General features: G+C 73.7%; 49 protein-coding genes and 7 pseudogenes (2 of these 56 running past the window's edge). 40 read left to right on the plus strand and 16 right to left on the minus strand.

Annotation, left to right across the window (positions count from 1 at the left end):
- The 3 genes and pseudogenes from MRQ36_RS19945 to MRQ36_RS19955 form a co-directional block, all read left to right on the plus strand.
- Positions 1 to 748 (plus strand): annotated as a pseudogene (locus tag MRQ36_RS19945) (DAK2 domain-containing protein) (it extends 877 nt beyond the left edge of the window).
- Positions 745 to 2,946, plus strand: a complete 2,202-nt coding sequence (gene recG, locus MRQ36_RS19950) for an ATP-dependent DNA helicase RecG (RefSeq protein ID WP_242797586.1) — start codon at positions 745 to 747, stop codon at positions 2,944 to 2,946. The pseudogene MRQ36_RS19945 and the gene recG overlap by 4 nt, the downstream one beginning before the upstream one ends.
- A gap of 230 nt (positions 2,947 to 3,176) precedes the next feature.
- Entirely contained in the window at positions 3,177 to 4,109 is a 933-nt protein-coding gene (locus MRQ36_RS19955) for a serine hydrolase (RefSeq protein ID WP_242797588.1), read from the plus strand.
- Positions 4,110 to 4,329: 220 nt separating this feature from the next.
- Here the strand turns inward: MRQ36_RS19955 and MRQ36_RS19960 are convergent, their stop codons facing one another.
- Positions 4,330 to 5,289 (minus strand): cell wall anchor protein, encoded by a 960-nt coding sequence (locus tag MRQ36_RS19960; protein ID WP_242797591.1) that lies wholly within the window; start codon positions 5,287 to 5,289, stop codon positions 4,330 to 4,332.
- A gap of 248 nt (positions 5,290 to 5,537) precedes the next feature.
- Here MRQ36_RS19960 and rsmD point away from each other — a divergent pair, with 248 nt between their 5' ends.
- From rsmD to MRQ36_RS20015, 10 genes and pseudogenes are all read left to right on the plus strand, one after another.
- Entirely contained in the window at positions 5,538 to 6,101 is a 564-nt protein-coding gene (rsmD, locus tag MRQ36_RS19965; RefSeq protein WP_242797593.1) for a 16S rRNA (guanine(966)-N(2))-methyltransferase RsmD, read from the plus strand.
- Positions 6,098 to 6,586: a pantetheine-phosphate adenylyltransferase gene (gene coaD, locus MRQ36_RS19970; protein ID WP_242797595.1), complete on the plus strand. Its 489-nt coding sequence runs from the start codon at positions 6,098 to 6,100 to the stop codon at positions 6,584 to 6,586. Before rsmD ends, coaD begins: the two co-directional genes overlap by 4 nt.
- A 149-nt stretch (positions 6,587 to 6,735) precedes the next feature.
- Entirely contained in the window at positions 6,736 to 7,233 is a 498-nt protein-coding gene (locus tag MRQ36_RS19975) for a hypothetical protein (protein WP_242797597.1), read from the plus strand.
- Between the two features lie 109 nt (positions 7,234 to 7,342).
- The gene (locus MRQ36_RS19980) at positions 7,343 to 7,906 is read left to right on the plus strand and encodes a DUF177 domain-containing protein (protein ID WP_242797599.1); all 564 of its coding nucleotides are present in this window, start codon (positions 7,343 to 7,345) and stop codon (positions 7,904 to 7,906) included.
- Positions 7,907 to 7,911: 5 nt separating this feature from the next.
- Complete coding sequence (rpmF, locus tag MRQ36_RS19985) at positions 7,912 to 8,085, plus strand: 50S ribosomal protein L32 (protein WP_088646032.1); 174 nt, start codon at positions 7,912 to 7,914, stop codon at positions 8,083 to 8,085.
- A gap of 132 nt (positions 8,086 to 8,217) precedes the next feature.
- Positions 8,218 to 9,168 carry a phosphate acyltransferase PlsX gene (locus MRQ36_RS19990; RefSeq protein ID WP_242801233.1) on the plus strand — a complete coding sequence of 317 codons (951 nt, stop codon included), beginning with the start codon at positions 8,218 to 8,220 and terminating at the stop codon, positions 9,166 to 9,168.
- Positions 9,165 to 9,878, plus strand: a pseudogene (gene rnc / locus MRQ36_RS19995) (ribonuclease III); the annotation flags it as partial. The gene MRQ36_RS19990 and the pseudogene rnc, both read left to right, overlap by 4 nt.
- 146 nt (positions 9,879 to 10,024) lie before the next feature.
- Positions 10,025 to 10,882, plus strand: coding sequence for a bifunctional DNA-formamidopyrimidine glycosylase/DNA-(apurinic or apyrimidinic site) lyase (gene mutM / locus MRQ36_RS20000; RefSeq protein ID WP_242797603.1), 858 nt, complete (start codon positions 10,025 to 10,027; stop codon positions 10,880 to 10,882).
- A gap of 237 nt (positions 10,883 to 11,119) precedes the next feature.
- Positions 11,120 to 13,322: pseudogene (locus MRQ36_RS34485) on the plus strand (MMPL family transporter).
- 172 nt (positions 13,323 to 13,494) lie between these two features.
- Positions 13,495 to 14,997 (plus strand): MFS transporter, encoded by a 1,503-nt coding sequence (locus MRQ36_RS20015; protein WP_242797607.1) that lies wholly within the window; start codon positions 13,495 to 13,497, stop codon positions 14,995 to 14,997.
- A gap of 122 nt (positions 14,998 to 15,119) precedes the next feature.
- On the opposite strand, the gene MRQ36_RS20020 is transcribed toward MRQ36_RS20015, so the two are convergent.
- Together MRQ36_RS20020 and MRQ36_RS20025 are read right to left on the minus strand one after the other, a co-directional pair.
- A complete protein-coding gene (locus tag MRQ36_RS20020; protein ID WP_242797609.1) occupies positions 15,120 to 15,968 on the minus strand; it encodes an endo alpha-1,4 polygalactosaminidase in 849 nt (282 codons plus the stop codon).
- A gap of 105 nt (positions 15,969 to 16,073) precedes the next feature.
- Positions 16,074 to 17,234, minus strand: a complete 1,161-nt coding sequence (locus tag MRQ36_RS20025; RefSeq protein WP_242797611.1) for a CAP domain-containing protein — start codon at positions 17,232 to 17,234, stop codon at positions 16,074 to 16,076.
- A 357-nt stretch (positions 17,235 to 17,591) separates the two neighbouring features.
- Between MRQ36_RS20025 and MRQ36_RS20030 the strand changes: the two genes are divergently transcribed.
- From MRQ36_RS20030 to MRQ36_RS20040, 3 genes and pseudogenes are all read left to right on the plus strand, one after another.
- Complete coding sequence (locus MRQ36_RS20030; RefSeq protein WP_007456482.1) at positions 17,592 to 17,786, plus strand: hypothetical protein; 195 nt, start codon at positions 17,592 to 17,594, stop codon at positions 17,784 to 17,786.
- Between the two features lie 301 nt (positions 17,787 to 18,087).
- Positions 18,088 to 21,697: pseudogene (gene smc, locus MRQ36_RS20035) on the plus strand (chromosome segregation protein SMC).
- Positions 21,694 to 22,314, plus strand: coding sequence for an HAD family hydrolase (locus MRQ36_RS20040; protein ID WP_242797613.1), 621 nt, complete (start codon positions 21,694 to 21,696; stop codon positions 22,312 to 22,314). The pseudogene smc and the gene MRQ36_RS20040 overlap by 4 nt, the downstream one beginning before the upstream one ends.
- Positions 22,315 to 22,496: 182 nt before the next feature.
- On the opposite strand, the gene MRQ36_RS20045 is transcribed toward MRQ36_RS20040, so the two are convergent.
- From MRQ36_RS20045 to MRQ36_RS20070, 6 genes are all read right to left on the minus strand, one after another.
- Positions 22,497 to 23,027: a DinB family protein gene (locus MRQ36_RS20045; protein ID WP_242797615.1), complete on the minus strand. Its 531-nt coding sequence runs from the start codon at positions 23,025 to 23,027 to the stop codon at positions 22,497 to 22,499.
- A 117-nt stretch (positions 23,028 to 23,144) separates the two neighbouring features.
- The gene (locus tag MRQ36_RS20050) at positions 23,145 to 23,675 is read right to left on the minus strand and encodes a DinB family protein (protein ID WP_242797617.1); all 531 of its coding nucleotides are present in this window, start codon (positions 23,673 to 23,675) and stop codon (positions 23,145 to 23,147) included.
- Positions 23,676 to 23,727: 52 nt separating this feature from the next.
- The gene (locus MRQ36_RS20055) at positions 23,728 to 24,222 is read right to left on the minus strand and encodes a universal stress protein (protein WP_242797619.1); all 495 of its coding nucleotides are present in this window, start codon (positions 24,220 to 24,222) and stop codon (positions 23,728 to 23,730) included.
- A gap of 5 nt (positions 24,223 to 24,227) precedes the next feature.
- The gene (locus MRQ36_RS20060) at positions 24,228 to 25,847 is read right to left on the minus strand and encodes an MDR family MFS transporter (protein WP_242797621.1); all 1,620 of its coding nucleotides are present in this window, start codon (positions 25,845 to 25,847) and stop codon (positions 24,228 to 24,230) included.
- 124 nt (positions 25,848 to 25,971) lie between these two features.
- The gene (locus MRQ36_RS20065; RefSeq protein WP_242797644.1) at positions 25,972 to 26,412 is read right to left on the minus strand and encodes a MarR family transcriptional regulator; all 441 of its coding nucleotides are present in this window, start codon (positions 26,410 to 26,412) and stop codon (positions 25,972 to 25,974) included.
- 14 nt (positions 26,413 to 26,426) lie between these two features.
- On the minus strand, positions 26,427 to 28,139 hold the full coding sequence (locus tag MRQ36_RS20070; RefSeq protein WP_242797645.1) for an alkaline phosphatase D family protein: 1,713 nt from the start codon (positions 28,137 to 28,139) through the stop codon (positions 26,427 to 26,429).
- Between the two features lie 147 nt (positions 28,140 to 28,286).
- Here MRQ36_RS20070 and ftsY point away from each other — a divergent pair, with 147 nt between their 5' ends.
- From ftsY to MRQ36_RS20120, 10 genes and pseudogenes are all read left to right on the plus strand, one after another.
- Complete coding sequence (ftsY, locus tag MRQ36_RS20075; RefSeq protein ID WP_242797646.1) at positions 28,287 to 29,477, plus strand: signal recognition particle-docking protein FtsY; 1,191 nt, start codon at positions 28,287 to 28,289, stop codon at positions 29,475 to 29,477.
- A gap of 6 nt (positions 29,478 to 29,483) precedes the next feature.
- On the plus strand, positions 29,484 to 30,347 hold the full coding sequence (locus MRQ36_RS20080) for an aminoglycoside phosphotransferase family protein (RefSeq protein ID WP_242797648.1): 864 nt from the start codon (positions 29,484 to 29,486) through the stop codon (positions 30,345 to 30,347).
- A gap of 221 nt (positions 30,348 to 30,568) precedes the next feature.
- Complete coding sequence (locus tag MRQ36_RS20085; RefSeq protein ID WP_242797650.1) at positions 30,569 to 31,981, plus strand: ammonium transporter; 1,413 nt, start codon at positions 30,569 to 30,571, stop codon at positions 31,979 to 31,981.
- Positions 31,982 to 32,006: 25 nt separating this feature from the next.
- On the plus strand, positions 32,007 to 32,345 hold the full coding sequence (locus MRQ36_RS20090) for a P-II family nitrogen regulator (protein WP_242801235.1): 339 nt from the start codon (positions 32,007 to 32,009) through the stop codon (positions 32,343 to 32,345).
- Between the two features lie 14 nt (positions 32,346 to 32,359).
- Positions 32,360 to 34,669, plus strand: a pseudogene (locus MRQ36_RS20095) ([protein-PII] uridylyltransferase).
- 216 nt (positions 34,670 to 34,885) lie between these two features.
- Positions 34,886 to 36,010: a sensor histidine kinase gene (locus MRQ36_RS20100; protein ID WP_242797652.1), complete on the plus strand. Its 1,125-nt coding sequence runs from the start codon at positions 34,886 to 34,888 to the stop codon at positions 36,008 to 36,010.
- Positions 36,007 to 36,663, plus strand: a complete 657-nt coding sequence (locus tag MRQ36_RS20105) for a response regulator transcription factor (protein WP_242797654.1) — start codon at positions 36,007 to 36,009, stop codon at positions 36,661 to 36,663. Before MRQ36_RS20100 ends, MRQ36_RS20105 begins: the two co-directional genes overlap by 4 nt.
- A 127-nt stretch (positions 36,664 to 36,790) precedes the next feature.
- Positions 36,791 to 38,347, plus strand: coding sequence for a signal recognition particle protein (gene ffh / locus MRQ36_RS20110; RefSeq protein ID WP_242797656.1), 1,557 nt, complete (start codon positions 36,791 to 36,793; stop codon positions 38,345 to 38,347).
- Positions 38,348 to 38,414: 67 nt separating this feature from the next.
- Positions 38,415 to 38,993, plus strand: a complete 579-nt coding sequence (locus MRQ36_RS20115; RefSeq protein WP_242797658.1) for a Uma2 family endonuclease — start codon at positions 38,415 to 38,417, stop codon at positions 38,991 to 38,993.
- 18 nt (positions 38,994 to 39,011) lie between these two features.
- Complete coding sequence (locus MRQ36_RS20120; protein WP_242797660.1) at positions 39,012 to 40,091, plus strand: amidohydrolase family protein; 1,080 nt, start codon at positions 39,012 to 39,014, stop codon at positions 40,089 to 40,091.
- Between the two features lie 200 nt (positions 40,092 to 40,291).
- On the opposite strand, the gene MRQ36_RS20125 is transcribed toward MRQ36_RS20120, so the two are convergent.
- A complete protein-coding gene (locus MRQ36_RS20125) occupies positions 40,292 to 40,894 on the minus strand; it encodes a TetR family transcriptional regulator (RefSeq protein ID WP_242797662.1) in 603 nt (200 codons plus the stop codon).
- Positions 40,895 to 41,108: 214 nt separating this feature from the next.
- Here MRQ36_RS20125 and proS point away from each other — a divergent pair, with 214 nt between their 5' ends.
- The 12 genes and pseudogenes from proS (at position 41,109) to MRQ36_RS20185 (ending at position 49,412) form a co-directional block, all read left to right on the plus strand.
- Positions 41,109 to 42,515, plus strand: coding sequence for a proline--tRNA ligase (gene proS / locus MRQ36_RS20130; RefSeq protein WP_242797664.1), 1,407 nt, complete (start codon positions 41,109 to 41,111; stop codon positions 42,513 to 42,515).
- Positions 42,516 to 42,585: 70 nt separating this feature from the next.
- The gene (locus MRQ36_RS20135; RefSeq protein WP_242797666.1) at positions 42,586 to 43,233 is read left to right on the plus strand and encodes a DUF402 domain-containing protein; all 648 of its coding nucleotides are present in this window, start codon (positions 42,586 to 42,588) and stop codon (positions 43,231 to 43,233) included.
- Between the two features lie 239 nt (positions 43,234 to 43,472).
- Positions 43,473 to 43,952 carry a 30S ribosomal protein S16 gene (gene rpsP, locus MRQ36_RS20140; protein ID WP_242797668.1) on the plus strand — a complete coding sequence of 160 codons (480 nt, stop codon included), beginning with the start codon at positions 43,473 to 43,475 and terminating at the stop codon, positions 43,950 to 43,952.
- Entirely contained in the window at positions 43,927 to 44,187 is a 261-nt protein-coding gene (locus MRQ36_RS20145; RefSeq protein ID WP_088970263.1) for an RNA-binding protein, read from the plus strand. Before rpsP ends, MRQ36_RS20145 begins: the two co-directional genes overlap by 26 nt.
- Positions 44,188 to 44,189: 2 nt before the next feature.
- Complete coding sequence (gene rimM / locus MRQ36_RS20150) at positions 44,190 to 44,744, plus strand: ribosome maturation factor RimM (protein WP_242801238.1); 555 nt, start codon at positions 44,190 to 44,192, stop codon at positions 44,742 to 44,744.
- Between the two features lie 21 nt (positions 44,745 to 44,765).
- Entirely contained in the window at positions 44,766 to 45,554 is a 789-nt protein-coding gene (trmD, locus tag MRQ36_RS20155) for a tRNA (guanosine(37)-N1)-methyltransferase TrmD (protein ID WP_242797670.1), read from the plus strand.
- 143 nt (positions 45,555 to 45,697) lie between these two features.
- Positions 45,698 to 46,057, plus strand: coding sequence for a 50S ribosomal protein L19 (gene rplS / locus MRQ36_RS20160; RefSeq protein WP_242797673.1), 360 nt, complete (start codon positions 45,698 to 45,700; stop codon positions 46,055 to 46,057).
- A gap of 181 nt (positions 46,058 to 46,238) precedes the next feature.
- A pseudogene (gene lepB, locus MRQ36_RS20165) lies at positions 46,239 to 47,107 on the plus strand (signal peptidase I).
- Positions 47,108 to 47,116: 9 nt separating this feature from the next.
- Positions 47,117 to 47,749 carry a signal peptidase I gene (gene lepB / locus MRQ36_RS20170; RefSeq protein ID WP_242797676.1) on the plus strand — a complete coding sequence of 211 codons (633 nt, stop codon included), beginning with the start codon at positions 47,117 to 47,119 and terminating at the stop codon, positions 47,747 to 47,749.
- A gap of 48 nt (positions 47,750 to 47,797) precedes the next feature.
- Positions 47,798 to 48,286, plus strand: coding sequence for an NUDIX hydrolase (locus MRQ36_RS20175; protein WP_242797678.1), 489 nt, complete (start codon positions 47,798 to 47,800; stop codon positions 48,284 to 48,286).
- Positions 48,280 to 49,092 carry a ribonuclease HII gene (locus tag MRQ36_RS20180; protein WP_242797680.1) on the plus strand — a complete coding sequence of 271 codons (813 nt, stop codon included), beginning with the start codon at positions 48,280 to 48,282 and terminating at the stop codon, positions 49,090 to 49,092. Before MRQ36_RS20175 ends, MRQ36_RS20180 begins: the two co-directional genes overlap by 7 nt.
- Positions 49,089 to 49,412, plus strand: a complete 324-nt coding sequence (locus MRQ36_RS20185) for a DUF2469 domain-containing protein (protein ID WP_007075222.1) — start codon at positions 49,089 to 49,091, stop codon at positions 49,410 to 49,412. The genes MRQ36_RS20180 and MRQ36_RS20185 overlap by 4 nt, the downstream gene beginning before the upstream one ends.
- A 37-nt stretch (positions 49,413 to 49,449) precedes the next feature.
- Here the strand turns inward: MRQ36_RS20185 and MRQ36_RS20190 are convergent, their stop codons facing one another.
- Both MRQ36_RS20190 and MRQ36_RS20195 read right to left on the minus strand, forming a co-directional pair.
- Positions 49,450 to 50,556, minus strand: a complete 1,107-nt coding sequence (locus MRQ36_RS20190; protein WP_242797682.1) for a sulfite oxidase — start codon at positions 50,554 to 50,556, stop codon at positions 49,450 to 49,452.
- Positions 50,553 to 51,206: a methyltransferase gene (locus tag MRQ36_RS20195; protein ID WP_242797684.1), complete on the minus strand. Its 654-nt coding sequence runs from the start codon at positions 51,204 to 51,206 to the stop codon at positions 50,553 to 50,555. The genes MRQ36_RS20190 and MRQ36_RS20195 overlap by 4 nt, the downstream gene beginning before the upstream one ends.
- A gap of 352 nt (positions 51,207 to 51,558) precedes the next feature.
- Between MRQ36_RS20195 and MRQ36_RS20200 the strand changes: the two genes are divergently transcribed.
- Entirely contained in the window at positions 51,559 to 52,191 is a 633-nt protein-coding gene (locus tag MRQ36_RS20200) for a murein hydrolase activator EnvC (RefSeq protein WP_374250464.1), read from the plus strand.
- On the opposite strand, the gene MRQ36_RS20205 is transcribed toward MRQ36_RS20200, so the two are convergent.
- Entirely contained in the window at positions 52,125 to 53,306 is a 1,182-nt protein-coding gene (locus tag MRQ36_RS20205; protein WP_242797686.1) for an aminotransferase class V-fold PLP-dependent enzyme, read from the minus strand. The two genes, MRQ36_RS20200 and MRQ36_RS20205, sit on opposite strands and share 67 nt — an antisense overlap.
- Before the next feature lie 133 nt (positions 53,307 to 53,439).
- Positions 53,440 to 54,452 (minus strand): annotated as a pseudogene (locus tag MRQ36_RS20210) (tyrosine recombinase XerC).
- Between the two features lie 447 nt (positions 54,453 to 54,899).
- Between MRQ36_RS20210 and MRQ36_RS20215 the strand changes: the two are divergent.
- On the plus strand, positions 54,900 to 55,241 hold the full coding sequence (locus tag MRQ36_RS20215) for a hypothetical protein (RefSeq protein WP_242797688.1): 342 nt from the start codon (positions 54,900 to 54,902) through the stop codon (positions 55,239 to 55,241).
- A gap of 33 nt (positions 55,242 to 55,274) precedes the next feature.
- On the opposite strand, the gene MRQ36_RS20220 is transcribed toward MRQ36_RS20215, so the two are convergent.
- A complete protein-coding gene (locus tag MRQ36_RS20220; RefSeq protein WP_242797690.1) occupies positions 55,275 to 56,483 on the minus strand; it encodes a DNA-processing protein DprA in 1,209 nt (402 codons plus the stop codon).
- Positions 56,480 to 57,671: the 3' portion of a YifB family Mg chelatase-like AAA ATPase gene (locus MRQ36_RS20225; protein WP_242797692.1), read on the minus strand. 329 nt of this gene lie beyond the right edge of the window; only the last 1,192 of its 1,521 coding nucleotides appear in the window; its start codon lies off the right edge, out of view; the stop codon is at positions 56,480 to 56,482. The genes MRQ36_RS20220 and MRQ36_RS20225 overlap by 4 nt, the downstream gene beginning before the upstream one ends.

Raw genomic sequence — 57,671 nt, forward strand, 5'->3', positions numbered from 1 at the left:
TCGAGGCGGGGTGACGGCGGGTCGCCCGCACCGGATCTCGGTGACCCGCTTCGCCGACCAGGTGGCCCCCGCGCCGGCCCTGCCGGCGGTGCTGCCGGACGGGCGGGCGGCGGTGGTGGTGGCGACCGGCGCGGGCATCGCCGAGCTCTTCGCCGGTGAGGGCGCGACCGTGGTCCCCGGCAACCCGTCCACCGGCGAGCTGCTGGACGCCGTCCGGGCCAGCGGCGCGGCCCGGGTGGTGGTGCTCCCCAACGACCCGAACACCCAGTCGGTGGCGAGCGCCGCGGCCCGGGAGGCGCACCGGCTCGGCGTCAAGGTGAGCGTGGTCCCCACCCGCTCCCCGGTGCAGGCCCTCGCGGCCCTCGCGGTCCGCGACCCGGGCCGGCGCTTCGAGGACGACGTCATCGCGATGGCGGAGGCGGCCGGCGCCTGCCGCTACGCCGAGGTGTGCCACGCCAGCCGGGAGGCGCTCACCGTCGCCGGCCCGTGCCGCCCGGGTGACGTGCTGGCCCTGGTCGAGGGTGAGGTGCACCTGATCGGCGCCGAGCTGCTCGACACCTGCACCGCGGTGGTCGACCGGATGCTCGGCGGCGGCGGTGAGCTGGTCACCCTGCTCTGCGGGGCGGACGCCCCGGCCGGGCTGGCCGACCGGGTGCGCGAGCACGTCGAGCGCGCCTGGCCGTTCGTCGAGGTGCAGGCGTACGAGGGCGGTCAGCCGCACTATCCGCTCCTGATAGGGGTCGAATGACGTCCGATCCGTCCACCGTGGACACGCCGCTGAAGAAGCTGGTCGGGGAGAAGACCGCCAAGGCCCTGGCGAGCCACCTCGACCTGCACACCGCCGGGGACCTGATCTACCACTTCCCCCGTCGGTACGACGAGCGCGGCGAGCACACCGACATCCGCTCGCTCGACGTCGGTGAGCAGGTCACCGTGCTGGCCCAGGTGCAGCGCACCGCCGTCCGGCCGATGCGGCAGCGGCGCGGCAACCTGCTGGAGGTGACCGTCGGCGACGGCTCCGGTGGGGTGCTCACCTGCACCTTCTTCGGCAACCAGGCGTGGCGGGAGCGGGAGCTGCGCCCCGGGCGGTGGGGGCTGTTCGCCGGCAAGGTCACCGAGTTCCGGGGCAAGCGCCAGCTCAACGGCCCCGAATACGTGCTGCTCGGTGAGGGCGGCGACGGCGAGGCGGCGGCCAACGAGGAGGTCGAGGAGTTTGCCGGGGCGCTGATCCCGGTCTACCCGGCCGCCGCGGCGGTGCCGACCTGGGTGATCGCCCGCTGCGTCCGGGTGGTGCTGGACACCTTCACCCCGCCGGAGGATCCGCTGCCGGCCACCGTGCGGGCCGACCGCAACCTGGTCGGCATCGGGGCGGCGCTGCGCGAGATCCACCGACCCTCCAGCAAGGAGGAGCTCTATCGGGCCCGCCGCCGGCTCAAGTGGGACGAGGCGTTCGCGGTGCAGCTCACCCTGGTGCAGCGAAAGCACCGGGCGGCGGACTGGCCGGCGAAGTCCCGGCCCGGCCGCCCCGGCGGACTGCTCGACGCGTTCGACGCCCGGCTGCCGTACGAGCTGACCAGCGGCCAGCAGGACGTCGGCGTGGAGATCGCCGCCGACCTGGCCGCCGCGCACCCGATGCACCGCCTGCTGCAGGGCGAGGTCGGCTCGGGCAAGACGGTGGTGGCCCTGCGGGCCATGCTCCAGGTGGTCGACTCCGGCGGGCAGGCGGCCCTGCTCGCCCCGACCGAGGTCCTCGCCGCGCAGCACCACCGGGGGATGCTCGACCTGCTCGGGCCGCTGGCGCAGGCCGGCGAGCTGGGGGCAGCCGACGGCGCGACCCGGGTGGAACTGGTCACCGGCTCGCTCGGCGCGGCGGCCCGCCGCCGGGCCCTGGCGGAGGTGGCCGGCGGCCGGGCCGGGATCGTGCTCGGCACCCACGCCCTGCTCTACGAGGGGGTCGACTTCGCCGACCTGGGCCTGGTGGTGGTGGACGAGCAGCACCGCTTCGGCGTGGAGCAGCGCGACGCGTTGCGGGCCAAGGCCGACCAGCCGCCGCACGTGCTGGTGATGACGGCCACCCCGATCCCGCGCACGGTCGCCATGACCGTCTACGGCGACCTGGAGGTCTCCACCCTCTCCCAGCTGCCGCAGGGCCGCTCGCCGATCGCCTCGCACGTGGTGCCGGCCGCCGAGAAGCCGGCCTTCCTCGACCGGGCCTGGCGCCGGGTGCGCGAGGAGGTCGGCAAAGGCCACCAGGCGTACGTGGTGTGCCCGCGCATCGGTGAGGGCCCCGGCTCCGAGGAGGAGCCGCCGCGTGAGGACGACAACGGGAAGCGGCCGCCGCTGGCGGTGACCGAGGTGGCGCCGCTGCTCGCCGAGGGCCCGCTGCACGGGCTGCGGATCGGCGTGCTGCACGGGCGGCTGCCCGCCGACGAGAAGGACGCGGTGATGCGCTCCTTCGCCGCCGGCGAGCTGGACGTGCTGGTCGCCACCACCGTGGTCGAGGTCGGCGTCAACGTGCCCAACGCCACCGTGATGATCGTGCTGGACGCCGACCGGTTCGGTGTCTCCCAGCTGCACCAGCTGCGCGGCCGGGTGGGCCGGGGCTCGGCGGCGGGGCTCTGTCTGCTGGTCACCGAGGCGATGGAGGGCTCGTCGGCCCGGGAACGCCTCGACGCGGTCGCCGGCACCACCGACGGGTTCAAGCTCGCCGAGCTGGATCTGGAGCAGCGCCGCGAGGGTGACGTGCTGGGGGCCACCCAGTCCGGCCGCCGCTCGCACCTGCGGCTGCTGTCCCTGAGACGCGACGCGGACCTGATCCGGGACGCCCGGGCGGAGGCGATCGCCCTGGTCGAGGAGGACCCGGAGCTGACCCGCCATCCGGCGCTGGCCGCGTCGGTGGCCGCGCTGGTCGACTCCGAACGCGCCGAATACCTCGAGAAGGGCTGACCCTCGCCGGCGCTCCACGGCGGCGCCCTGGTGGCGTCCAGCGCAGGGACACCGGCCCGTCCCCGAGCGAGTCCACTGTGGTCGGTTCCCGGCGCGCCTCGCGGGCGATCCTCTCGGCGGCGGTAGCCCGGACGACCGGGTCCGGCAGTGTCGGCGGGAGTGGCTGCGTCGCCCGTGGCGGCGTGACCGCTGCCCCCACCCCGGTGGGTCGACGCGCCTAGGATGCGGCGATGTCGACTCCTTCGCTCGCGCGTGGTGTGCTGCTGTTGGCCCGAGGTGACCGACTGGTCGTGGAACAGGTCGGGGGCGCCGGTGACGACGCCCTCTCCACGCCCTGCTCCCGCCGGACGCGGTTCCAGATCGCGTCGATCAGCAAGCAGATGACCGCGGCGGCGGTGCTGCTCCTGGCCGAGCGGCAGACGCTCGACGTGACCGACCCGGTCGAGCGCTGGGTGCCCGACTGCCCGCCGGAGTGGCGCGGGATCACCCTGCACCACCTGCTGAACCACACCTCGGGGCTGGGCCACTGGGAGGACTACCCGCTGATCGACCTGGCCCGGCGTACCGGACCGGTGGAGCTGCGGGCCCTCTTCCGGAACGTTCCGCCACTGTTCCGTCCGGGGGCCCGGTGGCACTACAGCAGCCCGGGTTACGTGCTGCTGGCCCACGCCGTCGAGCGGGCCGCCGGCCGCCCGTATGCCGATTTCCTCGCCGCCGAGGTCTTCGCGCCGCTGGGGATGACCGACAGCTTCGCCGGTGCGCCGGGCGACCGCCCCGACGTGGCGGTCGGGCACTCGGCCGGACGGCCGGTCCCGTCCTGGGACCTGGACATGGTGAACGTCGGTGCCGGGGACGTCTGGTGCTCCGCTGACGACCTGCTCACCTGGCTCGACGTGCCGAGGCGGGGGCGTCTCCTCACCACCGCCTCGGTCGCGCGGATGACCACGGCGTACGCGCCGACCGGCTCGGCCGGGACGGCCTACGGCTACGGCTGTTTCCTCGGGCCGCTGGCGGGGGAGCGGGCGGTCCACCACTCCGGGGAGAACGCCGGGTTCCGGTCGTTCGCCGCCTGGCTGCCCGACTCCGACCGTCGGCTGGTGCTCCTCACCAACGAGGACACCGCCGCCCTCTCGCTGGTCGACCAGGTCCTCACCGCCGCCTGACCGCGCCCCGCTCGCCCGTGCACCCACCCCTCCCACCGGCGCTGTCCGCGCGCTGCCCCGCCGAGGTCGCGCTCGATCCGGGGAACAGTGCCCACCCGCGCCCGAGGCCACTGTTTCCCGCTTCGAGCGTGATCTTGCAGGTCGGGCTCGCGGAGGGTGGTGCTGCGCGGAGGGCGCGCCGACCGGGTGGTCGACGCGCCCTCCGGCGATCCGGGCAGGATCAGGCGGTGAAGCGGACCCGACGGCGGCGGGCCACCACGAAGAGCACCGCGCCCGCGGCGAGCAGCAGGACGGCTCCACCGGCGATGGCGCCGGCGGCCGGGCCGGTGACCGGCAGGCCGCCACCCTGGCCCGAGCAGTCCTTCGGCTGGGTGTACGGGATGGTCTCGGCGTCCTCGACCACGTCGTACTTGGCCGTGACCTTGAGGCCCCGGTAGGCGTCGAAGCTGACCGAGGTGGTCTTGCCCGGCTCGGAGACGAGCTTCTTGGTGACGCCCTTCTCGGTGGTCAGCGTGGCGGTGAAGGGGATGCCCTTCGCCGGGTTCTCGACGATGAAGGTCATCGTGTCGCAGGTCTGCTCGAGCTGGAACACCGGTTCGGCCGGCTCCGCCGCGGCGGGCGGCGTCGCGGACGGGCTGGCCGGGCGGGACGCGGACGGCGACGGGGTGACCTCGGGCGACCGGCTCGGCTCCGGGGTGGCGCTCGGCGCGGGGGAGCTGGGCGCCGGGGAGCTGGGCGTGGGCGACGGCGTCTGAGCCGGGCCGCAGTCCTGCGAGGGCTGGGCGACGACGCTCTGCCAGGTCTGGATGACCTTGTCGTCGCGTACCCAGCGGGCCTCGACGGTGAGCTTCAGCTCGGGGATCGCGCCCTCGAAGGTGTGGGTCTGGCTGCCGGTCAGCGGCTCGCCGCCCTCTTCGTTCAGGGTCGCCCCGACGGCCAGGCTGCCGGTGATGTCACCGGGCACGGAGGACTCGATCCGGGTGATCTTGCCGGTCAGGTCGGGCACGTTGCTGCCCACCGACCAGTTGACGGTGACCTTGCCGTCCCCGGCCGCGCAGTAGCTGCCGGAGGGCTGGGGGTGGTGGGCCAGGGCCGGGCCGGCGACGGTGGCCACGCCCGCGAGGCCGATCAGCGCGCCGGCGGTGAGGACGGCGGCACGCCGGAGGTGGAGACGGTGCACGTCTGCTCCTGATGAGGGGAGGATCGGAGGGTGCGGCGGACGGATCGGGACCTCGTCCGCGCGGCAACCCGGCAGACACTAGCGAGATCCGTTCGCCGGACGTCACGTCGATCGACGCCTCGTAAAGGGTCTGTTATATATCTGAGATCATTGATGTACGCGGGGTGATCGAACGGTGGCGTCAGCGGCGGGTCGCCCGGCCTGCGCCGGCCGTCGCGTAGCGTCAGAGGCATGCGCAGGAGCAGACGGTGACCCGGATCGTGGCCGGCACGCTCGGCGGCCGGCGGCTCGCCGCGCCGCCCGGCGCCGGCACCCGACCCACCTCCGACCGGGTACGCGAGGCGCTGTTCAGCGCGGTGCAGGCGCACGTGGACCTGGTCGGGGCGCGCGTCGCCGACCTCTACGCGGGCTCCGGCGCGGTCGGGCTGGAGGCGCTGTCCCGGGGCGCCGAGCACGTGCTGCTGGTGGAGTCCGACGCCCGGGCGGCCCGGGTGATCCGGGAGAACGTCGCCGCCCTGCGCGCCGCCCCGGCCGCCCGACTCGTCACCGGCCGGGTGGCCACCGTGCTCGCCGCCGGCCCGGACGGCGACCCGTACGACGTGGTCTTCGCCGACCCCCCGTACGCGGTGCCCGACGAGGAGGTCACCGCGATGCTCGCCGCGCTGGTCGACGGCGGTTGGCTGGCCCCGGACGCGCTGGTGATCGTGGAGCGGTCCAGTCGCAGCGGCCAGGTCACCTGGGTGGAGGGGATCACCGCCGAGCGCAGCCGCCGCTACGGCGAGACCACCCTTTGGTACGGTCGCCGATCATGAGACGTGCGGTCTGTCCCGGCTCGTTCGATCCGGTCACCAACGGACACCTCGACATCATCGGCCGGGCCAGCCGGCTCTTCGACGAGGTGATCGTCGGAGTGCTGGTCAACCAGTCGAAGAGCGGCCTGTTCACCGTGGACGAGCGGATCGAGATGCTCCGCGAGGTCACCTCGTCGTACGACAACGTGCGGGTGGAGTCGTTCCGCGGGCTGCTGGTGGACTTCTGCCGGGCCCAGCAGGCGAGTGTGCTGATCAAGGGCCTGCGGGCGGTCAGCGACTTCGACTACGAGCTGCAGATGGCGCAGATGAACATCGGCCTGGCCGGCGTGGAGACCCTCTTCATGCCGACCAACCCGCTCTATTCGTTCCTCTCCTCCAGTCTGGTCAAGGACGTCGCCAAGTGGGGCGGGGACATCTCCTCCCACGTCCCGGACGTGGTGCGCGAGCAGCTCCGGGCCCGGCTGACGCCGCAGCAGCCCGGCTGACCCGGCCACCGTGACGCCTCCGGCGCGACGCGCCGGGCCGGGGCGGATGGCCCACCTGTCGCCCGCGCACGACATCATTGGTGGAGCGGGAACCCGGCCGTAACCCGCATCATGTAGGTCGGCCGACGAACGACAGGAGTGAGGTACCGGTGGACCCGCTCGATCGCATCGACGAACTGATCGCCATGGTGGAGCAGGCCCGCTCCGTCCCGATGTCGCGCAACAACTGCATGCTGGACCGGGGCGAGCTGATCGCCATCCTCGACGAGATGCGCGCCGACCTCCCCGCCGACCTGCGTCGGGCCGCCGCCCTGCTGGAGGAGCGGGACAAGATCATGGAGGCCGGCAAGCGGGAGGCCGACCGGATCATCAGCGAGGGTGAGGCGGAACACGCCCGCCTGGTGTCGGTGAACGAGATCACGGTCTCCGCCGAGCACGAGGGCGCCCGGATCATCGCCGAGGCCCGGGCCGAGGCGCAGCGGCTGCGGGACGAGGTCGACGACTACGTCGACACCGCGCTGGCCAACTTCGAGCAGTTCCTCACCCGGGCGCTCGCCTCGATAGAGCGGGGCCGGGACAAGATGCACGCGCTGCGGGAGATCGGGACCTTCGCGGGCGACGAGGCGGATCGCCCGCTACCCTTCTGAGCGGCACCCCGGCAGCCGACAGGCGGGGCACCCGACGCCCCCGGTTCGACGGTCGGGTGGTCGCCCAGGTAACCTTTTTTGTCGGCCTCTCACCGGCCGGAGTCTGACTATGCCCAAACACTCGTCTTCATCACTCAACCCCAGGTCGCCGCTGGTCCTCGACACGAGGGACCTGCCGCGCCGACCTGGTGCGTTGCGTACGGTCAAGCGGGTGGTGCCGGCACCGGCGGACCTCGGCGTGGAGTTGATCGGCGTGCCGGAAGGCGCGGACCTCGACCTCGACCTGAGGTTGGAGTCGGTGTCCGAGGGCGTGCTCGTCTCCGGGACCATCACCGGTCCCGTCAAGGGCGAGTGCGGCCGCTGCCTACGCGAGATCGACGACTCGGTGGTCGTGAACGTCCAGGAGCTGTACGCGTACGAGAACAGCACCACGGACGCCACGACCGACGAGGACGAGGTGGGCCGGATGCAGGACGATCTGATCGACCTGGAGCCGGCGCTGCGGGACGCGGTGGTGCTCAAGCTGCCGACCAACCCGCTCTGCCGGGAGGACTGCCCAGGCCTGTGCCCCGAGTGCGGGGTGCACTGGGACGACCTGCCGGCCGACCACAGCCACCAGGAGATCGACCCGCGTTGGGCGAGCCTGTCGCAACTGAACCGTACAGAGGAGTAGGAACCGTGGCCGTCCCCAAGCGCAAGATGTCGCGCAGCAACACCCGGTCCCGCCGGGCGAACTGGAAGGCGGCCGTGGTCGCGACCGTGGCCTGCCCGCAGTGCAAGTCGCCGAAGCTGCCGCACGCGGCGTGCTCCGTCTGCGGCACGTACAACGGCCGCCAGGTTCTCGAGGTCTGACCTGGACGCCGAGTGACGCCCCCGACCGTGGGTCGGGTGGCGCGCGCACCCTGGCAGTCCCCCGGTGTCCCGGCTCCCTCCGACGCCGACCGCGACGCGGTCGACGGGTCGACGGAGCCGGGCACCGCGCGGATCGCCGTTGACCTCCTCGGCGGGGACGATGCTCCCGACGTCGTGGTTGACGGCGCTCTGCGGGCGGTGCGTACCGACCCCGACCTGCAGCTGCTGCTCGTCGGCCCCGCCGAGGTGGCCGGCGGGCTGATCGACGCCCTCGACCCGGCCGAACGCGCCCGGATCACGGTCCGCCCGGTGCGGACCGTCGTCGGCATGGGCGACCATCCCGTCGCCGCCCGCGGCCACAGCACCGTCCGCGCGGCGGTCACCGCGGTCCGCGACGGTCTTGCGGACGCACTCGTCTCCGCCGGCTCGACCGGCGCCACCGTCACCGCCGCCGCGCTCGGCCTGGGCCGGTGGGCGGGCGTGCGCCGGCCCGCCCTGGTGGCCACCCTGCCGGCCGTCGCCGGCCCGGTGGTCCTGCTCGACGTGGGCGGTTCGCTGGAGCCCCGCGCGGCCACCCTCGCCCGGCACGCCGTCCTCGGCGCCGCCTACGCGGCGGTGGCGCACTGCGTGGCCGCGCCCCGGGTCGGCCTCCTCTCCGTCGGCACCGAGGCCGGCCAGGGCGACCGCCTGCGCCGCGCCGCCGATCCCATGCTCGCTGCCGCGCCGCTGCCCTGCGGCGCCCGCTACGTGGGCCTGGTCGAGGGGTACGACGTCGCCCTCGGCACCCGCGCCGACGTGGTGGTCACCGACGGCTTCACCGGTAACGTGCTGCTCAAGGCGATCGAGGGCGCGTACGCGATGGCCGGCGGACCACCGGCCAGCGGCGGCGCCCCCCGGGCGGCCGCCCTGCTCGGCGTCTGCGGCACGGTGGTCGTGTGCCACGGCGCGGCCCGACCCGACGACGTCGCCTCCGGCATCGCCCTCGCCGCCCACCTGTGGCGACGGCGGGCCACCGACCTGATCTCCGGCCTGCTCGACGGCATTCCGCAGGATCCCGCACACGGCAACGAGGTAGGACCATGACGAACGACAAGCGGCGACGGGCTCCCGTCAGTCACCTGGAGGCGGCCTTCGGGGTGTCGCTCGACCCGGAGCTGCTGGAGCGCGCGCTGACCCACCGCTCGTACGCGTACGAGAACGGTGGCCTGCCCACCAACGAGCGGCTGGAGTTCCTGGGCGACTCGGTGCTCGGGGTGGTGATCACCACGGCGCTGTTCCAGAACCACCCGGACCTGGCCGAGGGACAGCTCGCCAAGTTGCGGGCCAGCGTGGTGAACATGCGCGCCCTCGCCGACGTGGCGCGCGGCCTGGGCCCGGACGGGCTCGGCGCGTACCTGCTGCTGGGCAAGGGCGAGGAGAGCACCGGCGGGCGGGACAAGGCGAGCATCCTGGCCGACACCCTGGAGGCGCTGCTCGGCGCGATCTACCTCCAGTACGGCCTGGACACCGCCGCCATCGTGATCCACCGGCTCTTCGACCCGTTGATGGCGGAGTCGGCCGGCCGGGGCGCCGCCCTGGACTGGAAGACCAGCCTCCAGGAGCTGACCGCCGCGCTGGGGCTGGGCGTTCCGGAGTACCGGATCGAGGGCACCGGGCCGGACCACCTGAAGACGTTCACCGCCTGGGTGGTGGTGGCCGGCAACCGCTACGGCGGCGCGGACGGCCGCAGCAAGAAGGAGGCCGAGCAGCGGGCCGCCGAGTCGGCCTGGCGGATGCTCACCGAGCAGGCCGAGGCCACCGCGCAGGCCGAGGCGGAGGCCACCGCGCAGGCCGAGGCGGAGGCCGCCGCGCAGGCGGAGGCGGACGCGACCGCGCACAGCGGGCGGAGACCGCCGCGCAGGCCGGGGTGGAGGCGGACGCCGCCGAGGCGGCGCCGGCCGTGCCTGAGCTGCCCGAGGTCGAGACGGTCCGGCAGGGCCTGGCCCAGTGGGTGACCGGCCGGCGGATCGCCTCGGTCGAGGTGCGGCACCCCCGGGCCGTACGCCGGCACACCCCGGGCGGCGCGCACTTCGCCGACGTGCTCGCCGACCGGACGGTGACCGACGTCCGGCGGCGCGGCAAGTACCTGTGGCTGCCGCTGGACAGCGGGGACGCCCTGATCGGCCACCTCGGCATGTCCGGCCAGCTGCTGCTCCAGCCGGTCGGCGCGGCCGACGAGCTGCACCTGCGGGTCCGGTTCCGGTTCGCCGACGACGGTCCGGAGCTGCGCTTCGTGGACCAGCGGACGTTCGGCGGGCTGTCGGTCTCCGCGGGCGGCGCGGAGCTGCCCGCCGAGATCGCCCACATCGCCCGGGACCCGATGGACCCGGAGTTCTCCGACGACGCCTTCGTGGCGGCGCTGCGCCGGCGGCGTACCGAGGTGAAGCGGGCGCTGCTGGACCAGACCCTGGTTTCCGGGGTGGGCAACATCTATGCCGACGAGGCGCTGTGGCGGGCGAAGCTGCACGGTGCCCGGCCCACCGACGCGCTGACCGTCCCGGCCGCCCGGCGGCTGCTCGGGCACGTCCGGGACGTGCTGGGTGAGGCGATCAAGCAGGGCGGCACCAGCTTCGACGAGCTGTACGTCAACGTCAACGGCGAGAGCGGCTACTTCGACCGGTCGCTGAACGCGTACGGCCGGGAGGGGGAGCCCTGCCCGCGGTGCGGTGCGCCGATCCGGCGGGAGGCGTTCATGAACCGGTCGTCGTACAGCTGCCCGCGCTGCCAGCCGCGGCCCCGGGGGACCCTCCGGGGTTGACCCCGACGGCGGCTCGGGGTTGCGCCGGTGTGCCTCGGCCGACGCTCCCGGCGCGTCCCCGGGTCCGTACCGGTAAAAGTCCTTTCTGTCCGGTTGGCCGACCCCGGTCGGACCGGCCGGCCGGTGCTTCCCGGATCGGGGACGAGCCGGGGCCGATCCCCGATGTCCGGGCCCGCCGCCCTGCCTAGCGTCAGCACCGTCGGTGCAGGACCGGCGCGAGGAGGGGGATCGGCGGGCATGGGCAGAAGACCGGTGACGGTGCGGTTGGCGCGGTGGAGTGCGGAGCACCCGTGGCGGGCCATCGGGCTCTGGGTGGTGTTCGTGGCGGTGTGCTTCGTCGGCGGCAACGCCGCGGGCCTGACCGAGGCGACGGACAGGGACATGGCGATCGGCGAGACGGGCCGCGCCCAGCTGATCGTCTCCGACGGGAACTTCGGCGAGCCGGCCGTGGAGAACGTGCTGATCACGCCGCGCGCCGGACGCTCGACCCGGCCGCGGCGAAGGCGGCGGCCGACGACGCGACGGCGCGGCTGCGGCAGGTCGCCGGGGTCGCCTCGGTCGGCACGCCGGTGCCGTCCCGGGCCGGCACCGCGCTGCTGGTGCCGGTCACCATGTCCGGCGACCCGGAGACCGCCGCCGACCGGGTGCAGCCGCTGCGGGACGCCACCGCGCAGGTCCAGGCGGCGCACCCGGGGCTGCGGATCGAACAGGTCGGCGGCCCGTCGATCAGCCGGGCCCTCGACGACACCCTCGGCAAGGACTTCAAGCGGGCCGAGCTGCTCAGCCTGCCGGTCACCCTGGCCATCCTGATCATCGCGTTCGGGGCGCTGATCGCGGCCGGCGTGCCGGTGCTGCTCGCACTCAGCTCGGTGGCGGCGGCGATGGGGCTCTCCACCCTCGCCTCGCACCTGGTGCCGGCCACCGACACCACGTCCAGCGTGATCCTGCTGATCGGCATGGCCGTCGGCGTCGACTACTCGCTCTTCTACGTGCGGCGGGAACGGGAGGAACGCGCCAAGGGCCGCTCCGGCCTGGCCGCGGTGGAGATCGCCGCGGAGACCTCCGGGCACGCCGTGGTGGTCTCCGGCTTCGCCGTGATCATCTCGATGGCCGGGCTGCTGCTCGCCAACGACGCGGTCTTCTCGTCGCTGGCCGTCGGCTCGATCCTGGTGGTCGCGGTCGCGGTGACCGGCTCGCTGACCGTGCTGCCGGCGCTCCTGGCCAAGCTGGGCCGCTGGGTCGACCGGCCCCGGGTGCCGCTGCTGTGGCGGCTCACCGCGCCGCGTACCGGGCGGGGACCGCGGTTCTGGCCGGCCGTGCTCCGACCGGCGCTGCGGGCGCCGCTGGCCACCCTGGTCGTCTCGGTGGGGCTGCTGCTCGCCCTGGCCGCGCCGGCGCTGGGCATGAAGCTGAAGTTCCCCGGCATGGAGGACCTGCCCCGGACCACGCCGGCGATGCAGGCGTACGACCGGCTCACCGCCGCCTTCCCGAGCACCGGCACCACCCACACGGTGGCGGTGCGGGCGCCCGCCGCGCAGGCCGACCGGGTGCGGGCGGCGCTCACCGACCTCGCCGGGCGGGCCGCCGCCGAGCCGATCTTCGCGCCGGCCGAGGGGACGGCCCGAAGATCATGGTGTCGGCCGACCGGCGGGTGTCGGTGCTGGAGGTGGCGACCCCGTACGCCAGCCGCACCGACGAGGCGACCCGTTCGCTGCACCGGCTCCGCGACGACCTGGCCCCCGCCGCGCTGCGCGGCGTCCCCGGCATCGAGTACGCGATCGGCGGCGGCGTCGCCGACAGCGAGGACTACGCCGCGCACATCCGGGAGAAGCTGCCCCTGGTGATGGGCTTCGTGCTGGTGCTGACCTTCCTGGTGATGGTGCTGACGTTCCGGTCGGTGGTGGTGGCGCTCACCTCGATCCTGCTCAACCTGCTCTCCGCCGGGGCCGCGTACGGGCTGCTGGTGCTGGTCTTCCAGGGCGACTGGGCCGGTGGGCTGCTCGGGTTCACCTCGATGGGGGCGATCGTCTCCTGGCTGCCGCTCTTCCTCTTCGTGGTGCTCTTCGGCCTCTCCATGGACTACCACGTCTTCGTGGTCAGCCGGATCCGCGAGGGCATCCGCACCGGCATGACCAACCGCGACGCCGTGGCGTACGGGATCACCTCGTCGGCGGGCGTGGTGACCAGCGCGGCGGTCGTGATGGTCGGGGTCTTCGCGATCTTCGCCTCGCTGAGCACGATCGACATGAAGCAGCTCGGCATCGGTCTGGCCGCCGCGATCCTGCTGGACGCCACGATCATCCGGGCGGTGGTGCTGCCGTCGGTGATGACGCTGCTCGGTGACGCCAACTGGTGGGCGCCGCGGTTCCTGCGCCCCCGGGCGGTCGTGCCGCCCGCCGACCCGCCGACGCCCACCCCGGAGCTGGTCGGCGCCCGCTGAGCGGTGCGGGCAGGGCCCCGGTCGACGCCTCGGGCATCGACCGGGGCCCTCGCCGTCACAGACAGGATTAGCGGACCTGGCGGCTGGGCATCTGGGCCGCCATGGACGAACAGCTGGAGCCGGCGGCCCGTCGTAGCGCCCCGGCAACCCCCGATTCCCCCCGGAGCGCGTCATGAGCACCGACGTGCGGACCGGCACCGTACGGACCAACGTCCCGGCCCGGCTGGACCGGCTCCCGTGGTCCCGCTGGCACTGGATGATCGTGATCGGCCTCGGCACGGTGTGGATCCTCGACGGGCTCGAGGTGACCATCGTCGGCAACCTGTCCGGCAAGCTCGCCGAGCCGGGTAGCGGCCTGGCCATCAGCCAGAGCCAGGTCACCGGCCTGGCCGCCGCGCTCTACGTGGCGGGCGCCTGTGCGGGTGCGCTCTTCTTCGGCTGGTTGACCGACCGGTTCGGCCGCAAGAAGCTGTTCCTCCTGACCCTCGGCCTCTATCTGGTCGCCACCGCGATGACCGCGCTCTCCTTCGACACCTGGTGGTTCTTCCTGTTCCGGTTCCTGACCGGCATGGGCATCGGTGGCGAGTACGCGGCGATCAACTCGGCGATCGACGAGCTGATCCCGGCGCGACACCGGGGCCGGATCGACATCATCATCAACGGCACCTTCTGGCTGGGCGCGGCCATCGGCGCGCTGCTGACCGTGCCGCTGCTCAACGGCCTGCCGACCAACCTGGGCTGGCGGGTCGCGTTCGGGCTGGGCGCGGTGCTCGGCGTGGTGATCCTGATCGTGCGCCGGCACGTCCCGGAGAGCCCACGCTGGCTGTTCATCCACGGCCGCGCCGACGAGGCGAACAAGCTGGTCGACTCGGTCGAGGCCGAGGTCGAGCGGGAGACCGGCAAGGACCTCGCCGAGGCCGACAGCTACATCGAGATCCGGCAGCGCAAGAGCACCAACTTCCTGGACATCGCGAAGACGCTCTTCGCCCGCTACCCGAAGCGGGCCGTGCTGGGCTTCTCGCTCTTCATCGGCCAGGCGTTCCTCTACAACGCGATCACCTTCGGCTTCGCCCAGATCCTGCAGACCTTCTTCGACGTCCCGCCGGGCAACAGCGGCTACTACTTCGCGGTGATCGCGGTCGGCAACCTGCTCGGCCCGCTGCTGCTGGGCCGGCTCTTCGACACCGTCGGCCGGGTGCCGATGATCGCCGGCTCGTACATCGGCTCCGGGGTGCTGCTGCTCGGCACCGCCTGGCTGTTCCACTCCGGCGTGCTCAGCGCGGTGACCATGACGGCCTGCTGGTGCGTGGTGCTCTTCTTCGCCTCGGCGGGCGCCAGCGCGGCCTACCTGACCGTCAGCGAGATCTTCCCGATGGAGACCCGGGCGATGGCCATCGCGTTCTTCTACGCGATCGGCACCGCCGCCGGTGGCATCACCGGCCCGCTGCTCTTCTCGAAGCTGGTCGGTAGCGGCAAGGTCGGCGACACCGTGCTGGCCTTCGTGATCGGTGCCAGCATCATGATCATCGGTGGCATCGTCGAGCTGGTGCTCGGCGTGAAGGCCGAGGGGAAGTCGCTGGAGGACCTGGCGACGCCGCTCAGCGCCGAGCACGGCGACATCCCGGCGCAGCGCGGCGGGTCCGGCACGCCGACCCCGGCCGCCACCACCGGCTGACCTTCGTCCCGTCCCGACGCCGCCCCCGCCCGCCCCGGCGGGGGCGGCGTCACCCTTTTCTCCGGTACGCCCACCGCCCGCCCCACCGGCTGCGCCGGCTCCCGGCCGCCCGGGTCGTCCGGTCAGGGCAGCGGGCAGGACTCCCGCCACGCGTCCAGGCTGCGGTCCTTGCGGATGGAGGCGAAGCCGTACCCGACGGTGGTGACGCAGAACGTGGCCGGGTCGCCGGTGTACTCGACGTGCAGCACCGGCTTGTGGGCGTCGGCGAAGGGCAGCAGCCGGGCGCACTCCCGCCGCCGTACGCACTCCTGGTTGACCGCGAAGTCGAAGTCCGGCGCGAGGGCGGCCACCTGCGGCACGGCGTCGACCAGACCGGGGGAGAGGCCGAGCGACCGGGCCAGCGTGGCCAGCCGGCGGTTGACCAGCAACTGGTCGTCGAAGGTGACCGGGAAGCCGGGGCGGTGGGCGTACCCGTCGGCGTCGCTGAGCGCCACCGCGCCGAAGCCCTTGCCCCGGCAGAGCCGGAACCGGTCGGCCAGCACCGGGGCGAGACTGTCCCACCGTCGTACGTCCAGCCAGCGGCTGCCCGGCCGGCCGGCGACCGGGGCGCCGCGTATCGCCACCGGCCAGCGGTTCGCGTCCGGGTCGGTCCCCGCGTACGTCCCGACGGGCACCTGGCAGACCAGCCGGCGGTGTCGGGCGCGGAGCGCGGCGGTCTCCGCGGTGGTGGTCGTCACCGGGTCGAGCAGGAAGACGTCCGCGTCGACGGTCACGTCGACCGGGCCGGTGAGCTGCCACTGCCAGCTCCGGACCGACCCGGCGGGCCAGGCGGTGGGCGTCGCGGGCTCGGCCCGGCAGGCGACCAGCGGGGTGAGCAGGACGAGCCCGAGCGCCACCGTCCGGCGCGCTCCGCGCCGGACGACCCGCGCCGGCCGGCCCGGCGGCACGGGCCACGGCAGCCGGTTCCGCATCGGCAGTTCTCCCGGGTCGCGGGCGGCCCCGTGGGCCGCCCGAGGAGGTACGCCCGTACCTCCCTCACCCGGTTGAACGACGACGCCGCCCCGGACGACGCGCGGTCAGCGCGGCGTGCCGAAGTCCTGCGTCCAGTACGGCCCGTTGCTCCGCGCCACGCCCACGCCGATCTGGGTGAACGAGCAGTTGAGGATGTTCGCCCGGTGACCGGGGCTGTTCATCCACGCGTCCATCACCGCGGCCGGGGTCTGCTGGTTCCAGGCGACGTTCTCGCCGTAGCCGCGCCAGGCGTAGCCGACCCGGTCGAGCCGCTGGCCGACGTCGCTGCCGTCGCTGCCGTCGTGCGACATGGTCCGGTGGTCGGCCTGGTCCTGGCTGTGCCGCTGGGCGGCGGTCATCAGCTTGCTGTTGACGCTCAGCGCCTTGCAGCCGGCCTTGGCCCGCTCGGCGTTGACCAGGTCGACGACCTTCTGCAGCTCGGCGGTGATGCCGGTGCCGGTGGAGGTGGTCTTCGCCTTGGTGGTGGTGCTCGGCGCGGAGCTGCGGGGCAGGTTGCGCGACGGCGCGGTGGTGCGGCTGGGCGCCGGCTTGACCGTCCGGCTGGGCGACGGGCTGGGCTTCGCGGCGCTCGGCGACGTGGTCGGCGAGGGGGCGGCCAGCGCGTCGGCCGGTGCCGACGAGGCGTCCGGGACGGCCGGGGCGGCGGCGACGGTGTCGTCCACGGTGGTGGTGTCGGAGCGCGGGTCGCTCCCCGGCAGCACCAGGGCACCCACGCCCAGGCTCACCACGAGGGTCGCCGCGGCGGCGGCCCCGCCGATCAGCAGTGGACGGGGGAAGCGCCGCCCGTTGCGGTGCCGCCCGTCGGCCGGCCCGTCCGCACCGGTGGCCCGTACGGCGGCCAGGTCCACCGGAGCGGTCCGGTCCTGCGCGGCCCGCTCGAAGGGCGCGACGGGGTAGGGCAGTTCACCGGTCCGGTCGTGCGCGGCCCGCTCGAAGGGCGCCACGGGGTAGGGCAGTTCACCGGTCCGGTCGTGCGCGGCCCGCTCGAAGGGCGCCACCGGGGGCGGCAGCTGCCCGGTCGGCTCCGACTGCCACCGGGGCGGCTCGGTGGGCTGCTGCGGCTCGTCCCCGAAGAGGTACGACGACCGCGGTTCCGGTCGGTCGGTGAGCCACGCCGGCGGTTGGTCGGTCGGGGGCTCGGGGCGCCGGGGAGCGCCGTCCGGGTCGATCGGGTCGGTCCAGCCGTACACGCCTGTCGCCTCCATGGGTGGGTTGCGGGCCGGGGTGACGCTACGGGTGGGCGGAGAGCTGCGGCAACGTGGCTAAGAAAGAGTTAAGGCGAAGTCGACTCGCGACGTGACCGCAACCACAATGCCGGGCGTACAGTAAAGGCGTCCGGACAGAGCGTGTCCGCGCCTTGTGGCAGCCCCCCGACAAGTGGTCAGGTCGACGTGGAGATGATCTACGGCCTGCGGGAACTTGACGAAGGAGGGGTTCTCGGCTCAATATATAGGTGTCGCCAGTCGCGCCCGGTCATGCCCGCATATCGTCGGGCATGAGAGCCGCGAACACCAGGGCGCGCGTTGGCCGGCCTTTCCGGCAGCGCATATCAAGGAGTCAGCATGGCGAAGGCCCTCTACGGCCACGTAGGTGCAGCGCCCGACCGGCGTCTGCTCGACGAGGTCACCCGACTGCGTGCCAGGGTTCAGGCACTGGAGTTCGAGATCACGCGTCTGCGTGCCGACAATGATCGGCTGGCGGCGGCTGCGGCGGAGGCGGACGACCTCCTCCGACTGGCCGAGCCCGCGCTGACCTGAACACCGGTTGTCAGAAAACTGAATCGCACCAACCAGGAAATCGCGCGCCGACACTGAAAGTGCCGGCGCGCAGCTCTGTCCGGACAATTCTCCGGTCCACATTTCCGATCTTGCGTGCCGGCCGGAAACAATGCGCCCGGCGGCGCGCCGCTAATTGCGATCTTGCCGCCCGCCGCCGATCCGCCGAACCGCGCGAGGTGGGTCGCGTACCGGGGTGTCGGCACTCCCGGGTTAGTCTGCGGGTTCACCAGGTCCGCGCAGCCGGCGACGGTACGGCGGCCACCGGACGAGGATCGAGAAGGTGCATCTCAAGAGCCTGACGGTGAAGGGCTTCAAGTCCTTCGCCTCCGCCACGACGCTGAAGCTGGAGCCGGGGATCACCTGCGTGGTGGGCCCGAACGGCTCCGGCAAGTCCAACGTCGTCGACGCCATCGCCTGGGTGCTCGGCGAGCAGGGCGCGAAGGCGCTGCGCGGCGGCAAGATGGAGGACGTCATCTTCGCCGGCACCGCCGGCCGGGCTCCGCTGGGCCGGGCCGAGGTCACCCTCACCATCGACAACACCGACGGCGCGCTGCCGATCGAGTACACCGAGGTCTCCATCACCCGCCGGATGTTCCGCTCCGGCGAGAGCGAGTACGAGATCAACGGTGACACCTGCCGGCTGCTGGACATCCAGGAGCTGCTGTCGGACTCCGGCATCGGCCGGGAGATGCACATCATCGTCGGGCAGGGCCGGCTCGACGGCATGCTGCACGCCAAGCCGGAGGACCGGCGGGCGTTCATCGAGGAGGCGGCCGGCGTCCTCAAGCACCGCAAGCGCAAGGAGAAGGCGCTGCGGAAGCTCGACGCGATGCAGACGAACCTCAACCGGCTGACCGACCTCACCGCCGAGCTGCGCCGCCAGCTCAAGCCGCTGGGCCGGCAGGCCGAGGTGGCCCGCCGGGCCGCCGCCATCCAGGCCAACCTGCGCGACGCCCGGCTCCGGCTGCTCGCCGACGACCTGCACACCCTGCGGACCACCCTGGACAAGGAGATCGCCGACGAGACCGCGCTGCGCGAGCGGCGCGAGGAGCTCGACGCCGAGCACGGCGAGGTGCAGTCCCGCCTCGGTGAGCTGGAGGCCGCCCTCGCCGAGGACGCGCCGCTGCTCGCCGCCGCCCAGGACACCTGGTACAAGCTCTCCGCCCTGTCGGAGCGGTTCCGCTCCATCGAGCAGCTCGCCCGGGAGCGGCTGCGCCACCTCAGCGCCACCCCGGACGACGAGCGCCCCGGCCGTGACCCCGACCAGTTGGAGGCCGAGTCGCAGCGGGTCCGCGAGCAGGAGGAGGAGCTGCGGGCGGCGCTGACCGACGACCAGATCCGGCTCGCCGAGGCGGTCGAGCACCGGCAGGAGCTGGAACGCCAGCTGGCCGCCGCCGAGCGGGAGCTGGTCGCCGCGGCCAAGGCGATCGCCGACCGGCGGGAGGGGCTGGCCCGGCTCACCGGCCAGGTCAACTCGGCCCGGGCGCGGACCACCAGCGCCGGCGAGGAGATCGAACGGCTCGCCGCCGCGCACACCGACGCGCTCGCCCGGGCCGAGCAGGCGCAGGCGGAGCTGGACGCGGTCGCCGAGCAGTCATCCGAGGCGGACCGGGACAACGCCGACCTGGACGCCCGGCACGCCGAGGCGGTGGGCGTCCACGAGCAGGCCCAGGCCGCCGTCCGGTCGCTCGCCGACGCCGAGCGCGCCGCCGAGAAGGACGCCGCCACCTGGAAGGCCCGCGAGGAGGCGCTCGCCCTCGGCCTGCGCCGCAAGGACGGCGCGGGCGCCCTGCTGGCCCGTGCCGGTGACGTACCGGGTCTGCTCGGCAGCCTGGCCGGGCTGCTCACCGTCGCCCCCGGCCACGAGGCGGCGCTGGCGGCGGCGCTCGGCGGGCTCGCCGACGCGGTCGCGGTCAGCGGCGTCGACGAGGCGGTCGAGGCGATGCGACTGCTGAAGATCTCCGACGCCGGCCGGGCCGGCCTGCTGGTGGGCAGCCCCGCCGGACCCGGCATGGACGGCCCCGCCGACGCGTTGCGCCCCAAGCTGCCCGAGCACGCCCGCTGGGCACCCGACCTGGTGGAGTGCGCCGCCGAGATCCGCCCGGCCGTGCACCGGGCGTTGCGCGACGTGGTGCTCGTCGACGACCTCGCCGCCGCCGCCGAACTGGTCGCCGACAACGCGGAACTGCGTGCGGTCACCCCCGACGGGGACGTGGTCGGGGCGTACGCGGCGGCCGGCGGGTCGGCGAAGGCACCCAGCTATCTGGAGGTGCAGGCCGCCGTCGAGGAGGCCCGGACCAACCGGCTCGCCGCCGAGCGGACCGGCGCCGAGCTGCGCGAACAGCTCGTCGACGCGCGCGCCGAGGTGGCCGTGGCGAAGGAGGCCGTGCAGCACGCGGCCGCCGCCAAGCGGGAGGCGGAGAGCCACCGCAACGCCGCCGCCCGCCGGCTCGCCGAGCTGGGCGCCGCCGCCCGGTCGGCAAAGGCGGAGACCGACCGGCTGGCGAGTCGCGGGCCCGCGCCGAGGCGGCCCGCGAACGGGACCTGCTGGCCCTGGCCGAGCTGGAGGAGCGGCTGCGCTGGCCGAGGACACCCCGATCGACGCCGAGCCGTCCACCGAGGAGCGGGACCAGCTCGCCGCGACGGTGCCGCAGGCCCGGCAGAACGAGATGGAGGTCCGGCTCGCGGTGCGTACCGCCGAGGAGCGGGTGTCCTCGATCGCCGGCCGGGCCGACTCCCTGGCGCGGCAGGCCGCCGCCGAGCGGTCCGCGCGCGAGCGCGCGGCGGCCCGGCGGGCGGCCCGCACCCGCGGCGCGGCGATCGCCCGGGCCGTGGTCGGCGGCGCCCGTGAGGCGCTGACCCGGCTCACCGTCTCGATCGGGCAGGCCGAACAGCAGCGCGACGCCGTCGCCCGGCAGCGCGCCGCGCGGGAGGCCGAGCTCCAGGAGGTACGCGGCGCGGCCAAGCGGCTCGGCGCGGAGCTGGAGCGGCTGACCAGCCAGGTGCACCGGGACGAGGTGGCCCGGGCCGAGCAGCGGATGCGGATCGAGCAGTTGGAGGCGAAGGCCGCCGAGGACTTCGGCCTCGACGTGGCCACCCTGGTCGCCGAGTACGGCCCGGACCAGCTCGTCCCGCCCACCCAGGTGGACGTCGCGGCGGCCGAGAAGGACGGCCTGCCGGTGCCCGAGCCGGTCCGGTACGAGCGCCCGGTGCAGGAGAAGCGGGCCGCCAAGGCGGAACGGGAACTGGCCCTGCTCGGCAAGGTCAACCCGCTCGCCCTGGAGGAGTTCGCCGCGCTGGAGGAACGCTTCAAGTTCCTCTCCGAGCAACTGGAGGACCTCAAGGCCACCCGGCGGGACCTGCTCACCGTGGTCAAGGACGTCGACGACCGGATCCTGGAGGTCTTCGCCAGCGCGTTCGCGGACACCGCCCGGGAGTTCGAGCAGGTCTTCACCGTGCTCTTCCCCGGCGGCGAGGGACGGCTGATCCTCACCGACCCGGACGACCTGCTCACCACCGGCGTCGAGGTGGAGGCCCGGCCCCCGGGCAAGAAGATCAAGCGGCTGTCGCTGCTCTCCGGCGGCGAGCGGTCGCTGACCGCGGTGGCGATGCTGGTGGCCATCTTCCGCGCCCGGCCCAGCCCGTTCTACATCATGGACGAGGTGGAGGCGGCCCTCGACGACGTCAACCTGGGCAGGTTGATCACCCTGCTGGCACAGTTGCGGGAGAAGAGTCAGCTGATCGTCATCACCCACCAGAAACGGACGATGGAGATCGCCGACGCGCTCTACGGCGTGACCATGCGCAGCGGGGTCACCCAGGTGATCAGCCAACGGCTCAACCGGGCCGACGACGAGCGGCCTGGCCGCGGCGAGGAGAACGACCAGTGACTCGGGAACGCGCGACCGCCCTTCTGATCGACTTCGACGGGGTGCTGCGCAGGTGGGACCCGGCGGTCGCCACAGGCGTCGAGCGGGCGTACGGGCTCTCCGAGGGGGTGCTCGGCGAGATCGCCATGTCGTGGGACGTGCTCCAGCCGGTGCTGGTCGGCAAGGTCAGTCACGCCGAGTGGATGAGCAGCGTGGCGGACGCGCTCACCCCCTCCGTCGGCGACGCCGGGCGGGCCCGGGAGGCGGTGGCCGAGTGGCAGCGCTACCGGGGCGAGGTCGACCCGGAGGTGCTCGCGTTCGTCCGCGAGGTGCGGGCGGCCGGCGTACCGGTGGGACTGGGCACGAACGCCACCGACCAGCTCGACGCCGACCTGGCGACGCTGGGGCTGGTGGGCGAGCTGGACGTGGTGGTCAACTCGTCGGTCATCGGGGTGCACAAGCCCGCGAAGGAGTACTTCCAGGCGGCCTGCGAGGCGTTGGCGACGCCACCGGCCCGGGTGCTCTTCGTCGACGACGAGCCCCGGGCGGTCGCCGGGGCCCGGGTGGCGGGTCTGTCGGCGCACCGCTGGGGCGGTCCGGGCGACCTGCGCTACCTGCGGGCGGCGCTGGCGTACTGACCGGCCGAGGTGCCCCCGGATGTGGTAGATCCCATTATCTGGTTGTCGGGGAAACGCGAGATCCCGTGGTTCGGATGAGCCGTCGGGCCGGTTTCCTGATCCGGTGAGGATGATCGGCGGGCTCAAGGCCCGCGAGGTGTCGTAGGCCCTCGGTTCACCGCAGCACGGTCCGCCGACCCGCATCAGTCGCCGGTCGCGCCGTCGATGCGTTCGCGGATCAGGTCGGCGTGGCCGTTGTGCCGGGCGTACTCCTCGATCATGTGGACGTAGACCCAGCGGAGGTTGAAGGTGCGGGTGGCGCCGTCGCTGCGGCTCATCGTGAACGTTTCGTCCAGGGACCGGCCCACGGTCACGGCGCGCGCCGCCTCGACCTCGGTCGCGAAGGTGGCGAAGGCGGTCTGCGGGTCGGCGTCGGCCGCCGCGTGGAAGTCCGCTTCGTTGTCGCTGTCGAAGTCGTACAGGTCGGGCAGGTCCGCACCGGCGAAACACCGACGGAACCAGGACCGTTCGACGTCGGTCAGGTGCAGGACCAGGCCGAGCAGGGTGAGGCCGGACGGTTCGACGCTGGGGGTCCGCAACTGCTCGGCGGTCAGACCGGCGCACTTGAGCAGCAGGGTCTGCCGGTGGTAGTCGAGCCAACCTTCGAGCATGGTGCGCTCGTCGCCGACGTACGGTTCGGTGGTCCGGGTGATCTGCGGTGCTCTCCAGGTCATGCGCGCATCCTCGCGGCCCGGTCCGACAATCGGCGGCGTCCAGGGCTGCCGGACGGCGTCGGCCGTGGGCGGCCGGGCTGAGCCGGGCCGCCACGGCCGGTCGGGAAAGGCGCGGCGTCAGTCGCCGGTGACGCCGTCGATGCGTTCCCGGATCAGGTCGGCGTGGCCGTTGTGCCGGGCGTACTCCTCGATCATGTGGAGGTAGACCCAGCGGACATTCCTGGTCTCGGCGGTGCCGTCGCGGCGCGGACGTCGGAAGGTGTCGTCCAGCGACAGGTCGGCGGCGGCCTCGCGGGCGGCCTCGACCTCGGCGGCGAAGGTGGCGAAGTCGGCCTCCGCGTCGGCGTCGGCGACGGCGTTCAGGTCGGCGTCCGGGTCCTCGTCGGACTCGTAGATGCCGGGCAGGTCCTGGCCGGCGGCCCGGATCCGGAACCACCAGCGCTCCACGTCGGCCATGTGCCGGACCAGGCCGAGCAGGGTGAGGCCGGAGGGCTCGACGCTGGGCGTCTTCAGTTGCTCGGCGGTCAGGCCGGCGCACTTGAGCAGCAGGGTCTGCCGGTGGTAGTCGAGCCAGCTCTCCAGGGACGCGCGCTCGTCGCCGTTGGTCTGTTCCTTGGTCCGGTTGATCTCCGGTGCTCTCCAGGTCATCCGGGCATCCTTGCCGACCGGTCCGACACTCCGCGACCGGTATTCGTCCGGCTCAGGGGACGACGACGACGGGCCAGCGGCCGGTGCGGACCAGGCGGGTGGCGACCGAGCCGAGCAGCCGGTGCCCGGCCTGCTCGGAGGAGCCGACCACCACCAGGTCCGCCCGGGCCTCGTCGGCCGCGTGGCAGAGTTCGGTGTACGCGTCCCCGCGCCGGCACAGGAACGTCACCGGCACGCCGAACTCCTCCGCGCCGCGCCGGCACTCCCGGCGCAGCTCGTCGGTCAGTTCGTCGTGGGTGCGCTGCACCGCCCCGGCGTCCACCCCGGGCACCAGGGCGGCGAAGCCGGCGGGCGAGCTGACGAAGACGACGACCAGGGCGGAGCCCTGCCGGCGGGCCAGGCCGGCGGCGTACCAGCCGGCCCGCTCGGAGGTGCGGGTGCCGTCCACGCCGACCAGCACCACCCGGGGCCCGTCCGTGCCGCGCTCGTACGGCAGCGGCCGGGCCTCCGGGCCGTACTCCTCGCGGTCGTCGACCGGAGTGCTCATCCGGCTCAGTCCCGGATGCCGGTGCGGACCACCGCCGCCCCGCCGCCGGCCGCGACGCCTGACTCCTCGTCCACCTGGTCGGCGAGCGGGTCACCGTTGTGCCGGCGCAGCGGGATCTCCTTGATGAAGCAGACCGCGATCAGGGCGACCAGCCCGAAGGGGGCGGCGGCCAGGAAGATGTCCCCGGCACCGTGCCCGTACGCGGACTCGACCACGGCCCGGATCGGGGCGGGGAGAGTGTGCACGTTCGGCAGGACGCCGCCGCTGCCGGAGCCGGTGCTCGGGATGCCCAGACCGGCCAGGCCGTCGGCGATGTAGCCCTTGACCTTGTGGCCGAGGATCGCGCCGAGCGCGGAGACGCCGATCGCGCCGCCCAGGGTACGGAAGAAGGCGACCACCGAGCTGGCCGCGCCGAGCTCGTGCGGGCCGACGGTGTTCTGCACGGCGAGCACCAGGTTCTGCATGGTCATGCCGAGCCCGATGCCGATCAGCGCCATGTAGATGCTCATCTGCCAGTACGGGGTGTCCGCGCGGAGCGTCCCCATCAGCGCGAAGCCGACGGTGAGCAGGGCGGAGCCGGCGACCAGGTAGCGCTTCCAGCGGCCGGTGTTGGTGATGATCCGGCCGACGACCGTGGAGGCGACCAGCAGGCCGCCGATCATCGGCAGCGTCATCAGGCCGGACATGGTCGGGCTCTCGCCCCGGCTGATCTGGAAGTACTGGCCGAGGAAGACCGAGGCGCCGAACATGCCGACGCCGACCGCGATGCTGGCGACCACGGCGAGGGTGATGGTGCGGTTGCGGAACAGCCGCGGCGGGATCATCGGCTCGGCGGCCCGGTTCTCCACCCGTACGGCGAGGACGCCGAGCAGCACCGCGCCGGCCACCATGACGGCGGTCTGCCAGGAGATCCAGTCGTACTTGTCGCCGGCCAGGGTGACCCAGATGAGCAGCAGCGAGACGGCCGCGGTGATCAGGGTGGCGCCCCACCAGTCGATCTTCGCGGGCCGCTTGACCACCGGCAGGTGCAGGGTCTTCTGGAGCACGATCAGGGCGGCGATGGCGAACGGCACGCCGACGTAGAAGCACCAGCGCCAGCCGAGCCAGTCGGTGTCGACGATGACGCCGCCGATCAGCGGGCCGCCGATGGTGCCGACGGCCATCACCGCGCCGAGGTAGCCGCTGTAGCGGCCCCGCTCGCGCGGCGTGATCATCGTGGCCATGATCACCTGGGCCAGGGCGGTGAGCCCGCCGGCACCGACGCCCTGGAGCACCCGGCAGGCGATGAGCTGCCCGGTGGACTGGGAGAGACCGGCCAGCACCGAGCCGAGCACGAAGACCGTCAGCGCGAGCTGGACCAGGATCTTCTTGCTGGTCAGGTCGGCGAGCTTGCCCCAGATCGGGGTGGTCGCGGTGGTCGCCAGCAGGGTGGAGGTGACCACCCAGGTGTACGCGGACTGACCACCCTTGAGCTCGGTGATGATCCGCGGCAGCGCGTTCGAGACGACCGTGGAGGAGAGGATTGCGACGAACATGCCCAGCAGCAGTCCGGAGAGGGCCTCCAGGATCTGCCGGTGGGTCATCTCGACGGCGGCCGTCCGTGGGGGCGCTGTCGCCTGGGTCATCGGGTGGTGCCTCCGGTGCAGAAGTCGGTACGGGTTGCCTCAGGCAACCGTAAGGCTTGGTTGCCTCAAGCAACAACTGGACGTGGTGCAGGTCTTATTCCCGCCCGTTCCGGCCCCGAACCGCTCAGAAGGTGTCGTTGAACCGGTGCAGCAGCCGGGCGAACGCCTCGACGTCCTGCTTCGGCCAACTCTCCATGGTCCGGCGGATCTGCCCCAACCGGGCCGACCGCGCCGCGTCGAAGCGGCGGGTGCCCTCCTCGGTCAGACTGAGCTGTGCGGCCCGTCGGTCGACCGGGTCCGGGTCGCGACGGACCAGGCCCAGCCCCTCCAGGCCGTTGATCTGCCGGCTGAGCGTCCCCTTGCCGATGCCCAGCTTGGTGGCCAGGTCGGTCAACCGGATCGAGCCCGACCGGCGCAGCCAGAGCAGCAGCCCGTAGGCGTTCGGCTCCAGGTTGGGGTGCACCTCCCGGGCGATCTCCCAGGACAGCGCCCGGCCGCGACGCAGCAGCGCGGTCAGCTCGTGCTCGACCGCGCGCAGGGTCTCCGGCAGGTGCTCGTCGTCCACAGCGGAGAGCGTACTCAGGCGTCGTCGGCGAGCCGCCGTCGCGCCACCGGACGGAGGTGGCCGTCGCTGGTGGTCCCCTCGATCACCACGTCGGCGGTCCGCCCCCGGTGGGTGAGGGTGGCCACCGCGTTGCCGAAGTAGGGTCCGGCCAGCTTCTTCCACCGCACCACCGGCCGGCGTACCCCGGCTGAACGGGCCATCGCCCGGGTGGCTGCCGCCGGGCCGGATGACCAGCCCAGCTTCATCAGCGGGCGCATCCCCGCCGGCACCTGGTTGTGGATCGGCGAGCAGGTGAGCTGGTGCACCGGTGTCCGGACGGTCGGATCGGCGAACCGGGCCCGGGCCACGTACGAGTGGTGCACGTCACCGGAGAGCACGCTGATCGACGCCGGTGGCGCGTACGCCGGCCCGGCACCCACCCGGGCCCCCGGCGCGGCGGGCGCACCGCTGCCGAGCCGGGCGAAGAGCTCGCCGAGCGCCTGGAACGAGCGGTTGAACGACGCCCAGTGCTCCAGGTCCCAGGCCCGCCGCATCTGCTCCGCTGCCTTCGCCACCCAGGGCCGGCGGGAGTCGGCGAGCTTCTCGTTCCACGCCTCGACGTGGTGGATGCCCGGCGGCAGCAGCCAGGGCAGCGAGGCGCCCACCACCAGGTGGTCGTAGACGCCGTGCGCCCGGTCCAGGAACCAGGACCACTCGCCGGGCGGCAGCATGGCCCGCTGGCCCGGCACCAGCACCCGGCTGGACCGGTTGTCCAGCATCACCAGGCGGGTCCGGCCCAGGTCCAGCGCATAGCTCCACTGGTACTGCACGGCCCGCCAGCGCTCGGTGTCGTGCGCCACGTCGGCCTCGGTGTCGACCCGCTCGCCGAACTCGTGCAGCACCGCCGTGGCGTCCTCGGCGGCGGTGACCTTCGCGTAGAGCGGGTCGGCGGCGATCTCGTCCGGGCTGAGGTTGCCCAGGTGCTGGTAGACCCAGTAGGAGGCCAGCCCGCTGCGGATCCGCTCGGCCCACCAGGGCTGCTCGCGCATGTCCGCCCGCCACGACGCGGAGGTGTTCCAGTCGTCGATGACCTCGTGGTCGTCGAAGATCATCACGCTCGGCACGGTGGAGAGCAGCCAGCGGATCTCCGGGTCGCGCCAGGACTCCAGATAGAGCTTGGTGTACTCGTCGAAGCTGACCACCTGGGTGGCCGGGGCGCCCTTCGGCCGCCGCCGGCGCCGCTTGAGCAGCCGGCGCACCGTGGGCGAGGTCTCGTCCGCGTACACCTGGTCGCCGAGGAGCACCAGCAGGTCCGGCCAGGCGGCCGGCTGCGGGTCGGCCATCAACCGCCGGGCGTACGCGTCGAGCGCGTCCGGGGGCAGCTTGCGCGCGGTGGAGTGCTGGGTGGTCTCCCGGCACGAGCCGAACAGCAGGGTCACCGGCTGGTCCCGGTCGTCGGCCGCCCGGGTCCGGATCACGCTGGGCGGGAAGCCGCTGTCGGGCACCGGCCAGGCGACCTCGTCGTCGATCAGCACCTCGTAGCTGGTGCTGCTGTCCGGGGCGAGCCCCTCGACGACCACGATCGCGTAGTGGTGGTCGTACGCGGAGAAGGTCGGCGCGGTGCCGGTGGCGCCGTCGGCCGTGCGGACGGTGACCACGGCGGGCGCGCTGGTCTCGACCCAGACGGTCGCCCGCGTGTCGACGACCCGGCGCAACAGCGGGCCGATGAGCAGGCGGGGACTGGGCACAGCGCACCTCCGACGAAGATCGTTTGGGCCATTTCCTACCCGGCCGGCGGTTGCGGTACGCCTTCCAGCGGCGAGCGTACCCGCAGCTCGGCCGGGTGCCGAGGCGGTGAGTGGGACGCCGTCGCCGACATCTGACAGGATTTCGGCATGAAGGAATACCTCCTCGTCGCACTCGCCCTGCTCGGCGTGCTGATCCTCGGTGGCCTCAGCCTGGTGGTGCCTCGGCTGCGCCGGCGGCCCGAGCCGCCGCTGCCCGAGACGGAGGTCGACACCCGGGCCGAGGAGGACCTGGCCGGACCGCCCGTCGAAGCGGCGGAGTCCGACCTCTCCACCGGCATCCTGGTCGAGCCGCCACCGGTGGTCGAGGCGCCCGCGCCCACCATCGAGGTCCCCGAGCCCACCGCCGGCCGGCTGGTCCGGCTGCGCTCCCGGCTGTCCCGCTCGCAGAACGTCTTCGGCAAGGGCCTGCTCGGCCTGCTCAGCCGCGACCACCTCGACGAGGACACCTGGGAGGAGATCGAGGACAGCCTGATCACCGCGGACGTCGGCATCGACGCCACCCGGGACATCGTCGACCGGCTCCGCGAGCGCACCCGGGTGCTCGGCACCAAGTCGGCCACCGAGCTGCGCGCCCTGCTCGCCGCCGAGCTGGTCAACGCCCTCGACCCCACCCTCGACCGCTCGCTGAACACCGCCGGCAAGGACGGCGTGCCCGCCGTGCTGCTGGTCGTCGGCGTCAACGGCGCTGGCAAGACCACCACCTGCGGCAAGATCGCCCGGGTGCTGATCGCCGACGGCCGTACCGTGCTGCTCGGCGCGGCCGACACCTTCCGCGCCGCCGCCGCCGACCAGCTGGAGACCTGGGGCGGTCGGGTCGGCGCGGAGACCGTCCGCGGGCCCGAGGCCGCCGACCCGGCCAGCGTCGCCTTCGACGCGGTCAAGCGGGGCATCGACACGGGAGTCGACACCGTGCTCATCGACACCGCCGGCCGGCTGCAGAACAAGGTCGGCCTGATGGACGAGCTGGGCAAGGTCAAGCGGGTGGTGGAGAAGCACGGCCCGATCGACGAGACGCTGCTGATCCTCGACGCCACCACCGGCCAGAACGGCCTGGAGCAGGCCCGGGTCTTCACCGAGGTGGTGAACGTGACCGGCGTGGTGCTGACCAAGCTCGACGGCACCGCCAAGGGCGGCATCGTGATCGCCGTGCAGCGCAAGCTCGGCATCCCGGTGAAGCTCGTCGGCCTCGGCGAGGGCCCGGACGACCTGGCCCCGTTCGACCCGGCGCAGTTCGTCGACGCGCTGCTCGGTACCGAGCCGCTCGCCCGGGACGCGTAGCCTCGAGTGACGACCGACGATCGCGCCTACGGCGGGTGGCGCGACCCCAGCCACCTGTCGCCGCGCCTCGGGAGACCGTACGTGACTTCGCAGGAGATCCCGCTGCACGGCGGGAACGTGAGCACCGTGGTCCGGGTGGGCGACACGGTCCGGCGCAATGCCGGCCCCTGGACCCCCTCGGTGCACGCCCTCCTGCGCCACCTGGAATACGTGGGCTTCACCGGGGCCCCCCGCGCGCTCGGCATGGACGAGCGCAACCGGGAGGTCCTGTCGTACCTGGAGGGGGAGTGCGGGGAATACCCGCTCGCCCCGCACTGGGTCACCGACGAGGCCCTGGTCACCGTGGCGACCATGCTGCGGATGTTCCACGACGCCCAGTACGGCTTCACCCCGCCGCCGGGGGCGGTCTGGCGCTCGTTCGGCCCGCCCCCGCCGGACACCGAGGTGATCTGCCACCACGACGCCGCCCCGCACAACGTGATCTGGCGGCCGGACGGCACGCTCGGGCTGATCGACTTCGACCTGGCCTCGCCGGGTGCCCGGATCTACGACGTGGCGTACGCGGCGTGGACCTGGGTGCCGATCTTCTCCGACCGGGACTCGATCACCCTCGGCTGGAAGCACCCGGACCGGCCGCGCCGGCTGCGGCTCTTCGCCGACGCGTACGGGCTGATCCCGCGGGACCGGCACCGGCTGATCCGGACCATCCGCAAGCGGATCGTCGACCACGTCGAGGGGATCCGCCGGATGGCGGCGGCCGGTGAGCCGGCGTTCGTCCGGATCGTGCACAAGGGTCACCTCCGTCGCCCGATGCGCGACCTGCGGCTGCTCGACTACGAGCGGCACGCCCTGGAGCACGCGCTGCGCTGACGCTGCCCCGCCCCCGGAAAGAGTGGCCGAACGGCCACTCTTTCCGTTTCCGGGTTCCAAGATCGGCGTTCTTCACACGCCGGAAACAACCCGTCACGACCCGGAAATCGAGCGGTGTCGGTGAAGGAAACAGCCGCCGAGCAAGCTTCCGCGCATCCGGCGTACGGGCGACGCTGCCCCGGAAGCCGCGAAGGAGGGAACTTCACCTTTAGGAGGCCAGCGTGCCTGAAGCACCGACGATCGACGGCGGCAACACCGTTTGGCTGCTGGTTTCGACCGCTCTCGTGCTGCTCATGACCCCGGGACTGGCGCTGTTCTACGGCGGCCTCAACCGGGCCAAGGGCGTGCTCAACATGATGATGATGAGCTTCTCCGCCATCGGGCTCATCTCCGTGCTGTGGTGGTTCTACGGATTCAGCGTCGCCTTCGGGACCGACGTGAACGGCTTCTGGGGCGACCCGGGGGCATACCTGGGCACCAAGACGTTCCTCGCCGAGACCGACCTGTGGGGGGCGACCGCCGAGAACCCCAGCGGCATCGGCGTCCCGCTCTATGTCTTCATGGCGTTCCAGATGGTCTTCGCGGTGATCACCGTCGCGCTGATCAGCGGCGCGCTCTCCGACCGGACGAAGTTCGCCGGCTGGCTGATCTTCGCCTTCGGCTGGGCCACCCTGGTCTACTTCCCGGTCGCCCACTGGGTGTGGGGCGGCGGCATCATCGGCGCCAAGCTGCACGCGCTCGACTTCGCCGGCGGTACGGCGGTGCACATCAACGCCGGTGCGGCGGCGCTCGGCGTGGCCCTGGTGCTCGGCAAACGGGTCGGCTGGCCCCGGGAGGGCATGAAGCCGCACAACATCCCGCTGGTCGCGCTCGGCGCCGGCCTGCTCTGGTTCGGCTGGTTCGGCTTCAACGCCGGCTCGGAGCTGACCGTCGACTCGGTCGCCGGTCTGGCCTTCCTCAACACCCAGCTCGCCATGGCGGCGGCGGTGCTCGGTTGGCTCGCCGTCGAGTGGATCAAGGACAAGCGGCCGACCATGGTCGGTGCCTCCTCCGGCGCCGTCGCCGGCCTGGTCGCCATCACCCCGGCCTGCGGTTTCATCGCCCCCTGGGCGTCGGTCCTGCTCGGCATCGTCGCCGGTGCGGTCTGCGCCCTCGCCATCAGCCTGAAGTACAAGCTCGGCTACGACGACTCGCTCGACGTGGTGGGCGTGCACTTCGTCGGCGGCTGGATCGGGTCGCTCTGGCTCGGTCTCTTCGCCACCACCTCGGTCAACGGCGCGATCAGCGACGTGGTGGGCGCCTCCGACGGACTCTTCTACGGTGGCGGTCTGACCCAGCTCGGCCGACAGGCGCTGGCCGGTCTGATCGTGACGGTCTGGTCCGGCGGCGTCGCCTGGCTGCTCGCCTTCGCGATCGAGAAGACCATCGGCTTGCGGGTCAGCGCCGACGCCGAGGTCGAGGGCATCGACGTGGCCGAGCACGCGGAGAGCGCGTACGACCTGTCGCCCACCACGGGCAGCAGCGCGGGCGGCGCGTTCGCCATGGCCGGGATCGGCGCCACCCGGCCGGCCCCGGGCTCCGCCGAGCCGGCGGACGAGCCCGCCGAGCCGGTCAGCGAAAAGGTCGCCGGTTAACGTTCCAGGGATGGAGGGGTTGGACATGAAACTGGTGACCGCGGTCATCAAGCCGTACCAGCTGGACGCGGTGAAGGAGGCCCTGCACGCCCTCGGCGTGGCCGGCCTGACCGTCAGCGAGGTCCAGGGGTACGGCCGGCAGAAGGGGCACACCGAGGTCTACCGGGGTGCCGAGTACACGGTCGAGTTCCTGCCCAAGATCCGGGTCGAGGTGCTCACCGACGAACTGGACGTCGACAAGATCGTGGACGCGATCGTCGGCGCGGCCCGCACCGGCAAGATCGGCGACGGCAAGGTCTGGGTCACCGCCGTCGAGGAGGTAGTCCGCGTCCGCACCAACGAACGCGGCCTCGACGCCCTCTGACAGGAGCACCCCCGATGACCTCGTTGATCAGGAAGAACGCGTCAGGACACCCCGGCGACGGCGACGCGAACCTCTTGATCAACGAGGTCGTCGGCCTGCCTGCGGGGGTGGGGGAGGGGGCGCGGGCGGCGCGGGCGGACGCGTTCGACCGGTGGTTGCGCGGGCTGCTGCCCGACCGGGGCGGGATCGCGCTGGTGGCGGTGGGCGGGCTGGGGCGGCGGGAGTGTGCCCCGTACGGGGACCTCGACCTGGTGCTGGTGCACGCGGGAGTGGCCGGGACGGACGAGCTGGCCGCCTCGCTCTGGTATCCGATCTGGGACGCGGGCGTACGGCTGGACCACTCGGTGCGGACCGTCCCCGAGGCGCTCTCGGTGGCCCAGGACGACGTGAAGGTGGCCCTCGGGCTGCTCGACGCCCGGTTCGTCGCCGGTGACCGCGCCCTCGCCGACCAGCTCATCCGGACCGCCACCGACCACTGGCGGCGGACCGCCGTCCGCCGGCTGCCCGGCCTGCGCGAGATCACCGCCGCCCGGTGGGCCGCCCACGGCGAACTCGCCTTCCTCCTCGAGGGCGACCTGAAGGAGGCCGCCGGCGGGCTGCGCGACGTCGGCATCCTGCGCGCCATCGCCACCGCCAACGTCACCGACGCGCTGCGTCCCGCCGTCCGCGCCGCCCACCTGCGGCTGCTGGACACCCGAGACGCCCTGCACCAGCAGGTCGGCCGCCGGGTCGACCGGCTCGTCGCCCAGGAACGCGACGGCGTCGCCGCCCTGCTCGGCCTGCGCCAGACCCCGGCCGGCGGGAGCCCGCCCGACCTGCGCGACGGGGACGTGCTGCTGCGCCGGGTCGCCGGGGACGCCCGTACCGTCCGGCACGCGCTCGACGACGCCTGGCGGGCCGCCGACCGGCTCCGCGCCGGCCGCCGCCGCGGCGGTGACGGACGGCCCGTCCGCCGCCCGTCGCCCGGGACGTCGTCGAACACGACGGGGAACTGGTGCTCGCCCGCACCGCCATCGGCTCCCGCCCCGACCCGAGCCTGTCGCTGCGGGTCGCCGCCGCGGCGGCCGCCACCCGGCTGCCGATCTCCCGCGCCACCTGCGAGTGGCTCGCCGCGTACTGCCCGCCGCTGCCCGCGCCGTGGCCGCCCGCCGCCCGGGCCGCGCTGGTCACCCTGCTCGGCGCCGGTCCCGGCCTGGTGCCGGCCTGGGAGACCTGCGACCGGTACGGCCTCATCGACGGCTGGCTGCCCGAGTGGACCCGGCTGCGCAGCCTGCCCCAGCACAACCCGGTGCACCGCTTCACCCTGGACCGGCACCTGGTGCAGACCGCGTACGAGGCGAGCCGGCACACCCGCGAGGTGGACCGCCCCGACCTGCTGCTGCTCGGCGCGTTCCTGCACGACATCGGGAAGGGACTCCCCGGCGACCACAGCACCGTGGGCGCGCCCCTGGCCGAGGCGGTGGCCACCCGGATCGGCCTGCCCGAGGCGGAAGCGGCACTGATCGGCACGCTGGTCCGGCGGCACCTGCTCCTGCCCGACGTGGCCACCCGCCGGGACCTGTCCGACCCGAAGACCATCGCCGACGTGGCCGGCACGGTCGGCGACACCACCACCCTCGACCTGCTGCACGCCCTGGTCCGCGCCGACGCCGCCGCCACCGGCCCGGCCGCCTGGTCGGACTGGAAGGGACGGCTGGTCGCCGAACTCGTCACCCGGGTCCGGACCGCGCTGGACACCGGGGTGCTGCCCGCGCCGCCGGCCCCCGACCCGGCGCTGGTGGCGGGGCCGCTGCCGGTCGTACACCTGACCCCGGACCGGGTGGCGGTGGCCGCGGCGGACCGGCGTGGCCTGCTCGCGACGGTCGCCGGCTGCCTGGCCCTGCACCGGCTGGAGGTGCTCTCCGCGGACGCCACCACGGTCGACGGCCGGGCCCTGGTCGAGTGCCGGGTGCAGCCCGCTACGGCCTCGCCCCCGACCCGGTCGCGCTCGGCAGCGACCTGCGCCGCGCCGTCGCCGGCGACGTCTCGGTCACCCAGCGGCTGCGCGGCCGGGCCCTCGCCGCCCGGGCCGACGGGGCCGCGCCCCGGGTGGTCTGGCACCGCGAGGCGGCCACCGACGCGGTGCTGCTGAGTTGCGCGCCGCCGACGCGGCCGGCCTGCTCTACCGGGTCACCTGCGCGCTCGACGAGGCCGGCGCCCAGGTCCGCGCCGCCCGCATCTCCACCCTCGGCGGCGACGTGGTGGACGCCTTCTATCTCGTCGGCAACTGGCCCGACGACGCCACCCGCGCCCGCATCGAGACCGCCGTCCTCGCCGCCGTGTAAGGAGGGGCCCCCTGTTAACGCCTCGCGAGGTGCAGGGGCCCCTGCTTAACACCGGGCCCTACGCGCGGGGGCGTAGCGGGAGGGCCGCCTGTCGGGCGATGTGCGGTGGGCCGGCGGGCGGGATGCTGGCTCATGGCGGGCCGGGTGGGCGATGCTCGGAGCGGTGCGTCGCGTGGCGCGTTGAGCCGTCGGCCGAGCCGGGTGAGGAGGGGGCGCGTGGGCGGGGATCGAGCGGTCGCCTGGCGGGACCGGCTCGCCGACGCCCTCCTCGCCCTGGTGCTGCTCGGCGTCGGGCTGGTCGGCACCGGGGCGGCCGCCGCCAACGCGGGCGTCGGCACCGGCCGGGGCACCTACCCGCTGGTGGTGGTGGCCGCGCTGGCCCTGGCGGTGCGCCGGCTCCGGCCCCTGGTCACCCTCGGGGTGGTCACCGCGGCGACCACGGCCTACCTGGTGCTCGGCCACCCGTACGGGCCGATCCTGCTGTCCCTCCTGGTCGCGGTCTACACGGTCGCCGCCGGCCTGCCGCTGCGCACCGGGGCGGTGGCCGGCGGGGTCGCCCTCGCGGCGCTGCTGCTGCACGTGGTGGTCGGGGTACGCCCACCCGGGCTGCTCGGCGCGATGCCAACGGCGGCCTGGGTGGTGGTGCCGTTCGCGGTCGGCACCACGGTCCGGCTGGTACGGGAGGGCGCCGCCCGGAGCCGGGTCGACGAGGCCCGCCGACTGGCCGACGCCGAGCGGCTGCGGGTCGCCCGGGAGGTGCACGACGTGGTCGGGCACGGCCTCGCCGCGATCCACCTGCAGGCGGAGGTCGCGCTGCACCTGCTGGCGCGCAGACCCGAGCAGGCCGAGGCGGCGCTCACCGCGATCAGCCGCACCAGCAAGGAGGCGCTGGACGAGCTGCGGGTCACCCTCACCGTGGTCCGGCGGGACGAGCCGACCGACGAGCGGGCCCCGACCCCCGGACTGGCCCAGCTGCCCCGGCTGCGGGAGCGGCTGGCCGGCGCGGGATTGCCGGTCACCGTGGCGGTCACCGGGGAGCCCCGGGTGCTGCCGGTCGCCGTGGACCTGGCCGCGTACCGGATCGTGCAGGAGTCCCTGACCAACGTGCTGCGGCACGCCGGCCCGGCCACCGCCACCGTCCGGCTCCACCACGCCCGTTCCGCCGTGCAGGTGGAGGTGACCGACACCGGTCGGGGGTCGGTCGGTGACCCGGACGCCGGCTCCGGCCTGGCCGGGATGCGGGAACGGGTGACCGCGCTGGGCGGCACCTTCACCGCCGGCCCCGCACCCGGCGGCGGTTTCCGGGTGTCCGCGACCCTGCCCGTGAAGGAGGCTCAGTGATCACCGTGCTGCTCGCCGACGACCAGGACCTGGTCCGGATCGGGCTGCGTGCCCTCGTGGAGAGCGAGGACGACCTGGCCGTGGTGGGGGAGGCCGCCGACGGGCTCGACGCGGTCGCGCTGACCCGGCGGGTACGCCCCGACGTGGTGCTGATGGACGTCCGGATGCCCGGGGTGGACGGCATCGAGGCGACCCGGCGCATCGTCGCGGACCCGGAGCTGGCCGGCACCCGGGTGGTCGTGCTGACCACCTTCGAGCTGGACGAGTACGTCTTCGACGCGCTCCGGCACGGCGCCAGCGGCTTCCTCACCAAGGACACCCGGCCGGCGGAGCTGCTGCGGGCGATCCGGCTGGTCGCCGAGGGGGAGGCGCTGCTGTCGCCGTCGGTGACCCGGCGGGTGGTCCGGGAGTTCGCCCACCGGCCGGCCCGGGTGCCTCGCCCGCATCCCCGCCTCGGCACGCTCACCGACCGGGAGCGGGAGGTGGTGGCGCTGGTCGGGGAGGGACTGAGCAACGCCGAGATCGCCGAGCGGTTGGTGGTCAGCCCGGCGACGGCGCGTACCCACGTGAGCCGGGCCATGGTGAAGCTGGCCGCGCGGGACCGCGCCCAGCTGGTGGTCTTCGCGTACCAGTCGGGGTTGGTCGTCTCGTGATCACGCCGGGGGCCGGGCGTGGGCCGGCTCGGAGCGGAGGTACGGGCGGCGGGCTACCCTAACGGTGGTCGGGCCCGTTCGCCCGGCCGCCTGTGCCCGCCGGAACACTGACAAACGGGATGTTCGTGTGTTTGACACCTTGAGTGACCGCCTGTCCGGGATCTTCACCAAGCTCCGCGGCAAGGGCCGGCTCACCGACGCCGACATCGACGCCACCGCGCGCGAGATCCGCATGGCGCTGCTGGAGGCCGACGTCGCCCTGCCGGTGGTCAAGGGCTTCATCGCGAACGTCAAGGAGCGCGCCCGCAGCTCCGAGGTCTCCCAGGCGCTCAACCCGGCCCAGCAGATCGTCAAGATCGTCAACGAGGAGCTGATCAACGTCCTCGGCGGCGAGGGCCGGCGGCTCCAGTTCGCCAAGCAGCCCCCGACGGTGATCATGCTGGCCGGCCTCCAGGGTTCCGGCAAGACCACCCTCGCCGGCAAGCTCGCCCGCTGGCTCAAGGCCCAGGGCCACCAGCCCATGCTGGTCGCCGCCGACCTGCAGCGTCCCAACGCCGTCGGTCAGCTCCAGGTGCTCGGTGGCCGCGCCGGCGTCGAGGTGTACGCCCCGGAGCCCGGCAACGGCACCGGCGACCCGGTGCAGGTGGCGCGCGCCTCCATCGAGCACGCCAAGCGGGCCGCCCGGGACATCGTCATCGTCGACACCGCCGGCCGCCTCGGCATCGACGCCGAGATGATGCAGCAGGCCGCCGACATCCGCGACGCGGTGAACCCGGACGAGGTCATCTTCGTCATCGACGCGATGGTCGGTCAGGACGCCGTCCGCACCGCCGAGGCCTTCCGCGACGGCGTCGGCATCACCGGTGTCGTGCTGTCCAAGCTCGACGGCGACGCCCGAGGTGGCGCCGCGCTCAGCGTCCGGGAGGTCACCGGGCAGCCGATCCTCTTCGCCTCCACCGGCGAGAAGCTGGAGGACTTCGACGTCTTCCACCCCGACCGGATGGCCAGCCGGATCCTCGGCATGGGCGACGTCCTCACTCTGATCGAGCAGGCCGAGCAGGCCTTCGACGCCGATCAGAAGGAGAAGATGACCGCCAAGCTGATGGGCGGCGAGCAGTTCACCCTGGAGGACTTCCTCGACCAGCTCATCGCGGTCCGCCGGATGGGCCCGATCGCCAACGTGCTGGCCATGATGCCCGGCATGGGGCAGATGAAGGACCAGCTCGCCGAGCTGGACGACAAGCACTTCGACCGGGTCACCGCGATCATCCGGTCGATGACCCCGGGCGAGCGGACCAACCCGAAGATCATCAACGGCTCCCGGCGGGCCCGTATCGCCAACGGCTCCGGGGTCACCGTGATGGACGTGAACCAGCTGCTCAACCGCTTCACCGACGCGCAGAAGATGATGAAGCAGATGGGCGGCATGATGGGCCTGCCCGGCGGCGGCCGACGCAAGGCGACCAAGTCCCCCAAGAACAAGCGCAAGGGCACCAAGGGCGGCAACCGGCCGCGCAGCGGGGCCGGCGCCGGCATGCCGGGCGGGTTCCCGGGCGGCATGCCGCAGCTCCCGCCGGGGATGGACCCGGGCGACCTGGCCGGCGGGCAGGGGCTGCCGCCCGGCTTCAAGCTCCCGAAGATCGACTTCAACAAGCTCGGCAAGGGCGACAACCGTCCCCGGTGAGCGTGTCGGTGACGGAGGGCGACATCATCCTCCCCTAGGGTGATGTCGCCCCCTGGAAGGAGATGTCATGACCGCGGCCCCGATCCTGCCCGAACGGCACGAGTGGACGGTCGACGACCTCGGTGACCTGCCGAAGGACCTTCCGTACGAACTGATCAACGGAAGGTTGATCGTGCCGTCGCCCACTGCCCTGCACCAGGACCTCTGTGTCCGTCTACTGCTCGCCCTGGAAGTCAACTGCCCGCCGGAATACCTGGTCAGCATCGACCTGTCGATGCGGGTCGACCGGCGCAACGAGCCGCGCCCCGACGTGGTGGTCATCCGCCGCAAGCACGCCGGCCGCTCACCGGTCCCGGTCGAGGACGCGCTGCTCGCGGTCGAGGTGGTGTCGCCGACGTCCACCTTCCGCGACATGTACGACAAGGCGAAGGTCTACGCGCACGCCGGCGTCCGCTCCTACTGGGTGGTCGACCCGCTCCAGGAGAAGATCGCCCTCACCGAGTACGTCCTCGGCGCGAACCGCGAGTACGAGCAGGTCAGCAACACCGAGGACCTGTTCGTCACCGAGACGCCCTGGAAGGTCTCCGTCGACCTGCCGGCGCTGACCGCCCGCCGTGACGCCCTGCTCGCCGCCGAGGACGACTGATCCGGTAGGACTGTGCACATGGCTCTGCATGTGCGCGGTGTGCTCCTGCCGGACGACGAGGTCCGGGACATCTGGCTGGACGGCGACCGGGTCACCTTCGACCCGGTGCCCGGCGCGGAGACGATCGTCGACGGCGGCTTCGTGCTGCCGGGGCTGACCGACGCGCACTGCCACATCGGCATCGCCCGGGGCGGCGCCCCGATCACCACCCTCGACCAGGCCCGCGAGCTTGCGCACATCGACCGGGACGCCGGGGTGCTCGCCATCCGCGACGCCGGCTCGCCCTACCCGTACCCCGAACTCGACGACGAACCGGAGCTGCCGCGACTGGCCCGCGCCGGTCGGCACGTCGCGCCGCCGAAGCGCTACCTGCGGGACATCGGTGTGGAGGTGGGCGCGGCGGAGGTGGCCGCCACGGTGACGGCGCAGGCCGCCGCCGGCAACGGCTGGGTCAAGCTGGTCGGCGACTGGATCGACCGCGGCGTGGGCGACCTCGCGCCGGCCTGGGACGCCGGCACCATGACCGCGGCCGTCGCGGCCGCGCACGCCGCCGGGGTACGCGCCGCGGTGCACACCTTCTCCGAGGCGGGCGTGGAGATCATGGTGCGGGCCGGGGTGGACTCCGTCGAGCACGGCACCGGCCTGAGTCTCGACCTGGTCGACCTGATGGCCCGGCAGGGCACCGCGCTGGTCCCCACGATGATCAACATCCGCACCTTCGGCGGCATCGCCGACGCCGCGCGCGCCAAGTTCCCCGGGTACGCCGACCACATGATCGCCCTGCGCGACCGCTTCCCCGAGGTGGTGCGCGCCGCCCACGAGGCGGGCGTGCCGATCTACGTCGGCACCGACGCGGGCGGCGGCATCGACCACGGGCTGGCCGCCGAGGAGATGCTGCTGCTGCACGAGCAGGCCGGCATGTCCGCCGAGGACGTCCTCGCCGCCGCCTCCTGGCGGGCCCGGGAGTGGCTCGGCTTCCCCGGCCTGGTCGAGGGCGGCCTCGCCGACCTGACCGTCTACCCCGAGGACCCCCGCAAGGACCTGCGCGTCGTCCGTACCCCCTCCCGCATCGTCCTCCGCGGCCACGTCATCCGCTGACCCGCACCCGCCCCGGCCCGTCCACCCCCACCCCCACCCACCCCGCCGGCGCCCGCCCACCCCGCCCCCACCCCACCCCCGCCTGCCGCGCCCCGCGCAAATTCACGGAAAGCGTGGCTATGTCGGCGTACACAGCCACGCTTTCCGTGAATTTGCGCGAGAGCGGGAGCGGGGGGCGACGCGAGGCGGGGGGTGGAGGGTCAGGGGAGGGGGGTGGTGGCGGTGAGGAAGAGGTGGAGGGCGAGGGTGGCCAGGGCGTCGGCGGTCTCGTCCACCGGGGCCTGGGGCAGCACGATGTGACTGACCACCAGGCGGACGATGGTGTCGGCGGCGAACGCGAGGGCGGGCCCGTCGGCGTCGGGGAGGTAACGCTGCGCCCAGTCCAGCAGCGCGTCGGACGACTCGGTCAGCACCAGCTCCGACCGGGTCGTCAGATAGGGCAGCAGCTCCTCGGAGCCGCCCCGCGCGCTGGTCAGGATCGCCTTGATCAGCGGGTTGTCCGCCGCCGACGCGAGGGTGTGCCGGATCGCCGCGTACGCGGCCGCCCGGACGTCGGACCCGTGCTCGTCGAGGACCGCCCGCACCTCGCCGACGAACCGGTCCACCTCGCGCCGGGCCAGTGCCTCGGCCAGCCCCGCCTTGCTGCGGAACTCGTTGTAGACGGTCTGCCGGCTCACCCCGGCGGCGGTCGCCACGCCACCCATCCGTACGCCGTCCCAGCCGGTGGCGATCGTCTGGGCGCGGGCGGCGTCGACGATGCTGTCCCGCAGGCGCTGGCGGGCTGACTCCCGAGGCTCGTCCATGGTGTCCGGAAGTCTACGGGCGGCCGGCCGGGTCACCTCGGCCCGCGCCGGGTGGCGCGGCGACCACCGCGGTCGGCGACCACCGCCGTCGGTGCCCCGGGCCGCCCCGGGTGGGCCCGCGCCGGGGCCCGTTCCGGTCGCCTGCGGTCCCGCCGGGCGGTACGGGCGCGCCCGATCGCGGTGGCCGCTCGGGCGACGCATAGGATGTGCGGTCATGGCACGCGTGCTCACTCCCCGTGCGGAGGACTTTCCCCGCTGGTACCAGGACCTGATCGCCAAGGCGAAGCTGGCCGACAACGGCCCGGTCCGGGGGACCATGGTCATCCGCCCGGCCGGCTACGCCATCTGGGAGCGGATGCAGGCCGAGATGGACGCCCGGATCAAGGCGGCCGGCGCGGAGAACGCCTACTTCCCGCTCTTCATCCCGGAGAGCTACCTCAAGCGGGAGGCCGAGCACGTCGAGGGCTTCTCGCCGGAGCTGGCGGTGGTCACCCACGGTGGCGGCAAGCAGCTAGCCGAGCCGGTCGTGGTCCGCCCCACCAGCGAGACGGTCATCGGCGAGTTCATGGCCAAGTGGATCGACTCGTACCGGGACCTGCCGCTGCTGCTGAACCAGTGGGCGAACGTGGTCCGCTGGGAGCTGCGCCCGCGGATCTTCCTGCGGACCAGCGAGTTCCTCTGGCAGGAGGGGCACACCGCGCACGCCACCCGGGAGGACGCCCGCGCCTACGCGCGGCGGATCCTGCACGAGGCGTACGAGGACCTGATGGTCAACGTGCTGGGCATCCCGGTGGTGGTCGGCCTGAAGACCGCCCGGGAGCGCTTCGCCGGCGCGACCGCCACCTACACCTGCGAAGGCATGATGGGCGACGGCAAGGCGCTGCAGCTCGGCACCAGCCACGAGCTGGGGCAGAACTTCGCCAAGGCGTTCGACATCAGCTACTCCTCGAAGGAGGGCGGCCGGGAGCACGCCTGGACCACCTCCTGGGGCACCTCGACCCGGATGCTCGGCGGCCTGATCATGGCGCACGGCGACGACAACGGCCTGCGCGTGCCGCCGAAGCTGGCGCCGATCCAGGCGTACGTGATGATCGTCAAGGACGGCGAGGGCGTCGGCGAGGCGGCGGCCAAGCTGCGCGACGGCCTGCGCGACGCCGGTGTCCGGGTCGCGCTCGACGACCGGACCGACACCGCGTTCGGCCGCCGGGCCGTCGACGCCGAGCTGCGCGGCTATCCGGTACGCGTCGAGGTCGGCCCCCGCGACCTGGCCACCGGCAACGCGGTCGTGGTCCGGCGTACGGACGGTTCGAAGGCCCCGACGCCGGTGGCGGACGTGGTCGACGCGGTCCTCGCCGCCCTGGAGGCCGACCAGCAGGCGCTGCACGACCAGGCCCTCGCGCACCGCGAGTCCCGCACGGTCGAGGTGTCGACCCTGGCCGAGGCGATCGAGGCGGCGGCCACCGGCTGGGCCAAGGTGCCGTGGTCGGCGGTCGGCGTCAAGGGCGAGGCGGAGGCGAACGGTCAGGGCGTGACGGTCCGCTGCCTGCTGCGCGCCGACGGCTCCGTCCCCGACTCCGAGGACGAGCCGGACCTGGTCGCGATCCTCGCCCGCGCCTACTGATGTAAGGAGGGGCCCCTTGTTAACGCCTTCGGTAGAGGAGGGGCCCCCTGTTAACAGCTGAGGTGGTGGCGTGCGGTTCGAGCCGGGTCGGCTGATCATGCACCGGAACGTCCGGCACGGCCGGATCGGCTGGGTCCGGCCGGCCCGGGTGGTCCTCGACGACGACCGGGGCCTGCTGCTCTGGGTCGCGCGTGACACCCCCGTCGCGTACGAGGTCACCGAGGCGGGACTGGGCATGCGGGCCATGCCGTTCGCCGAGTGGATCAATTCGTCGTACCGGCTGGCGCAGGGGCGGTGGAACGGGCCGCCGGTGCTGAAGTTCCTGCCCACCGGCGCGGCCCACTCGGTCTGGTGGTTCCGGGACGTCCACGACCGCTTCGCCGAGTGGTACGTGAACCTGGAGGAGCCGGGCGTCCGCTGGGACGACGGCCCGGTGGCCGGCGTGGACATGGTCGACCAGGACCTGGACGTCGTGGTCCGCCCCGACCACACCTGGGCCTGGAAGGACGAGGAGGAGTTCGCCGAGCGGCTCGCCTTCCCGGAGCACTACTGGGTGCCCGACGAGCGGGCGGTCCGGGCCGAGGGGGAGCGGGTGATCGCCCGCGCCGAGGCCGGGGTGTTCCCGTTCGACGGGACCTGGTGCGACTACGCCCCGCCCGCCGACTGGGGCGTACCGGACGAACTGCCACCCGGCTGGGACCGGCCGCCGGTCCGCTGACCGGGTGTCCTGCGTCACCCGCCGGACGGTCCAGGGGATCTGTCCGGGTCCGGTGTGAGTGGTCGGGGCCGGATCTGGCAGAATGGGTCGCTGGTATCCGGCACGCGTCCGGCGCCCTCTAACCCGGGCGTGTCGCCAGTCCACCGAGCAGTCTCCGGCCCAACCCCACTGTGCCGGTCGGCTCTCACCCGCACACCGCCCGTACGGGCCGGTGAGATCGCAACAGGAGCGAAACAACTGTGGCCGTAAAGATCCGGCTCCTGCGGATGGGTAAGATCCGCAACCCGCAGTACCGCATCGTCATCGCCGACTCGCGCACCAAGCGTGACGGCCGGGCGATCGAGTTCGTGGGCGTGTACCAGCCGAAGGAAGACCCTTCGGTGATCGAGGTCAAGTCGGAGCGGGTCCAGTACTGGCTCTCCGTCGGCGCGCAGCCGAGCGAGGCCGTGCAGCGTCTGCTCGAGCTGACCGGTGACTGGCAGAAGTTCAAGGGCCTGCCGGCCCCGCCGCCGCTGAAGGTCGCCCCGGAGCGGGCCGACCGCAAGGCGGCGTACGAGGCCGAGGCGAAGGCCGCCGCGGGCCTGGCGGAGACCCCCGCCAAGCCGGCCAAGAAGGCCGCCAAGGCCGAGGCCCCGGCCAAGGCCGAGACCGAGGCGCCGAAGACCGAGGCTCCGGCCGAGGCCCCGGCCGCTGCTGCCGACGCCGGTGAGCAGGCCTGACGTGGCACTGCGTCCCGCGCTGGAGCACCTGGTCAAGGGAATCGTCGACCACCCGGACGACGTGCGCGTCCGCATGGTCGACTCCCGTCGGGGCAAGCGGCTGGAAGTCCGCGTGCACCCCGAGGACCTCGGTACGGTGATCGGGCGGTCCGGCCGGACCGCCAAGGCACTGCGCCAGGTGATCGGCTCCATCGGTGGACGCGGGGTACGCGTCGACATCGTCGACTCGTACTGATGCTGCTCATCGTCGGCAGGATCGGCAAACCGCACGGCATCCGCGGTGAGGTCACCGTGGAGGTGCGGACCGACGAGCCCGAAGCGCGCTTCGCCCCCGGTTCGGTGTTGATCACCGAATCGGGGGCGGCCGCTCCGGCCAACCCCGCCCCGGGTCCGGGTGTCCTGTTCACCGTGCCCCGGGAGCTGACCGTCGAGGCGGCCCGCTGGCACCAGGGCCGGATGCTGGTCGCGTTCGAGGGCGTCGCGGACCGCGCGGTCGCCGAGGCGCTGCGGGGCACCCTGATCGGGGTGGAGAGCACCGACGTGGAGTCGCCGGAGGACCCGGAGGAGTTCCACGACCACCAGCTGGTCGGCCTCGCCGTGGTCACCCCGGCCGGGGAGCGGCTGGGCGAGGTGGCCCGGATCGACCACGCGCCCGCGTCCGACCTGCTGGTGCTGCGTCGCCCCGAGGGGCGTACCGCGCTGATCCCGTTCGTCAAGGCGATCGTCCCCGAGGTAGACCTCGCCGGCGGTCGCGTCGTGGTCGACCCGCCGGCCGGTCTGCTCGATCTCTAGACCCGCTGGAGCGGACCCCACATGCGCGTCGACATCGTGTCGATCTTTCCGGACTACTTCGCCCCGCTCGACCTCTCGCTGATCGGCAGGGCCCGCGAGACCGGGACGCTGCGGCTGGCCGTACACGATCTGCGGAGCTGGACCCACGACGTGCACCGCACGGTCGACGACACGCCCTACGGCGGCGGACCGGGCATGGTGATGCGGCCGGAGCCCTGGGGTGAGGCACTGGACGCCCTCGCCCCGGACGAGCTGAGCCCGGACGGCCACACCCTGCCCCGGCTGCTGGTCCCCTCGCCGGCCGGGGTCCCGTTCACCCAGGCCCTGGCGCACGAGCTGGCCACCGAGTCGCACCTGCTCTTCGCCTGCGGCCGGTACGAGGGCATCGACCAGCGGGTGCTCGACCACGCGGCGACCCGGATGCGGGTGACCGAGGTCTCCCTCGGCGACTACGTCCTCTTCGGCGGCGAGGTCGCGGTGCTGGTGATCCTGGAGGCGGTCACCCGGTTGCTGCCCGGGGTGCTGGGCAACGCCGGCTCGCTGGAGGAGGAGTCGCACGCCCACGGGCTGCTGGAGGCGCCGATGTACACCAAGCCGGCGACCTGGCGCGGGCACGAGGTGCCGGAGGTGCTCCGCTCGGGCGACCACGGCCGGATCGCCCGCTGGCGGCGGGACTCCTCGCTGCTGCGTACGGCCGCCCGCCGGCCCGACATGATCGCCGCCCTGTCCCCGGAGAGCCTGGACAAGCGGGACCGGGCCGCGCTGGACCGGGGTGGATTTCAGCTGCCGCCGGGGGATGTGGCAAAGTAGGGGGGTTGCCGCAGTCGACCACGCCCGTGGGCGGCTGCGAGGATCCCCGACCGGGGCCGGTCCGCCGGCCACCACCCGGGGATCAGAATCACCCATCCGCGCACCGAGTGACGGTGCGCCGTGAGCCTCACGAGGACACAGCGATGAACATCCTGGACGCCCTTGACGCCCAGTCGAAGCGGGTCGACATCCCCGACTTCCGTGCCGGTGACACCGTGAAGGTGCACGCGCGGGTCGTCGAGGGCAACCGGTCCCGTGTCCAGATCTTCCAGGGCGTGGTCATCCGTCGCCAGGGTGACGGCCTGCGCGAGACCTTCTCGGTCCGCAAGGTCAGCTTCGGCGTCGGTGTGGAGCGGACCTACCCGCTGAACAGCCCGGGTATCGACCGGATCGAGGTCGTGACCCGTGGTGACGTCCGGCGCGCCAAGCTCTACTACCTGCGCGAGCTGCGCGGCAAGAAGGCCAAGATCAAGGAGCTGCGCGAGAAGCAGCCGGCGAGCTGACTTCCCGCCCGACCTGCGCGGATGTCGTATCGACCAGATCGCATTACCCTGGTCGTACGGGCGCAGGAGAGCAGCGACGACGCAGCGTGCGACGCTGCGGCACAGCGATCCACTGCCGCCCGTGGGGTCTCCTGGGGAGACTCCCGGGCGGTAGTGTCGTTTCTGCGGACCGGAGAGTGGCATGGTGCAGATGCTTGACGAGGACGGCACGGCCGATCCGTGGCGTCGGCGGGCCCGGCGGACCCGGCGGCAGATGCCCCTCTGGCAGGAGTTGCCGCTCCTGCTGATCGTCGCGTTCTGCCTCGCGGTTCTGATCCGCACCTTCCTGTTGCAGGCCTTCTTCATCCCGTCCGGCTCGATGGAGAACACCCTGCTGATCGGCGACCGGGTGCTGGTCAACAAGGTCGTCTACGACGTCCGCGACCCGGTCCGGGGTGAGGTGGTGGTCTTCCGGGGCACCGACCGGTGGGTCGCCCAGGAGACCCCGGCACCACCGACCGGCTTCGCCGGCAAGGTCGGCCGCACCCTCGGTGACCTGGTGGGGGTCAGCCGGCCCGGCGAGAAGGACTTCATCAAACGGGTCATCGGGGTCCCCGGGGACCGGGTGGCCTGCTGCGACAAGGGCCGGGTGACGGTCAACGGCGTGCCGCTCGACGAGCGGGCGTACGTCTCGGAGGACTCGCCGGAGGACCTGCCGCCGAACCCGAAGGAGTGCCGGTCCCGGCAGTTCACCGAGGTCGTGGTGCCGCCCGGGCAGATCTTCGTGATGGGTGACCACCGGCTCGTCTCGCAGGACGCCCGCTGTCAGGGGCCGGTGCCGATCGACAACGTCATCGGCCGCGCCTTCGCGATCGTCTGGCCGCGGGACCGGTGGACCAGCCTGCCGGTGCCGGAGAGCTTCGCCACGCTGCCCCCGGCCACTGCCGCGCCGCTGCGGCCGGTGCCGGTCGACCCGGACCCGGTGGGCGGTGTCGTCCTGATCCTCCCGGTGACCGCCGCGCTTTCCGTTCTCGCGCGTTCCGGGCGGCCCCGATCGACCCGGGGACGTAGGCTCCACCCGTGATTGACGAGCAGACCGACAAGCCCCGCAGCTCCTTCTGGAAGGAGCTGCCCATCCTCCTGGGTGTGGCGATCCTGGTCGCAGTGCTGGTGCGTGCCTTCGTGCTGCAGACCTTCTTCATCCCCTCCCCGTCGATGGAGAACACCCTCAAGATCGATGACCGGGTGCTGGTCAACAAGCTGGTCTACGACTTCCGTTCCCCGCACCGCGGCGAGGTGATCGTCTTCAAGGCGCCCACCGAGTGGAGCGGCAACCCGGACGGCGAGGACTTCATCAAGCGGGTGATCGGTGTCCCCGGCGACCACGTGGTCTGCTGCGACCGCACCGGGCCGCAGGAGCGGCTGGTGATCAACGGCAAGCCGATCGACGAGCCGTTCATCTACCCGGGCAACAAGCCGGCCGACCAGGACTTCGACATCACCGTGCCGCAGGGTCGGCTCTGGGTCATGGGTGACCACCGGGAGGCCTCCGGCGACTCGCTGGAGCACTGGCAGCAGTCCGGCCAGGACATCACCGAGGCCACCATCCCGGAGGATCAGGTGGTCGGCCGTGCCTTCACGGTCTTCTGGCCGGTCGGCCGGGCGACCTGGCTCACCGTGCCGAAGGGCTTCGACGGCGTCCCCAACCCCTGACCCCGGAGGGCGTGGGCGTTCGTCGCAGGCGTCTGGCAGGCTTGGGCGGTGACCGTCTACACCCCCCGACGCGCCGCCCGGGTGCTGCTCGTCGACGCGGCCGACCGGGTGCTGCTCTTCGCCGGCACCGACCCGGCCCGGCCCGGCCACGACTACTGGTTCACCCCGGGCGGCGGGCTCGACCCGGGGGAGAGCCCGGCCGACGGCGCGGTCCGGGAGCTGGCCGAGGAGACCGGGCTGCGGCTCGCCCCGGCCGAGCTGGGCGCGCCGGTCTGGTCCGAGACGACCGAGTTCCCGTTCGACGGCGTCTGGTACCGGCAGGAGCAGGAGTACTTCCTGGTCCGGGTGCCGGCCTGGGAGGTGGACACCGCGGGCTTCAACGAGATCGAGCGGGCCAGCGTCTCCGGCCACCGCTGGTGGCCGCTGGCCGAGCTGGCCGACACCGACGAACGCTACTACCCGACGGAGCTGCCGGCGCTGCTCGGCCGGGTGCTCGCCGCCGGTCCGCCGGCCGTTACCGGGGAGGCGCCGTGCTGACGCCGCCGCGTACCGTGGTGCGCCGCGACGGTGGCCTCTACGCGCTGGAGCGTGCCCTGCAACGGCGGGGCTTCCGGCACGTGGCGGGCGCGGACGAGGCCGGGCGGGGTGCCTGCGCGGGGCCCCTGGTGGCCGCCGCGGCGGTGCTGCCCGAGGGGCGGCGCGGCGAGATCGACGGGTTGGCCGACTCCAAGCTGCTCACCCCCGCCAGCCGGGAGCGGATCTACGCGGAGGTCGTCGACCGGGCCCTGGCGTACGCGGTGGTGGTCATCCCCGCCGAGGAGGTGGACGCGCGCGGGCTGCACGTGTGCAACCTGGCGGCGATGCGGCGGGCGCTCGCCTCGCTGACCACCCGCCCGGAGTACGTGCTGACCGACGGCTTCGGCGTCGACGGCCTGGACGTGCCGGGGCTGGCGGTCTGGAAGGGCGACCGGGTGGCCGCCTGCGTGGCGGCGGCCAGTGTGCTCGCCAAGGTCACCCGGGACCGGCTGATGGTGGAGCTGGACGGGCACTACCCCGGTTACGGGTTCGCCGAGCACAAGGGTTACATCACGCCGGAGCACACCGCGGCGCTGCGGGAGCACGGGCCGTGCCGGGAGCATCGCTTCTCGTACGTGAACGTGGCGGCGATCTCCGGCCGCGACGGGCGTCCGCCCCGGTCCCGGCGTCCGGTGACCGACAGCGCGGACGAGCCGATGGCGCACTCCGGCGCGCCAGGGGGTACCGTCGGCGTGGCGTTGGGCGAGCAGCCTCGACCTCCGGCACCGGTGGGGGAAGATGTGGTCATGGAAGGCGGAGTGCGATGAGCGCGGAAGATCTCGAGAAGTACGAGACCGAGATGGAGCTGCAGCTCTACCGGGAGTACCGCGACATTGTCCGCCAGTTCTCCTACGTGGTGGAGACCGAGCGCCGCTTCTACCTGGCGAACCAGGTCGACCTGCACGTGCGTAACTCGGACGGCGAGGTCTACTTCGAGGTCGAGATGCACGACGCCTGGGTGTGGGACATGTACCGTCCCGCCCGGTTCGTCAAGAACGTCCGGGTGATGACGTTCAAGGACGTGAATGTCGAGGAGCTCGAAAAGCCCGACATCTCCCTTCCCGCAGATTCCGGATTCGGCGGCTGACCCAGGCGTCCAGGGCGGTCCGGCCCCCGGCGGCCGGTCACTCCGCCGGCACCACCACCTCGACCCGCTGCACCAGGTTGTTGGCGAAGCCACCCCGGTTCCACGGCTGCTCGACCGGCTGGCTCCGCCCCGAGGCGTCGGTCGCCCGCGCGCCCAGCGTCCAGCGCCCCGGCACCGCGTTCCAGTCGTAGCGCCACCGCCGCCAGGCCCACGGCCCCCCGGTCGGCTCGTCCAGCTCGGCGGGTCCCCAGCTGACGCCGCCGTCGACGGTCACCTCCACCGCGACGACCGGCGCGTGACCCGACCAGGCCCGACCGTCCACCGTGCACGGCCCGGGGCGCAGCACGCGGGTCCGCGACATGAAGTCCGGGAAACCCGGCGGCCGGACCAGCGCCCGCGGCTCGATCCGGGTCACCGGGGTGCCCGGGTCGTCGGCGTCCCGCCGCAGCCGGTAGGCGACCGCGTTCTGGTAGCCGTCGAACGGCGTTGTCGACACCCGGATGTTCCGCAGCCACTTCACGTGCGCCATGCCGTACCAGCCGGGCACGATCAGCCGTAGCGGTGCCCCGTGCTGCGGCAGCAGCGGAGCGCCGTTCATCTCGTACGCCAGCAGCACCTCCTCGCGGAGCGCGTCCGCGACCGGCAGCGCCCGCTGGTAGTCCTGCTCGACCCCGCGTTCCACGCCGTGGTCGACGCCGGTGAAGACCACGTCCACCGCGTCGGTCGCCAGCCCCGCCTCGCGCAGCAGCGGCGCGAGCGGGGTGCCGGTCCACTCGGCGTTGCCGACCGCCTCCACCAGCCACGGCTGGCTGACCGGACGCGGATGCAGCAGCGCCCGTCCGTTGCCGGCGCACTCCAGGGTGACCCGGTGGGTGACCCGGGGCCGCTGCCGCAGGGCCGCCAGGTCGAGGGTGAGCGGCCGGTCCACCGCCCCGTCCACGGTCAGCGTGTGCGCGGCCGGGTCCACGTCCGGGATGTCGTAGTGGATGAGCAGGTAGTGCAGGCCCGCCGGGGTGACGTCGTAGCGCAGCGCCTCCAGCGGGATGCCGTGGTTGCGCGCGGCGAGTTGCAGCTCCTCGACGCTGATCGCCTCGTCCGGCCCGGCGACCCGGGACGGCCGGCTGACATCGTCCACAGTGCTCACTTCTGCTCCTCCGGGCGGTCGTCGCCGACGAACTCGAACATCCTCGTACCGGCCGCCAGGGGTCGGGGCGGGCCGGTGAGGCGGTGCACCCCGACGCCGACCCCGTCGGCCGGGCTGCTCACCGCCACCGGCGTGAAACCCGCCTCGGCGAACCAGTCGCAGATCGTCGGCACCAGGTCCGGTTCGCGCCGGTGCCGGGTCCAGAAGACGGTGCCGCCGGTCGCGCAGAGGGCGGCGCAGTGCCCCACCGTCGCCCGGACGTCCGCGTCGGGGATGTTGCCGAACACCCCGCACACCAGGACGAGGTCCGCGGGCGTCAGGTCGGCGTACCGGTCGGTCTGCGCGGCGTCGCCCGCCACCACCTCGACGGCGGTGAGACCGGCCCGCGCGGCGGCCGCCCGGGCCACCTCGACGTTGCGCGGGTCCAACTCGACGAGGCGGGCGGTGACGTCGTCGCGGCGCGGGTGGTCGGCGAGCACCGGGATCAGGTCCCGGCCCTGGCCGGCGCAGAGGCTGATCGCCCGCAGCGGTCCCGGCGGCGCTTGGTCCAGCGCCTCCGCGATGCGCTGCCGCAGCTCGGTCAGGCGGCGGGAGAGCGGGGAGTCCGGGCGGTCGTAGTCGTCGTGCCAGGCGTACCAGTCCCGAGTCACCCGGTCAGCATAGGTCCTCGGCGTCCCGCCCCTTAACAGATCAACCGGCCGCCCGGGGGTCGTCCACAGGCCGACCGTCGTCCACAGTCGGCGGTGCGCGCGCTGGTGTGGGCGGAGGTCGTCGGGGCAGGCTGCGGATGTGCGGATGCTGTCCCGGCCGGTTGTCGCGGCCCACCTCGTACTCCTGTCGGTGCTGTCGGCGTCGGCCCCGCCGGCCGTCGCGGGCGAAGCATCCGCCGTCGGGGCGTCGTCCCGGCTTCCCGCCCCCTTCCCGTGGGCGGCCGGTCCAGGGCTGTCCGGAGCGGGGCTGGTCGGGTCGGCGGCATCCGGTCCGGGGCCGGCCGGTGGAGGGTTGGCCGGGTCCTCGGGGTCCGGTGCAGGGCCGGCCAGGTCGTCGGGGGCCGGTGCGGTGCCGGCCGGGTCGGCGGGGTCGGCGGGGTCCGGTTCCGGGTCGGCCGCGTCGGCCGGGCCGGCCGGGTCCGGCTCGCGGATGTCCCGCGCCGGGGTGTTCGGCTGGCCGGTGCCGGGACCGCCGGTGCGGTGGTTCGATCCGCCGCCGCAGCCCTGGTTGCCGGGTCACCGCGGCGTCGACCTCGCCGCCCCCGCCGGCGCGCAGGTCCGCTCCGCCGGTCCGGGCGTGGTGCTCTTCGCCGGGCTGGTCGCCGGGCGTCCGGTGGTCACCGTCGGGCACGCCGACGGCCTCCGCACCACCTACGAGCCGGTCCGTCCCACCGTGCTGCCCGGTGCCCGGGTGGTCGCCGGCACGCCGCTCGGTGTGCTGCTCGCCGGGCACGCCGGCTGCCCGGCGGCGGCCTGCCTGCACTGGGGGTTGCGCCGGGACCGCGACTACCTGGACCCGCTGACGCTGCTCGGCCTCGGTCCGGTCCGGCTGTTGCCGCTCGACGCCGGCTCCGCCGGTCAGCCCTGGGCGAGCAACGCGGGCAGCCGGACGGCGAGCCGGTCGTACTCGTCCGGCGTGTTGTAGACCTGACCACAGAGGCGCAGCCAGCCCCGGCCGCGCCAGGACGCCACCGCCACCTCGGCGGCGAGCCGCTCGGCGATCCGGGCCCGCAGTGCCCGCGCCGCGTCCATCGAGGTGGCCACCCCGGGCGGGAGCGGCACCAGGCGCATGGCGACCGTCGGTCCGCCGGGCTCCGGCAGGTCGGCCGGCGCCACCCCGAGGCCGTCCCCGACCACCCGTTGGCCGTACGCGGCCAGGGCGGCGTTGTGCGCGCGTACCCGGTCGACGCCCAGGCTGCGCAGGGTGAACACGCCCACCGGTGCGGCCAGCCACGGCGTGTAGTCCAGGGTCGCCTGCCACTCCACCCGGCCCGGGAACCCCGCCTCCTGCTCCCACGAGACGACCAGCGGCTCGATCCGCTCCCGCCACTGCTCGGCGACCACCAGCGCGGCGGTGCCGCGCGGCGCGTACGCCCACTTGTGCAGGTTGCCCACCCAGAAGTCGGCGCCGATCGAGGCCACCGTGGTCGGCAGCATGCCCGGTGCGTGCGCCCCGTCGACCAGCACCGGCACCCCGTGCTCCCGGGCCACCCCCACGATCGCGGCCGTCGGGAACAGCCGGGCGGTGGGCGAGGTGACCTGGTCGACGATCAGCAGCCTGGTACGTCCGGGACGCAGCCCGTCCCGCACGATCTGCACGAGTTCCTCGTCACCGGCGGTCAGCGGCACCGAGAGCGTCCGGGACACGGCGCCGGTCCGGCGGCACTCCCGGGCGACGGAGAAGCCGACCGCGCCGTACCCGTGGTCGGTGGTCAGCACCTCGTCACCCGGGCGCAGTCGCATCGACTGGAGCACCACCGCCACTCCGGTGGTGGCGTTGCCGACCAGCGCCGTGCCGTCCGGGTCGGCACCCAGGAACGCGGCCAGGTGCCGGCGGGTGTGGGCGATCCGGTCGGCCAGGCCCTGGCTGAAGAAGCGCAGCGGGTTCGCCTCCATCTCGTCGCGCAGCCGCTGCTGGGCCCGTTGCACGCCGACGGGCACCGCCCCGAACGAGCCGTGGTTCAGGTGACTGACCGACGGGTCGAGCGAGAAGAGCAGCCGAGCCCCCGGGATCGGCTCGGGCGGCTGCGGGACCGTCATCCGCCGATCGTAGCCCGCCGTCGATCATCAACCCCCGCTTCGCGGCGGCTCATCCCTGCCCCGCTCCACCCGGGCCACGACGTCCGGCCGGCTTCTGCCCGGCTTCCGGCTGGGCGCGGCCAGGGCCAGCCGGTCAGGCTCGTGGGTGCGCCTGGCGGTACGCGGCCCGCAGCCGCTCCACCGACACGTGGGTGTAGATCTGCGTGCTCGCCAGCGACGAGTGCCCGAGCAGTTCCTGCACCGCGCGCAGGTCCGCGCCTCCCTCCAGCAGGTGGGTGGCCGCCGAGTGGCGCAGCCCGTGCGGGCTGGTCCGGGGCAGTCCGGCGGCCTCGGCGTACCCGGCGACGATCCGGCGGGCGGTGGTCGGGTGGAGGCCGCCCCGCGCCCCGAGCAGCAGCGCCGCACCGGAGGCGGGACCGGCCAGGGCGGGCCTGCCCCGGCCCAGCCAGTCGTCCAGCGCGCGCTGCGCCGGCACCCCGTACGGGACGGCGCGTTCCCGACCGCCCTTGCCGAACACCCGCACCACCCGCCGCGCCTCGTCCACGTCGGTCAGGTCGAGGCCACACGCCTCGCTGATCCGTACCCCGGTGCCGTAGAGCAGTTCGAGCAGCGCGCGGTCCCGCAACAACACCGGTTCCGCCGCGCCGGCCGGAGAACCCCCGGTTGCTCGGACACCTCCCCGGTGCCCGGTGCTTCACCGGCGGCCGTGCCCGTGCCCGCTACCTCCCCGGTGGTCGTCCCGGTGTCCGGTGCCTCGCCGGCGGCGATCCGCCTGCCGGGTGCCTCGACCAGGGCGGCGGCCTGGTCGGCGCGGAGCACGGCAGGCAGCTCACGGTGTGCCCGGGGGCTGGCCAGCGGGGCGGCCACGTCGGCGGGCAGCACACCGGCCCGGTGCGCCCAGGCACTGAACGTGCGCGCCGAGGCAGCCCGGCGGGCCAGCGTGGTGCGGGCCGCGCCCAGGGTGCGCTGCTTGGCCAGCCAGCTGCGCAGCACCGACAGGTCGAGCTGCTCCGGCGCGGCGCAACCCATCCGCACGGCGTGGTCGAGCAGCGAGACCAGGTCGGTGACGTAGGCCCGGACGGTGTGTGCGGAACGGTTGCGGACCCGGGAGAGGTGGTCGGCGAAGTCGTCCACCGCCTCGCGCATCGCCGGGGGCAGAGCGGCGTGCGCCTCCCGGGTGCCGCCGTGCTCGCGGCTCACCACGGGACACGTCCACGGCCGACGGGGGAGCCGGCGTCGTCGCCCTCGGGGTACGGCGGGGGTACCGCCCCGGCGCTGCTGTCGGCGGTCACCGGCCCAGCGTAAGGGCACGTCCGCACCGGGGCAGCCCGCCGGGCCGCCGGTGTCGGTGCCGGCTCCGACGGTGGCGTCGGGGGCTGGCTGGCGATGCCGGGACGGGAGAAAATACAGGGGCGAAGGGGGATCGCGGCGCGGGCGTGACGGGGCGCGGACCGCCGCCGCTTCCCGTACAGAGGGCTGCTGCCGGGGACGGCCGAGGCGGCGCGCGCGGTGGGGACGGGCGCCGGGCCGGATGCGGCGACGGCCGCGGTGATCTCGATCGCCACGAGCCGCCGACGGGAGAGGGGACCGACCGTGGGTGTGGATGTCGTCCGCTACCGGCTGGTCCGGGCCGGTCCGAACCGACGCCGGGCGTCGTACGTGGCGGCCGAGGTGGTGGCCGATCCCGACGACGTGCTGCTGGAGCTGCTGAAGCGGGTGCGGGGCGGAGGTCGTACGCCGCTGCTGGACCGGATCGACCCCCTCGGTGAGCTGGTGGTGGGCGCGGACGCGGTGCCGCAGCTGCTGGCGGACCTGCGCTGCCTGGCCGAGGCGGCCGAGGCACCGGCCGAGCGGGACCAGATCCGCCGGCTGGCGCTGCTGGCCCGCCGCTGCCTGCACCACCAGGACGTGGAGATCCGCTTCGAGGGCGACTGACCGGGTCGCGCCGGCCGCCGTGCCGCCGGGCTGTCACCCGGTGCTGCCCGTCGGGGTGCCGGTGGTCCGCCGGGTCGGGGGCGGGGCGAGGGCGTACCCGTCGTCCCGGCGTACCACCATGGCCAGTTCCTCCAACATGGACAGCTTGCGCATCGCCGTGCGGACGTCCACCCCGGCCCGGGCGGCGAGGACGTCCAGCCCCAGCACGCCCCGCCGGGGCAGCGCCTCCAGCACCAGGGTCGCCTCGTCGTCGAGCCGGTCCCGTGGCTGCTCCGGGGTGCGCGCGGGCGGGGCGAGGTCGTACCCGATCCGCCCCACCTCCTCCAGCACGTGCGCGACGCCGGTGACCAGCCGGGTCTTGGGCTGTTCGCGCAGCAGTTCGTGCGCGCCGACCGACATCGCGGAGGTGACCGGCCCCGGCACCACCATCGCGGTGCGGTTGAGGGCGATCGTGCGGTTCAGGGTCTGGGTGGCCCCGCTGCGGGCCGCCGCCTCGACCAGCACCGTGCCCCGGGTGCCGGCGGAGATGACCCGGTTGCGGATCAGGAACCGGGGTCGCAACGGCTCGGCGCCCGGCATCCACTCGCTCACCAGCAGGCCGGTCTCGGCGATCCGGTCGAAGAGCGCCGTGTTGCCCATCGGATAGGGGCGGTCGACCCCGCAGGCCAGCACGGCGACGGTCAACCCGCCGGCGGTCAGCGCGCCCCGGTGCGCGGCGGAGTCGATGCCGAAGGCGCCGCCGGACACCACCGTCCAGTCCCGGTCGGCCAGCCCGTAGCCCAGCTCGGTGGCGACGTGCGTGCCGTACGCGGTGGCGGCCCGGGCGCCGACCACGGCCACCGACCGGTCGAGCGCCTCCGCCAGGGGCCAGGCACCGCGCACCCAGAAGCAGAGGGGCGGGGCGGTCTCGATGTCGACCCGGCGGTTGGCGCCGGACAGCACCAGTCGCCGCAGGTCCGCGACCGTGGCGGGCCACTCGTCTTCCTCGGGGGTGACGATCCGGGCGCCCAGCCGCGCGGTACGCGCCACCGCCCGCTCCGCCACCGCCCGGGCGTCACCGGCCGCCGACCGGGCCGCCACGGTCGCCCGCAGCCGGTCCTCCGGGGCCCCGCCGTCGAGGAGCAGCTCCAGCGCGTCGACCGGGCCGAGCCGGTCGACCAGCCGGTGCACCGACCAGGTGCCCGGTTCGGTGAGCCAGGTCAACGCCACCCGCGCCAGCAGGCGGGCCTCGGGGGTGCTCACGTGCCTTCTCCCGTCCTCAGGTGGATGGCCTCCGCGACGTCGCCCCCGTCGGGGCGGTCCCGCCCGTCGAGGTCGGCGATGGTCCAGGCGAGCCGGATGACCCGGTCGAAACCGCGGGCGGAGAGCGACCCGGAGTCGAGTCGCCCGCGCAGTTCGCGGGTGTCCCGGGCGGGCAGCCGCCACGGCGGACGACGCAGGTGGGGGCCGGGGATCTCCGCGTTCAGCCGGTGGCCGGTGACCGCCCAGCGGGTGGCGGCGGCCTGTCGCGCGGTGGCCACCCGGGCGGCCACGGCGGCGGACGACTCGCACGTGTCGCCGGCCGACAGCAGCTCCGCCGCCCGGACCGGGGGCAGTCGCACCTGGACGTCGACCCGGTCCAGCAGCGGTCCCGAGAGCCGGCCGAGATAGCGGCGCCGGGCCAGCGGGCTGCACTCGCAGTACGCGTCCCCGGCGGGCTTGGCGCAGGGACAGGGGTTCGCGGCCAGCACCAGCTGCGTCCGGGCCGGATATTCCGTCCCGCCCCCGGCGCGGTGGAGCTGGATCCGGCCGTTCTCCAGCGGCTGCCGCAACGCCTCCAGCGCCGCCTTGCTGAACTCGGGCGCCTCGTCGAGGAAGAGCACTCCGCGGTGGGCCAGCGACACCGCGCCGGGACGGGCCAGCCCCGACCCGCCGCCGACCAGGGACGGCACCGTCGCGGTGTGGTGCGGCGCCTGGAACGGGGGCCGACGCAGCAACCGGCCGCCCGGGGGCAGCAGCCCGGCCACGGAGTGCAGCGCGGAGACCTCCAGGGCGGTCTCGTCGTCCAGCTCGGGCAGGATCGAGGGCAGCCGCTCGGCGAGCATGGTCTTGCCCGCGCCGGGCGGCCCGAGCAGGGCCAGATGGTGCCCACCGGCGGCGGCCACCTCCAGGGCCCGCCGGCCGAGCTGCTGCCCGGCCACGTCGCTCAGGTCGGGGCCGCCGGGGGCGGCGGTCGCCGGCGCGGTCGGCGGCTCGATCAGCGGGGTGCCGTCGCGGACGAAGGCGACGAGCCGGTGCAGGGTGTCCACGGCCCGTACTCGGATCCCGGGGATGACCGCGGCCTCGGCCGCGTTGTCGACCGGCACGACGACCCGGGCGAAGCCCGCCCGAGCGGCGGCGGCGACCATCGGCAGGACGCCCCGGACCGGCCGGACCGTACCGTCGAGCCCG

Origin of the sequence: Micromonospora sp. R77, from assembly GCF_022747945.1 — a bacterium.
Taxonomy (GTDB): domain Bacteria; phylum Actinomycetota; class Actinomycetes; order Mycobacteriales; family Micromonosporaceae; genus Micromonospora.

Bases quoted from the DNA above. Each gene is read 5' to 3' on its own strand.
- MRQ36_RS20055 (WP_242797619.1), bottom strand. From the start codon at position 24,222: ATGAGCACTCCGGTCGACGACCGCGAGGAGTACGGCCCGGAGGCCCGG.
- ftsY (WP_242797646.1), top strand. From the start codon at position 28,287: ATGAAGGAATACCTCCTCGTCGCACTCGCCCTGCTCGGCGTGCTGATC.
- MRQ36_RS20020 (WP_242797609.1), bottom strand. From the start codon at position 15,968: ATGCGGAACCGGCTGCCGTGGCCCGTGCCGCCGGGCCGGCCGGCGCGG.
- MRQ36_RS20205 (WP_242797686.1), bottom strand. From the start codon at position 53,306: ATGACGGTCCCGCAGCCGCCCGAGCCGATCCCGGGGGCTCGGCTGCTC.
- MRQ36_RS19955 (WP_242797588.1), top strand. From the start codon at position 3,177: ATGTCGACTCCTTCGCTCGCGCGTGGTGTGCTGCTGTTGGCCCGAGGT.
- trmD (WP_242797670.1), top strand. From the start codon at position 44,766: ATGCGCGTCGACATCGTGTCGATCTTTCCGGACTACTTCGCCCCGCTC.
- MRQ36_RS20045 (WP_242797615.1), bottom strand. From the start codon at position 23,027: ATGACCTGGAGAGCACCGCAGATCACCCGGACCACCGAACCGTACGTC.
- recG (WP_242797586.1), top strand. From the start codon at position 745: ATGACGTCCGATCCGTCCACCGTGGACACGCCGCTGAAGAAGCTGGTC.
- MRQ36_RS19980 (WP_242797599.1), top strand. From the start codon at position 7,343: ATGCCCAAACACTCGTCTTCATCACTCAACCCCAGGTCGCCGCTGGTC.
- MRQ36_RS20025 (WP_242797611.1), bottom strand. From the start codon at position 17,234: ATGGAGGCGACAGGCGTGTACGGCTGGACCGACCCGATCGACCCGGAC.
- MRQ36_RS20120 (WP_242797660.1), top strand. From the start codon at position 39,012: ATGGCTCTGCATGTGCGCGGTGTGCTCCTGCCGGACGACGAGGTCCGG.
- MRQ36_RS20090 (WP_242801235.1), top strand. From the start codon at position 32,007: ATGAAACTGGTGACCGCGGTCATCAAGCCGTACCAGCTGGACGCGGTG.
- coaD (WP_242797595.1), top strand. From the start codon at position 6,098: ATGAGACGTGCGGTCTGTCCCGGCTCGTTCGATCCGGTCACCAACGGA.
- MRQ36_RS20185 (WP_007075222.1), top strand. From the start codon at position 49,089: ATGAGCGCGGAAGATCTCGAGAAGTACGAGACCGAGATGGAGCTGCAG.
- proS (WP_242797664.1), top strand. From the start codon at position 41,109: ATGGCACGCGTGCTCACTCCCCGTGCGGAGGACTTTCCCCGCTGGTAC.
- MRQ36_RS20050 (WP_242797617.1), bottom strand. From the start codon at position 23,675: ATGACCTGGAGAGCACCGGAGATCAACCGGACCAAGGAACAGACCAAC.
- rplS (WP_242797673.1), top strand. From the start codon at position 45,698: ATGAACATCCTGGACGCCCTTGACGCCCAGTCGAAGCGGGTCGACATC.
- MRQ36_RS20030 (WP_007456482.1), top strand. From the start codon at position 17,592: ATGGCGAAGGCCCTCTACGGCCACGTAGGTGCAGCGCCCGACCGGCGT.
- MRQ36_RS20060 (WP_242797621.1), bottom strand. From the start codon at position 25,847: ATGACCCAGGCGACAGCGCCCCCACGGACGGCCGCCGTCGAGATGACC.
- MRQ36_RS20125 (WP_242797662.1), bottom strand. From the start codon at position 40,894: ATGGACGAGCCTCGGGAGTCAGCCCGCCAGCGCCTGCGGGACAGCATC.
- MRQ36_RS20115 (WP_242797658.1), top strand. From the start codon at position 38,415: ATGACCGCGGCCCCGATCCTGCCCGAACGGCACGAGTGGACGGTCGAC.
- MRQ36_RS20015 (WP_242797607.1), top strand. From the start codon at position 13,495: ATGAGCACCGACGTGCGGACCGGCACCGTACGGACCAACGTCCCGGCC.